Origin of the sequence: Caballeronia pedi, from assembly GCF_001544915.2 — a bacterium.
GTDB classification, from domain to species: Bacteria; Pseudomonadota; Gammaproteobacteria; order Burkholderiales; family Burkholderiaceae; genus Caballeronia; species Caballeronia pedi.
Genome location: NZ_FCOE02000056.1, coordinates 1 through 40,589, shown reverse-complemented (window position 1 = coordinate 40,589; position 40,589 = coordinate 1). Strand labels below are relative to the sequence as shown.

Here is a 40,589-nt window from a genome sequence, read left to right as displayed (position 1 = left end):
TGAATCCCTCGCTGTACTTCGCCATGAAAAACACCCCAAAGGTTGGATCTGTGTCCAACTTTTGGGGTGCAGTTCACATGGGCTGGCGTCTTGCTAAAGATATCGCTTCTTGTATCAGAACTGGTTCATCGTGTTGTCCTTACCCGCCGCCTTCAGCGCCGCTTCGCCGCTGAAATACTCCTTGTGGTCATCGCCGATATCCGAGCCGGACATGTTCTGATGCTTGACGCAGGCGATGCCCTGACGGATTTCCTTGCGCTGCACGCCAGCCACATAGCCCAGCATGCCCTGGTCACCGAAGTATTCCTTGGCCAGATTGTCGGTCGACAATGCGGCGGTGTGGTACGTCGGCAGCGTGATCAGGTGGTGGAAGATGCCTGCTTCGCGCGACGCGTCGGCCTGGAAGGTACGGATCTTTTCGTCGGCGAGCTGCGCCAGTTCGGTCTGATCGTATTCCACGCTCATCAACTGGGCGCGGTCGAATGCCGACACATCCTTGCCCGCGGCCTTCATCGCGTCGTACGCCTGCTGACGGAAATTCAGCGTCCAGTTGAACGACGGGCTGTTGTTGTACACCAGCTTCGCGTTCGGGATGACCTTGCGAATCTCGCTCACCATGCCGTTGATCTGCGCGATATGCGGCTTTTCGGTTTCGATCCACAGCAGGTCGGCGCCGTTTTGCAGCGCGGTGACGCAATCCAGCACGCAGCGCGCTTCGCCCGAGCCGGCGCGGAACTGGAACAGGTTGCTCGGCAGGCGCTTGGGACGCAGCAGCTTGCCGTCACGCTTGATGATGACGTCGCCATTGCCGAGTTGGTCGGCCGACAATTCCTCGCAATCGAGGAAGGCGTTGTATTGGTCGCCCAGGTCGCCCGGCGTGTGGGTCACGGCGATCTGCTTGGTCAGGCCCGCGCCCAGCGAGTCGGTGCGAGCGACGATGACGCCGTCGTCCACGCCCAGTTCCAGGAACGCGTAGCGAATGGCGCGGATCTTCGCGAGGAAGTCTTCGTGCGGCACGGTGACCTTGCCATCCTGGTGGCCGCACTGCTTCTCGTCGGACACCTGGTTTTCGATCTGGATGCAGCATGCGCCCGCTTCGATGAACTGCTTGGCCAGCAGGTACGTTGCTTCCGCGTTGCCGAAGCCCGCGTCGATGTCGGCGATGATCGGCACGACGTGCGTGACGTGGTTGTCGATCTTTTCCTGAATCGCGGCCTTGGCGGAGCCATCGGCAGCGTCGAGCTGGCGGAACAGGCCGCCCAGTTCACGGGCGTCGGCCTGACGCAGGAACGTGTACAGCTCGCGGATCAACGCGCTGACGGAGGTCTTTTCGTGCATCGACTGGTCCGGCAGCGGGCCGAACTCGGAGCGCAGTGCAGCCACCATCCAGCCGGACAGATAAAGGTAACGGCGCTCGGTGCTGTTGAAGTGCTTCTTGATGGAGATCATCTTCTGCTGGCCGATGAAGCCGTGCCAGCAACCCAGCGACTGCGTGTACTTTGACGGATCGGCATCGTACGCGGCCATGTCGGCGCGCATGATCTTCGCGGTGTACTTCGCGATGTCCAAACCCGTCTTGAACTTGTTCTGGGCACGCATGCGAGCGGCGTACTCGGGGTTGATGGCATTCCAGGCGCTGCCGTTAGTCTCTTTCAAACCAGCAACTGCCTTGATGTCGTCTTGATATTGGGCCATGTGACTCTCCTGGGAACAAAGCGGGTTTAACTGAATGGTTTGGCGTGTCGCCGCGTCTAGCGAAGCGAACTGCATGACTCAATACTACCGCCGTTTGACGCGTCTGAGTGAAGTCTTATATAAGACATAAGACATAATTTACGTATATTTTTCAATGAGATAGACGCTAATTTTTGCAATGCAAAACACGTTTTCAAGCGGCAAAAAGTTGGCGGCGCAAAAATCCACGACAAATCCCGCGATATGAAATGTCCTTTCGGTTGCTGAAGACAGGTCAGCAGGGATGGCCCGAGCGACGTACGATGTCTGTTTCGACGTGACGAGGTTGCGACGCGCGATCCGACGTCCATTCGTTCATTACCGGAGGCGAACGTGCCAGGCTTACTTCCCGATGTCGACCGCGAGGGACTCCTCGAATATTCGGTCGTCTACACCGACCGATCGATCAACCATATGTCGCGGCTCTTTCAGGGCGTCTTGCGCGATATTTCCGCCGCCCTGAAACAGGTCTACAACGCGAAGTCGGCGGTGGTCGTCCCGGGCAGCGGGACTTTCGGCATGGAAGCCGTTGCGCGGCAGTTCGCGACGAACAAGAAGTGTCTGGTCATCCGTAATGGCTGGTTCAGTTTCCGCTGGTCGCAGATTTTCGACATGGGCGGCATTCCGTCTGCATCGACGGTGTTGAAGGCGCGTCCGGTCGAATCAGGGAGGCAGGCAGCCTATGCACCGCCTCCGATCGAAGAAGTGGTGGCTGCGATCAAGGAGAACAAACCTGACCTGGTCTTCGCGCCGCATGTCGAGACCGCGTCCGGAATGATGCTGCCCGACACCTATTTGCGCGCTGTGTCCGATGCCGTTCACGAGGTCGGCGGCATGTTCGTACTGGATTGCATCGCCTCCGGTGCGATCTGGGTCGATATGCAGGCCAGCGGTATCGATGTATTGATCAGCGCGCCGCAAAAGGGATGGAGCGCGCCGCCCTGTTGCGGACTGGTCATGCTCAGCCCGCTCGCGCGCGAAAGGATCGACTCGACCACCAGCACCAGTTTCGCTTGCGATCTTCGCAAATGGCTGCAGATCATGGAGACCTACGAAGACGGCGGCGTCGCGTATCACGCCACGATGCCCACGGACAGTCTCGCGACGCTGCGTGACGTGATGAAGGAAACCGAATCGTACGGCTTCGACAAAGTGAGAGCCGAGCAGCTCGAACTCGGCAAGCGCATTCGCGCACTCCTGACTGGCGCGGGCTTCAGGAGCGTGGCGGCCGAAGGCTTTCAGGCTCCGGGCGTCGTGGTGAGCTATACGGACGACGACGGCATACGCTCCGGGAAGAAATTCGCCGACGCAGGCCTGCAGATCGCGCCCGGCGTTCCTCTTCAATGCGACGAGCCCGCGGATTTCAAGACCTTCCGCATCGGCTTATTCGGCCTGGATAAGCTGCATGACGTCGAAGGTACGGTCGCGAGGTTCGCCAGGGCGCTGGATAGTCTTCGTTAAGACGCGTCGCTATCCGGCGTCGCGACCCCATGCCCGCACGGCCTCGGCAAAGAGCCGCAGCGCCGGCGGCGGATGACGGTTGGACGGGTAATACAGGCAGAGGCCGGCAAACGACGGACTCCATTGCGGCAGCAGGTGCACAAGCCGCGCGGCCGACAAATGCCCGGCGACCAGCGACACCGGAACCCACGCAATGCCGATCCCCGCCAGCGCCGCTTCGACCATCAGGTTCATATTGCCGAGGGTCATCGGTCCCTGCACGTCGATGGTGACGCGCTTGCCTCGATGTTCCAGCTCCCATCGATAGAGCGCCCCGCTATCGAAGCGAAAGCGGATGCAACGATGCGCGAGCAGATCATCGGGCGACTTCGGCACACCGTTTTTTTGCAAATACTCGGGGGACGCGACCGCCGCGAATTGCATGTCGGGGCCGAAGCGCACGGCGATCATGTCGCGTGGCACATCGTCCAGCACGCGGATGCCTGCATCGAATCCGCCGGCGACGATATCGACGAGCCGCGTGTCGACGACGAATTCAACATGAATGTCGGGATACTGCCCAAGAAATTTCGGCAACACATGCTGCACCAGCGGCTTCGCCGCGTTCTCCGAGCAACTGATGCGAATCGAGCCCGACGGCCGATGCTGGGCCGACGTGACTTCGTTGACGGCGTCTTCCAGATCTTCGATGGCAGGCGCTGCGCGCCGCAGCAACTGCTCGCCGGCTTCGGTCAATGCGATCGAGCGCGTCGTGCGATTGAAAAGCCGCACGTTGAGCCGTGCCTCGAGCGCACGCATCGTGTGGCTGAGCGCCGACGGCGTGACGCCGATCGCCCGCGCCGCCGCGCTGAAACTGCCTTGCTGCGCAATCGCGACGAACGCCGACAGTTCAGCCAAGCCCGCTCGCGCCATATGTGAATTTTCCTCAATAGGTCGTGTAACGTCGACCTGATTGTTGAGCCAAACGATGAAGCCTATCTTATCGGTTCGCGGCGCATCGCGCTGATCTGTCCAAGTGCCAGCTTTATCACCGGGGAAAGCATGAAAAAAGTGAAACTAGGAATGTCGGGCCTCGAAGTGTCGGCGATCGGATTGGGGTGCATGGGCCTGAGCTACGCGTACGGCGCACCCGTCGAGAAGGCGCACGGCATCGGCGTGATCCGCGCGGCCTTCGAACATGGCGTTACCTTTTTCGACACCGCCGAAGCGTATGGTCGTGCGACCAACGAGGAACTGCTCGGCGAAGCGCTCGCGCCGATCCGCGACCAGGTCATCATCGCGACGAAATTCGGCTTCAGGGACGGCGTGCCTGCGCATGGCGTGGACAGCCGGCCCGAGAACATTCGCGCAGTGGCGGAGACCTCGCTCAAGCGGCTGAAGACCGAGCGCATCGATCTCTTCTACCAGCATCGCGTCGATCCCGACGTGCCTATCGAAGAAGTCGCCGGCACCGTGCGCGATCTGATCGCCGAAGGCAAGGTGGCTCACTTCGGCCTGTCCGAAGCGGGCGCTGCGACCATTCGACGTGCACATGCCGTGCAACCGGTGGCCGCATTGCAGAGCGAGTATTCGTTGTGGTGGCGCGAACCGGAGCAAAAGGTCATGCCGGTGCTCGAGGAACTCGGCATCGGCTTCGTGCCGTTCAGTCCGCTCGGAAAGGGCTTTCTGACCGGCGCGATCGACGAGAAAACCTCGTTTGCGAAGGGTGACTTCCGGAACGTCGTGCCGCGCTTCTCCGAACAGAACCGCAAAGCGAATGCCGCGCTCGTGGCGATGCTCGGTGGCATCGCGCAAGACAAGGGCGCGACGCGCGCGCACATTGCATTGGCATGGCTGCTGGCACAGAAGCCCTGGATCGCGCCTATTCCCGGCACGACGCGTCTGGACCGGCTGCGGGAGAACATCGGCGCGGCATCGATCGAACTCACGGCCGATGAACTGTCGTCGATCAACGCCGCACTCGCCGCTATCGAGGTGGTCGGCGAGCGTTATCCGGCGTCGTTGCAGGCCCGTGTGGATCGTTGAGGCATCGAGCGCCGTGAGCACAAGGAAACGCATCATGCAGAACGTCGTCGTTGTAATCGGTCCGGGATCGATCGGACAAGCCATCGCTCGCAGAGTCGGTGCTGGCAAGCATCTTCTCCTCGCCGATCTGAAGCCCGACCACGCCGAAGCAGCCGCCAGGACGCTGAGCGAAGCCGGCTTCGAAGTGACGATCGCGACGGTCGATGTCTCGTCGCGCCGTTCCGTCGAAGCGCTCGTGGAGCTGGCGACATCCATCGGCGCGGTCGACGGCTTGATCCATGCGGCCGGTGTGTCTCCGTCACAGGCGTCGCCCGAGACGATCTTGAGGGTCGATCTTTATGGCACTGCCCTCGTTCTCGAGGCGTTCGGCGAGGTCATCGAGGAAGGCGGCGCGGCGGTCGTGATTGCATCGCAATCCGGTCATCGCCTGCCGCCGCTTTCGGTCGATGAAAACAATGCGCTGGCGACCACGCCTGTCGAGAACCTGTTGAAACTGCCGCTGCTTCAGCCCGCGCAGGTGAAGGACTCAGTGCACGCCTATCAGCTTTCGAAGCGCGGAAACGCTCTGCGCGTCATGTTCGAGGCCACTCGATGGGCGAAACGCGGCGCACGCGTCAACGCGATCAGCCCCGGCATCATCATGACGCCGCTCGCGAAAGACGAGTTGTCGGGTCCGCGCGGCGAAGGGTATCGGCGCATGATCGACGGCTGTCCGGCGAAACGCGCCGGTACCCCCGATGAGCTCGCCAACGTCGCGGCATTGCTCATGGGCCGTGACGGCAGTTTCATTACCGGAAGCGATATCCTGATGGATGGCGGCGTCACGGCGTCGTACTGGTTTGGAACACTGGCGCCGCAGTGACCCGCTGACCGTTACCCGTGACCCTCTTCGTTTCAATGGTTGACATTTAACCATGATTCGAGGTATTTTAAACTCGTATTGGACTCAGTCATGCCTTGAACCTCTGACATCAGAATATGCCTCGAACCAACGCCTCCAAGGGAACCTTGCCCGCACGCGCGAGGCGCGAAGTCTCGGAAAAAGAAACGCAAGCAAAGCCCGGCAAGTCGCTCGCAACACCGGAAAAGGAAAGTGCGGCGCCCGTGCGCAAAACAAGCGCTGTGCTCGTCAATCGCATTCAGGCTCCGAAGCCCCACGACCTGCTTGCCGATCAACTGCGCGAGGCCATCTTGCGGGGAGAAATCTCCGAAGGGGAAACACTGCCTCCCGAGCGTGCGCTGGTCGAGCAGACAGGGCTGAGCCGTGGCGCGGTGCGCGAAGCACTCCGTGTACTGGCGGTTGAAGGGCTTGTACAGACGCGACCAGGACGCTTCGGCGGCAATGTGGTTACGCTGCCTGGCACCGAGTCCATGGCCAACAGTATTTCTCAGTTCGTCCGCGGACGGCAGCTTCCCCTGCGGACCCTGCACGAGACGCGCGAGACCCTCGAACCTGCGCTGGCACGGCTGGCGGCGGTTCACCGGACCGAGGAAGACGTACAGACGCTGACCGCGCTGCACGACGAACTGACCGCCTCGGTCAACAATTTCCAGCAGTTCTCGCAGGCCAATATCAAGTGGCACAATGCCGTCGCGCGTGCCAGCGGCAACGAACTGCTCGCCGGGGTCTTGTATGCCATTTCGTACGGCGTGGCCGTATCCACGACGACAGAAGAGTACGACACGATGGATACGCGCAACCAGGTCATCCGCATCCACTCACAAATCAACGCGGCCATCGAGGCGCGCAATCCTGATCTGGCGGAGAAGCGCATGCGGCAACACATTGGCGCGACGCACGTGCGAGCCACGGCATCGGATACGTCGCACGTTCCCCTCTCTGACGACTAAACCGGCTTCGCTCTCCCCTTCGCTCGACCTCTTGCGTCCGCCGAAAGGCGCTGCGGAGTGCCGGTGTCTCATTGGCTGGCACGGCATGCTGATGCCGCCTTGTTCGGTTGCGCGTGCAGCAAGCCGAGGCCCTGTTTCTCGGCGTGTTCTTTCGCGGCACGGATCGCGCGATCGAAACTAATGTCCGTCGCGACATGCCTTCTGTCGACGTTCACGCACCATTGATTGAAACAGAAGCGCCATCGGATCCGACGCTCCTCTAGGAGCGCCGAAAACCAGCGCCACACCGACGCATCCTCGATGTTCGCCGCTGCGGCGGCCTCGAACCGCATACGTTGCATCGTGTCCATTTCCACTCACCTGAGAGTTGCTGAAGTCGCCGCGCGAGCGGTGCTCCTCAAGCGTGCGCGATCGCGACAGCACGGACATTCAGGTAGCAATCGAGAGCCTCTGGCCCCCCTTCCGATCCGTAGCCCGAATCCCTGACGCCCCCGAACGGCAATTCGGCGGATGGCATGGCCGGCATGTTCATCCAGAGCATGCCTACCTCCACACGGCGACTCAGTATGTCAGCGTTGACGAGCGACCTTGTGAAGGCATATCCGGCAAGACCGTAGGGCAGGCGGTTCGCCTCGCCGATCGCCTCCTCCAGTCGTTCGAAACCGCGAATGGCCGCCATGGGACCAAACGGCTCGTCATTGAAAATCCTGGCGTCGAGCGCCACATCGTCCAGCACCGTCGGGGCCCAGAAGTTCCCGACATCACCGATGCGATGCCCCCCCGCAAGCACCTTCGCGCCCTTGTTCACGGCGTCGTGATGCAGTTCGCTCATGGCGCTCAGTCGACGCGAGTTGGCAAGCGGTCCCATCTGCGTTCCTTCCGCCAGTCCATCGCCGGTCTTGAGACCTCGTGCGAAGTCTGCAACGGCGTGAGCGAAGTCCTGTCTGATACTTTCATGAACCAGGAACCGTGTAGGCGAGATGCAGACCTGACCGGCATTTCTGAATTTGGCCGCTCCCGCGCACTTGACCGCGAGGTCGATGTCGGCGTCTTCGCACACGATGACCGGCGCATGACCACCCAGTTCCATGGACACGCGCTTCATGTGCGTGCCGGCCAGACTGGCAAGCTGCTTGCCGACCGGTGTCGAGCCGGTGAACGTCACCTTCCGGATGACCGGATGCGCAATCAGATAACCGGAGATCTCCGCAGGATCGCCGTACACGAGATTCAGCACGCCTTCGGGCAATCCAGCCTCCTGGAATGCCTTCACCAGCGCCGCCGGGCTCGCGGGAGTTTCTTCCGGCGCTTTCACGATGATCGAGCATCCCGCGGCAAGCGCGGCGGCCACCTTGCGCACGACCTGATTGATCGGGAAGTTCCATGGTGTGAAGGCGGCAACCGGGCCGACCGGGTCCTTGATCACCATCTGTCGCGTCGACAGACTGCTCCGATGCGGAACGATGCGGCCGTACACCCGGAATCCTTCCTCGGCGAACCACTCGATGATCTCGGCGGCAGCCAGGGTCTCACCCTTCGCTTCACTGAGCGGTTTGCCCTGCTCGAGCGTGAGCAGCGTAGCGATCGAATCCGCCTGTGCGCGCATGAGTTCAGCAGCCTTGCGCATGACCTTGCTGCGTTGCGCCGGCGTGAATTCGCGCCATGCGACAAAACCCCGCTGCGACGACTCGAGTGCGCGATCCAGGTCCGCGAGACCGGCATGCGCGACGCGACCAATCTCGCGACCGTCGGCCGGGTTTCGGACCGGCAGGGAACGGCCATCGGCAGCGTGCTGCCACTCGCCGTTGATGAAGAGTTGAGTATCGGGATAGCCCATTCGACGCGACTCCGTGATATTGCCTGCAATCGATATCGCAGCGCTTAGTGGATGATGTTCAGCGCCACGAGAAATCGCGACACCATGTTATAGGCGGCCACCGTGGCCACGATTTCGACGACACCGTGCGGTTCGAACCTTGCGCACACGCGCTGCATCACGGCGTCCGGCACTTCCACGTCACGCGTCATGCAGTCCGTGAGTTCGAGCACCAGCGATTCGTCGTCCGAGAAGCCATTGGCTTCGGCGGGCCAGGTCTTCACTGCGGCGATCTGGTTCGACGACAAACCCGCCTTTCTTGCATGGGGTTCATGGGCTTCGAACTCGAACGACGCGCGGTTGAGCACGGCCACGCGCAGGATGATCAGCTCACGCAGGTCTGCCGGAATCTGAGTGCGATTGCGCACCGCCGTCAGCATTCGCTCCCATCCCGAGGCGATGGGAGCGCTATTGAGCAGGGCTTGATACAGCACGGCGATCTCGCCCCCGCGCTCGGCGCGGATGGCCGCCTCGACTTCCGCGAGTTCGGGACGGGTACCCGGTTCGATCAGCGGCACGCGAATGGATCCAGTCATCACAATCTCCTTTGCGGTTTATCTTGCAAGCACGAGGCGGCCTTTGACGTGGCCGGCCCGCAAGCGCGCAAGGGCGTCGTTCACTGCGTCGAATGGCACCTCTTCGACAGGCAGGGGCTGGATGTTGCCCGACTTGACCAGCGCGATGAGTTCCTTCAGTTCGTCGAGGCTGCCGACGAATGAGCCTCGAAGCGTGATCGCACGCTGAACGAGGGGCGGCAACGAGATCGTGATATCTCCACCGAACAGACCGACGACAATGCACATGCCGCCTTTTCTCAACGACGCCACGGCGAAATCCGCCGTCGCCTTGTTACCCACGAAGTCGACCGCAGCCGCGACACCGCCAGCGGCCGCCAGCTGCGCCGAGGCATCGGCATCGCGCGGGTCGAACACCAGGGTCGCCCCGTGGCCGAGCGCCAGTTCGCGTTTTGCGGGATCGATATCGGCAACCGCGATGCGTCGGAAGCCGAGTCCCATGGCAATCTGCAGACCGCTCAGGCCGACGCCGCCAAGGCCCATCAGGAGCAGCAGATCGCGCTCCTTGTCGATATCGACCTTGCGCAGCGCGCTGTACGCCGTGAGCCCCGAGCATGCATAAGTGGCCGCGAGCGTGGGCTCGATGCCCGACACGTCGATCAGGTACTTCGGGTGCGGTACCACGCACTGCTCGGCATAACCTCCGGGACGGAACACCCCGATCGATTGCGGCTTGCCGCACAGGTTTTCGTCGCCGCGCAGACACATGTCGCAAGTACCGCAACCGAGCCACGGGTAGATCAGGAAAGCCTTGCCGATCGCGCCATCGTCCAGCGGAGCGTCGGGCCCCTTCGATACGAGCCGTCCCAGCACCTCGTGGCCGAGAATCACAGGTGGATTGATACCGCGATCGACCAGGTTCAGCCGCTTTCCGCCGCCCAGGTCGTAGTAGCCGTCCTGCAGGTGAAGATCGGTGTGGCACACGCCGCATCGCATGACCTCGACGACGACCTCCGTGCCCGCAGGCCGGTGATCGACTCGCTCGACTGGCACGACCGGTTCACAAAAACACTGGACCGCGTACGCTCGCATGTTTTCCTCCGTTTGAACTTTGTTAATCGATGTCTTGCAGCCGGTATCCATCACCCCAGCGCGTGACGCGTCCAACGGACGGCGACGGAAAATGGGCGGTGCAACACAGCGTGGGTGTATCGCAATAGCGTTCGAGGAACGCACGTCGCGTGACTGCCGCCTGAACCGGGTCCTTGTCTCTCGCAAACGAAAGCTCGGGATAGCGGGTCTGAAGCGGCACGTGGATCAGATCACCCGTCAGGACGACGTCGTCCGCCTGTCTGCCGAAGCAAAACGACAGGTGTCCTTCGGTGTGCCCGGGAGTCGGCAGGATCCGCAAATGATCGCCAATCTGATGATCGTCTTTCACGATTTCCGCACGTCCCGCCAGGATGACTGGAAGCACGCTGTCCGCGTACGCCGCGTTTTGCGCGACGTGATGCGCCGCCGCGGCCGTCGCATGCTCCGTCTCGCCAAATACGTAGCGTGCGTTGGGAAAAGTGGGGATCCATGCGCCTCCGGCGAGCCTCGTATTCCAGCCGACATGGTCGCCATGCAGATGCGTGCACATGACGAAGTCGATGTCATCGACCGAAAAACCGGCGTCCGACAACGCGCGCAGATAGCGATCATCGGATTTCATGTCCCACTCCGGCCGCGGACGGGGCTTGTCGTTACCCAGGCAACTGTCCACGAGAATCGTGTGATGGGGCGTCTGAATCACGTACGACTGGTAGCACAGAATGAACGTGTCGTTTGCATCCAGCGAATGAGGCTGAAGCCAGCTTCGGTTCTCGTCGAGTCGTTCAGGTGTCAGCCCGGGCAGCATTTCGAGTGCGGGCAGGAACGGCGCATCGAGTTCCACGATCCGGTGCACGGTCAGATCACCAACCTGAAATTTCAAGCTCATATGGAATCCGAAATACTACCTTACCGATGAGAAAACGATCTCACGCGAAAGTCACAACTGGACGAGTTGCTTGCCGAAATTCTCACCTCCCATCATCCGCATGAAGGCGCGCGGCACGTTTTCGAGTCCGTTCATGACGTCTTCACGGAACTTGAGTTCGCCCGACGCGTGCCAGGCCGCCAGCCGCTGCAATGCTTCATCCCGACGGTTCCACCAGTCGTAGACGACGAACCCCTGCACCACGGCGCGCGTCGCAATCAACCTCGAGCTCGCACGCAATCCGACGTCCTCGCCTGCTGGATTGTTCGCGACGGCAACGCGACCCACAATCGCAACCCGCGCCCCTGTGGCCAGATTCTTCATGACCGCGTCGTGAATCGGACCGCCTGTGCCATCGAAGAACACGTTCACGCCGCCCGGGCAGCACCGGCCGACTTCTGCCGCGAGATCGGGCATCGCCTTGTAGTTGATCGTCTCGTCGAAACCAATCGTCTTGCACCAGTCCAGCTTCCGGTCCGAACCGGCGATACCGACTACACGGCAGCCGGCCAGCCGTGCGAGCTGACCGGCGATCTGTCCGACCGCGCCCGCCGCGGCCGACACGACGACCGTGTCACCGGGTCTCGGACGACCGACGTCGAGCATGGCGAAGTAGGCAGTCAAGCCGGGCATTCCAAGCCATGAAAGTGCCGCCTGAGGCGGCGCAGAACGGGTGTCGACCTTGTTCACCTTCGACGCGCCGGGGAGATCGGGGGTAAGGACCGCGTAGTCCTGCCATCCGACGTCCGGACCCTCGGCAATATCGCCGATCTTCCAGCCGGGATGATTCGATTCCACGACTTCGCCGACACCGCCTCCCTGCATCAGGCTGCCGAGCTGCATGCCGGCGCCGGCATTCAACCGGCCACGCATATAGGGGTCCACCGAAAGCCACAACGTCTTCACAAGAATCTGCCCGCTGGCGGGTCGCAAGACGTCGGCTTCGGCAAGACTCCAGAGCGACTCGTTCAGCGTCCCCTGAGCATGCGAGGCCAGTACCCATTGACGATTTCTCATTCGCGCACCCTCCTTTGTTGCGACAGTTGCCGACAAGAATAGCGCAACCCGTTTAATTGTCAACCATTGAATATATATCTTCCTGTTCAGTGAAATCCCCTACAAATATCGATCAATACGCACCTTGACGCCCGATATCGTTTTGGTTAACCATTGAAACAAATGGCTGCGATGGTCTTGCTGCAGCCTTGACCTTCAACTCAGCAGAGGAACAAATGTTCAATCTCATCGGTGAGCAGTCGGCGATCGTCGACGGCGTGTCTGCCGTCTGTCGGAAGTTCGATGACGAATACTGGGCGACGTGCGAAAGGGACGAGCGGTTCCCGCGAGAATTTCATCGTGCAATGGCCGATGCCGGATGGCTGGGCGTCACGATGCCCGAGGAATACGGCGGCGCCGGACTCGGCATCAAGGAGGCTGCCCTCGTCATGCACACCGTTGCATTGCACGGCGGCGGGATGGCGGCGACTTCCTCGATCCACATGAACATGTTCGGTCCTCATCCGATGCTGGTTCACGGCACTGCGGAGCAAAAGGATCGCTGGATACCGCGCCTCGTGGCGGGGCAGGACCAGGTCTGCTTCGGCGTCACCGAACCGGATGCCGGCCTCGATACCACCAGCATCAAGACCTTCGCAAGGAAGGTCGACGGTGGCTACATCGTCTCGGGACGCAAGATGTGGATTTCCACCGCCCAGGTGGCGCACAAGATCCTCCTTCTGGCCCGCACCGCACCGAAGCACGAGAAGGGCAAAGGCAAGGCGACCGACGGCATGACGCTGTTCTACACGGATCTCGACCGCACGAAAATCGAGGTGCAGCGAATCCCGAAACACGGACGCGCCGCGGTCGATTCCAACGCCGTTTTCATCGACGACCTGTTCATTCCCGAGTCGGATCGCATTGGCGAAGAAGGGCGCGGCTTCCACTATCTGCTCGACGGACTCAATCCCGAACGCATTCTCATTGCGGTCGAGGCAATCGGGATCGGACAGGACGCGCTGCAGCGTGCCGCGCGCTACGCGAGGGAGCGGGTGGTTTTCGGCCGGCCGATCGGGCAGAACCAGGGCATCCAGCACCCCTTGGCGGAAGCGTGGCTGAACCTCGAATCCGCCCTTCTGATGGCGGAGCGAGCGGCGGATCTCTACGATGCCGGCCGCCCATGTGGCGCCGAGGCCAATGGCGCGAAGCTGCTCGGCTCGCGGGTCGGTTACCAGGCGTGTCAGACGGCGGTCCTGACTCACGGTGGCATGGGATACGCGAAGGAATACCACGTCGAACGATTATTGCGCGAGGTGCTCGTGACCAGGATCGGTCCGATCACCGACCAGATGATCCTCTGCTTCATCGGCGAGAAGGTCCTTGATCTTCCCAAATCCTATTGACCATTCGTTGCGAGAAAGAGCATGCCCGGCCTGTACTACGAAGAGTTCGCCATCGGACAAGTGTTCGACCACGCCGTCCGCCGCACTGTGACCGAGATGGACAACGTCCTCTTCTCGGCGCTCACCCATAACCCCGCAGCCCTTCATCTGGACGAGGAGTATTGCCGGGCCGAGACCGAGTTTGGTCAACGGATCGTCAACAGCGCATTCACGCTCGGTCTCATGGTCGGGCTTTCCGTGCAGGACACGACACTGGGCACCACTGTGGCGAATCTTGGCTGGAACGAAGTCCGCTTTCCGCAACCACTCTTCCATGGCGATACGGTGCACGCCCGTTCGACAGTCTTGGACATGCGCGAGAGCAAATCGCGTCCCGCAACGGGCATCGTGACCTTCGTTCATGAGGCCTTCAACCAACGCAACGAACTGGTGGCGACCTGCACGCGTGCTGCGTTGATGAAGAAAAAGGAAAAGGTCACGCGATGAAACCTCTTGACGGTATCAAGGTCCTCGATTTCTCCAAAGTCCTGGCCGGCCCTTTGTGCACGCAGGCGCTCGGCGATCTGGGCGCCGAGGTGATCAAGGTCGAGCCGTTGGGACTCGGCGACGAAACCCGGGGCTGGCCACCGTTTCGAAGCGAAGGGCTGGGCGCGGTGTTCCTCAGCGTGAACCGCAACAAGCGAAGCATTGCCCTGGACCTGAAGACGGCGGAAGGCCGCGCCGTGGCGCACCAGTTGGCCGCGCAGGCTGATGTTGCCATCGAGAGTTTCGGCACTGGCGTCGCCGAGCGGCTCGGCATCGATGCGGCCACGCTGCAACCGCTCAACAAACGGTTGATCCACTGCAGCATTTCCGGCTTCGGCCGCGAAGGTCCGCTTGCCCGCTCGCCCGGTTACGACGTGATTCTTCAGGCCTTCAGCGGCATGATGTCCCTGACCGGCGATGAAGGCAGCGGCTACGTCCGCAGCCCTATTTCTCCGATCGACCAGATGACCGGCACTCACGCGCTGACGGGCATTCTGGCCGCGCTGCTCGAACGCGACAAGACCGGAACCGGAACGACCGTGATGGTGTCGCTGTTCGAAACGGCGCTCGGGCTGCTTCGCTATAACCTGCAAAGTTACTGGGAACGCGGCACTCAGCCTCCGAAATGCGGTTCGAGTCACGAATCGCTGTGCCCTTACCAGGCATTCGAAGCCGCCGATGGACCTCTCATGCTGGGCGTCGCCAACGACAGTCAGTGGCGCAAGCTATGTGCTGTCGCCGGATTGCAATCCATCGCGGACGATCCAAGGTTTCGCACCAACAGCGACCGCGTGCTGAACCGCGGGCAAACGCTCGGTGTGGTGCAGACGGCACTCGCGAAGAATCCGGTGGCTTACTGGAACGACAAGTTGACGGAAGTCGGTGTGCCGTGCGCGCCGATCAACACGCTGTCGCAAATGCTGCAGCACCCGCACACGCAATCCAGCGACGCCATCGTCGACTACGTGCATCCTCATGGCGGTCCGATCCAGTCCGTTGGCCAGCCATTCACGCTCGGCGGCGAGCCCCGACGGGCGGGTTCGCCCCCTCCCGTCCACGGCGAACATACCGAGGCCGTCCTTCACGAGATCGGCTTCTCGCGCGCGGATATCGACAGTCTGAGAGCCAGCAAGGTCATTTCGTGAATGTCGAAACTCATCAACGCTTTCGAGGGAGTTCAACTCATGTATCTACGATCTTGGCTCTTCGTGCCAGGCGACAGTGACAGGAAACTCGCCAGAGCAGATGGCTCCGGGGCCGATGCCGTGGTGCTCGACCTAGAAGATTCCGTGGCCGCGGCCAACCGTGGCAAGGCGCGCCAGAAGATTCGCGCGTTCCTCGACGCCCGGCCACCAGCGCAGCGCACGTACCAGTTATGGGTGCGCGTCAACCCGCTCGACGACACCGCCCTCGCCGACCTTGCCGCGATCATCGGCGGCGCGCCGGACGGGATCATGCTGCCGAAGATAGACGGACCGGAAGACGTCCTGCGCCTGAGTCATTACCTCGATGCACTCGAGGCGCGCGAGAACGTTCCGCATGGTCACGTCAAGATCGCGCCCGTCGCGACGGAAACGCCTTCGGCGCCGCTTCGGCTCGGCGAGTTTTCTTCGGCACGGCTCGCGCGTCTCGTCGGACTCAACTGGGGTGCGGAAGATCTGAGCGCCGCGATTGGCGCATCCACCAACGTCGACGAACACGGCCGCTGGACCCTGACCTATCGTTGGGTTCGGTCGGCGGTACTGCTTGCCGCCAAATCGGCGGGTGTGCAGGCCATCGAAACGGTCTACGTCGACTACCGCGATCTCGATGGACTCCGGGCATCGTGTCGGACGGCTGCGCAGGAGGGGTTCACGGGTCGCGTCGCCATTCATCCCGATCAGGTTGCGACGATCAACGAAGCGTTTGCACCCTCTTCGGACGACGTTGCGCTGGCACGAAAGATCGTTGCTGCTTTTGCAGACGAACGTGGAGTCGGGACCGTAGGAATAGACGGGAAGATGTTCGATATTCCGCACCTGAAGCGTGCCCGAAATCTTCTCGATCTCCATGAGAAGTATCAGCGACAGGCATCCAGCTAACTCCGCTTGAAACGCACAGTGTACGAAGGAATCCATATGAAAGTCATGGTACCGGTCAAACGTGTGGTCGACTACAACGTGAAGGTCCGTGTTAAATCGGACGGTACGGGTGTCGATCTCTCGAACGTCAAGATGTCGATGAATCCATTCGATGAGATTGCGGTCGAAGAAGGAGTCCGTCTGAAAGAAGCGGGCGTGGCGACGGAAGTCATCGCCGTGTCGGCGGGCAGCGCGCAGTGCCATGAGACCCTGCGCACTGCGCTGGCAATCGGCGCGGACCGCGCGATCCTCATCGAATCGAACGAAGAACTTCAGCCCCTGGCCGTGGCGAAGCTGCTCAAGGCGCTGATGGACAAAGAGCAGCCTCAGTTGCTGATCCTCGGCAAACAGGCCATCGATGATGATTCGAATCAGACCGGTCAGATGGTCGCCGCGTTATCAGGTCTTCCGCAAGGCACCTTTGCATCGAAGCTCCTTATCGCCGATGGCAAAGCGATCGTGTCACGCGAGATCGATGGCGGCGCGGAAACGCTGTCGCTGAAGCTGCCCGCCGTGATCACGACCGACCTGCGCCTGAACGAGCCACGCTACGTCACGCTTCCCAACATCATGAAGGCGAAGAAAAAGCCTCTGGCGACGACCGATCCTGTCGAACTCGGCGTGGATGTGTCACCGCGTCTGAAAACGCTGAAGGTCGCCGAGCCGGCGAAACGCTCCGGCGGCGTGATCGTGCCGGACGTGAAGTCGCTGGTCGACAAACTCAAAAACGAAGCAAAGGTTCTCTGAGGAAACGCTCGAAATGACGATTCTGGTAATTGCAGAACTCTCGGGAGAGGGTGCATCGCTGAAGCAAGCGACTCTCAACACGCTGACCGCCGCAGCCCTGCTCGCCACGCTCACCGACAATCAGATTCATGTGCTGATCGCCGGATATGAGGCCGAGGCTGCCGCGGCTGCGGCAGCGAAGATCGCGGGAGTATCGAAGGTGCTTCTTGGCGACGCGCCGCATCTGGAAGCAGGTCTCGCGGAAAACATCGAAGCGACGGCCCTGACCATCGCACGGGAATACTCCCATATCCTCGTTCCCGCGACCGCCTATGGCAAAAACATCGCGCCGCGTATTGCGGCCAGGCTCGACGTTGCACAGATCAGCGACATCGTCGCAGTGGTGAGCGCCGATACGTTCGAGCGACCGATCTACGCCGGCAACGCGATCGCGACCGTCCAGTCGATCGATCCGATCAAGGTGATCACCGTACGCACCACCGCCTTCGCTGCCACTGCGGCAGAAGGCGGCTGCGCGCCGGTCGAGCATGTCGCGGTGGTGGTTGACAGCGGCCTGTCGCACTTCGACAGTCGCGAAATCACGAAGCTCGAACGTCCGGAGCTGACAGCGGCGCACATCATCGTCTCGGGCGGCCGTGGTCTGGGCAGCGGCGAGAACTACACCCGAGTTCTCGAGCCACTGGCGGATCAACTCGGCGCGGCGCTCGGTGCATCACGTGCCGCCGTGGATGCAGGCTTCGTGCCGAACGACTATCAGGTGGGCCAGACTGGCAAGATCGTCGCGCCGCACTTGTATGTGGCTGTGGGCATCTCGGGCGCCATCCAGCATTTGGCGGGCATGAAGGACTCGAAGGTCATCGTAGCCATCAACAAGGATCCGGAAGCGCCTATATTCGGTATCGCGGACTATGGCTTGATCGGCGACTTGTTCGAGGCGGTTCCTGCCTTTGTCGACGCGCTGTAAAAAGCGCTATGGCATGTGCTTGCGAAACTGGCGTCGAGTGATGCGCCTGAAGACATGAGCGCATCGACGCCAGCTTCGTCATAGCCCGCCTCGCGAAGTATTTCCCGGCTGTTCTCGCCCAGGAGAGGAGCATGACGATGCTTCCGCCGGGTGTCGTCCCGCCATTCGCTGGGGACGGCCATCTCCCGTATCCGCCCGACTGCCGGATGGTCGGTCTCGCTGAAGAACCCAAAATCCTTCAAATGCGGGTCCTCGAGCAATGACTCGAGGGTATGCATTTTGAAGAACGGGATGTCGGCTCCACTCAGCAAGACGCGCCACTCCTCGGTCGTGCGCAGCGCCATTTCGTCGCTGACCATGCCGTAGAGTTCGCTCACATGTGCAGTGCGCGTCGTGATGCTCATCAGGCGTGGATCCGACTGATAAAGACCCGGCTTGCCAATCGCCTTCAGGAAGCCGCGCCACTGATTGTCGGTGTATATCACGCAACACGCGTAGCCGTCTTTGGTCCGATAAGGACGACGTTGCGCCGAAAGAAGCCGTGGGTATCCGAAGCCTCCTTTGGCCGGAACGAAGGTCTCGCCATAGAGATGGTCTCCGAGAACATGAGACACCATCGTCTCGAACATCGGCACGTCGACGCGTTGTCCCAGTCCCGAACGTTCCCGTGCATAGAGTGCGGCGCAGATCACGCCGAAAGCGTACGTTCCGACCGAACGATCCGCGATGGTGAGAGGCACATAGCGCGGGGCGCCGTTACCTGCCATCGCGACGACCATAGGTACAGCAGTGGCAGCCTGGATCAGGTCGTCGTAAGCGCCCTGAGGCGCGTAACGTCCGCGCTGGGAAAATCCGAACATGCCGACATAGACCAGTCGCGGATTGATTCTGGCAAGCGTTTCATAGTCCAGGCCGAGTCGTCGCATGGACTGGGGACGAATATTGTAGGCAAGCACATCGGCATCCTTCACGAGCCGGAGCAACGCCTCGCGGCCGATCGAGGACTTCAGGTCCAGCACGATGCTGCGCTTGTTTCGGTTCAGCCCGAGGAACAGCGGCCCAAGCTTTTCCTCTCCGCATGGACCAATGCTGCGTGTGCAATCGCCCTCGGGCGGCTCGACCTTGATGACATCCGCCCCGAGGTCTCCGAGCATCTGTGTGGCCCATGGCCCCATGAACACCGATGTGAGGTCTACTACCCTCACCCCCGACATTGCTCCGGCAGTCGTCTCCATGCTTTTCTCGTCACGTGGAATTCGCGGACGCGCGGCGCTGAGTGCGTGCGAAGTGCGGTCCGTCCCGCCCAATATGCTACAAGAAAATCGAGCACCGTCATGTCGGCATCTCGTCCTCCGGACCTGTGCAACGATCGTCCGACCGGTCCGGCCGACCCTGCTCCCGATAGAAATCTGGAAATTCCTGTTGGACATGAGGCCGGTGATCCTGCCAGCCGACGCAAGTGTTCAGCATCGCCGGCGGCGGTCGTTCATCGAGGGGAAGGCGTTTGATCCGTTCACGCATGGCAAGGTAGTTCGCCTGAACAAGTACGGTCGCCATCTGCGGCAGCAACTGCGATGCGTGCCAGCAGTTGTCTGCCGCGCCAATGCGTTCGCGCACCGCTCTCATGAAGCCGGCGCCCAGATTGATTCCGTTCAGCTGGAATCGCCTCTCGACCTCCTTGCAGCAGTGGTAGGGGGTCGCATCCATGGCAACCTCCGTCGCGCGAATCGTTCCGCTCCCGTCCACCGTGAGTCGGACCGAGATTCTATGTATCGCCTCTCCAGGCGCGACGTGCGGACGCTCGACGCCGAGCCTGAAATCGACCGGCTTCGTATCGACCAGGGTCGCTTCGATGTCGGTCAGATTGTCTTCGCGGAGAAATGCGTCGATCGTGATTGCTCGCCTGTGCAACGGGCTTCGCGCCTTCGGTTCGCTGAGGGGCATGGCTTACTCCGGGTCTGTCGGTGCGCCCGACGCATTGTCGAATGAACCGGACGAGGCGCGCGATGCTCACTCGAACCGAGTGACGACGAAGGTGCCTGTGTTCGCCGACCTGGTCATGCTCTCGAACACTCCGCTCACATCGGACAAAGCGATCTCCTTCGTCACCATCTTGCCGGGAGTCAGGCGCCCGCTTGCGACCATGGGAATCATCGACGCAAAACGGTGCGGCGCCATGCCAAGAGAGCCGATGATCTTCAGTTCCCTGAGCACGATGGTATCGATCGGCACGCTGACGTACCCTGCTTCCTTCCTGGTCGTGAGCCCGATCTGAAGTTGTCGACCGCCTTTGCGCAGGCTCATGATCGCATCGACGCAGGTCTGAGCAATCCCGAGGGCGTCGACCGCCACATGCGCCCCGCCTTTCGTTATCTGCATGACCGCCTCGACCGCCTTCGATTCCCGACTGTTTATCGCGAAGTGCGCGCCCATCTCGTTCGCCAGATCGAGATTGGCGTCGTTGATATCGACGCCGATCACGCTTGCGCCCAGCGAGGCAGCGATGTTGATCGCCGACAGGCCCACACCTCCGCACCCATAGACCACGACCCATTCCCCGGCCCGAAGCTCGGCCCGGTCGACCAGTCCGTGGAAGGAGGTCATGAATCGACACCCGAGCGCGGCACCGTCGGTGAAGCTGATGTCATCGGGCAACGCCATGAGGTTCCGGTCCGCATGCGGGACGCTCACGAATTCAGCATAGCCACCCGAGTATGTCCGGCCCGGGATGATGCCGCCGTCGCACAGATGCGACTGTCCACTCTGGCAATACTCGCAGGTTCCTTCGCTGCCGGAGAAGGGAACGACGACCCGGTCGCCCTTTTTGAATCGCGTCACGCCCGGCATCACGTCTTCGATGATCCCGGTCATTTCATGGCCCATGATGAGCGGAAATTCCCGCTTGCTATCACCGATCCAGCCGTGCCAGTCGCTACGGCACACGCCGTTGGCCTGCACGCGAATGAACGCGCCCAGAGCAGCCGGTTGAGGGTCCGGCACGTCGCGAACCGCAAGCTGCTGAATTCCTTCCAGGACAAGCGCTTTCATAACCAATCCCTTCCTTCTTGTCGAGACCAAAATCCGCCGCGCCGTGTCGTGCGCCGAGCCGACGCATTCCTGTCGGCCGAGTGGCGGTCCTGTTTACACACCATTCAGAGCCGATAGTAACCGCAACCGTCTATATGTCAACCATTGATTAATTTATCGAGGGATGATCGCTAGCACTTTCCAATTTGATCGTATTGGCTTCAATCTCTGCTGATACGCCAACTTTGGAACACTATGAAGAACCGCGTCTCATGATCTTTAAGCTATTGGTTATCCATTGACTATTTAGATTTCGCAGTTTAACGTCCGGTCATCGATCCACTCATGGTGGCGCTCCGTGGACACGGACGCCGCACTATCACAGGGCGACAGGAATGGACAGGCAGAGCAATGAATATCCGGTGCCGATGCAGTTCATCGGTGGAGAATGGCGTCGTGGCGGCGACGGTCGTTGCGGCTTCGTGCGAAATCCCGCGACGGGAGAAGTACTGGCCGAGGTGCCACGGGCAAGCAGGCAGGATCTCGACGACGCCCTTGCTTCCAGCTCATCAGCTTTCGATATATGGAGAAAAACGCCGGCAATCGAACGCGCCGCTGTACTCAACCGCGCCGCTCATCTGGTTCGGGAACGTAGCGCTCACCTGGCTCGTCTGATGACGCTGGAACAGGGCAAGACGCTGACGGAGTCGACACTCGAGTTTTCGATCGTTGCCGAAACACTCGAATGGAATGCGGCAGAAGCATTGCGCGCCAACGGCAGGATCATCCCGGCGCGCACGCGAGGCGCGCGTCAGATGGTGGTGATGCAACCGCTCGGCCCCGTAGCCGCGTTCACACCGTGGAATTTTCCCGGTGTGCTACCCGCGCGGAAGATCGCGACGGCGCTGGCCGCCGGTTGCACGGTCGTGATCAAACCTGCGGAGGAAACCCCTGCCTCCACCATCGGGATTGCCCAGGCGCTCCAGGATGCAGGGTTGCCGGCCGGCACGTTGAATGTCGTTTTCGGCGTGCCGGGAGATGTATCAAGTCACCTGATCCGCTCCGACATCATCCGCAAGGTTCATTTCACCGGCTCCACAGAGGTCGGGCGGCGCCTCGCCACGCTGGCGGCCGAGGGGCTCAAGCCCTGCACCCTGGAGTTGGGCGGCCACGCACCTGTACTCGTGTTCGACGACGCAGATCTCGATACGACCGTCGCGACCTGCGTACAAGGCAAGATTCGAAACGCAGGTCAGGTATGCACGTGCCCGACCAGATTCATCGTGCAGGAAGGCATCTACGAGGCCTTTGTCCGGCGATACGGCGAAGCGATGGACCGCATAGTCGTCGGGCCCGGCGTGGACCCTGCCAGCCAGATGGGCGCGCTCGCCAACCGGCGCAGGCGCGACGCGGTCGAAGAGATGGTCTCGGAGGCCATCAGCCAGGGTGGCCGACTCGTCGCCGGTGGCAATCGAGGCGATCGAGGCGATCTTCAAGGCACGTTCTGGCGCCCGACTCTGATAGCGGATGTGCCCCGAAGCGCCCGGGCGATGAACGTCGAGCCCTTCGGCCCCCTCGCGCTGGCCACCCGATTCTCGACTGTCGAAGAAGCGCTCATGGAAGCGAACCGCCTGCCCTACGGTCTGGCCGGCTACGCGTTCACCCGTTCAGCGGCGACGGCGGTGACGGTTGCCGACGAATTGCAGGTCGGTGGGGTCGGCATCAATACCTTCGCGGTTTCGCAAATCGAAGCGCCGTTCGGCGGCGTGAAGGACAGCGGTTATGGCGTGGAAGGAGGACACGAAGGCATAGAAGCCTTCATGCACCCACGCTACGTGCACCACGTTACCTGACCCTGCAGGAACGAATCGGCAACGAGTAGCCGGCGTGACGCACAAACGTCACGCATGACGAATTGACTTCGTGAGACACCCGCGACGGACTCTAGCCGATGTGCCTGCGGATCGACTACGGCTCAAAACAAGCATGCCCTTGTGAGCGAAATTCAGCAATGGTGCGCGCGCGTCGATTTGCGAAGCCGCGGCACCCGTCGGCGCACCCTGCACGCGCGAAACGCCCGCAGCGAGGAGCGCCCCTCCTCCGCATCTGTTGTTTTCTCATCGCGCGTGGCTGACGCCCTTGGGACGGCGCGCCAAACTTGAATTCGAGCACTATGCGCCCCCTCGCCCCTGACCAGAATACTCGAATGGTTAACCATGAAGAATGATGTCCTCGTGACGCTGCGATCTTACTGTCCTCTCTGATTCCCCCGGAAATTCGGCTTCGTTCAACCCACGATGCGCGTTTTCCCCGATAGTCTGCCGTTCACGTACAGGCAATGATTAGTTAAAGGTTAACCTTTCATAAATCAACCTTCCGATAGTAACGCTCTCGGCAGCAACCCGCGCCCGATGTTCAACATGCTCCCCGGTAAACTGGCCGGGAGCGTAGAGGAGACGAAATGTATTCGACCAACGCCGTAATAGACACGCCCGCCGTGCGGCCAGGCACTCACCGACGCCTGATTATGTCCACGATCCTCGGTACGACCATCGAGTTCTTCGATGTCTATATCTACGGGCTTGCTGCGGGACTGTATTTCGCTCACCAGTTCTTTCCCAGCATCAGCCCTACGATTGGCGTGATCGCGTCGTTCGGCACGTTGGCGAGCGGTTTTCTCATCCGCCCGCTCGGCGGCATCATCGGCGGACACTTCGGCGATCGCTACGGTCGAAAGAAGGTGCTCGTCGCAAGCATGATCACGATGGGCGTGGCGACTTTCCTCGTTGGTGTCCTTCCGACTTACTCGGTCATCGGAATCTGGGCGCCGGTCCTGCTGATCCTTGCTCGGCTTGCCCAAGGACTTGGCGCAGGGGCCGAGTGGGGAGGCGGCGTATTGATGCTCGTCGAACACATGAGCAAGAATCGCAGAGGTTACTGGGGCAGCTTCGCCAACTTCGGGATCTGGCTTGGCATCGCGATCGGAACGTTGATCTTTGCAGCCATCACGCGCCTGCCCGAAGAAACACAGTACTGGATCTGGCGACTCCCCTTTCTCGCATCCGCAGCACTGGTTTTCGTCGGCTTGTGGGTGCGCCTGGGGGTTTCAGAGACGCCCGTCTTCCTGAAGGCCGAAGAAAAGGCGGCCGAAGCCAAGCGCGAACGGCTACCTATCGCCGAACTGTTTGGAAAGCACAAGAAAGCCACGATCATCGCGATTTTCATTGCCACTGGCGCGTGTTCGTATCAGATATACGGGACGTTCGCGACTTCTTATTCGCGAGCGCTGCATCTTCCGGTGAGCACGATCCTGCTCTTCCAGTTCGTCAACGGCTTCGTCGCGATGGGATTGACCGTCTTCTTTGGCTGGCTCTCCGACAAGACCGGACGCCGCGTGCTTGCGATCATCGGGAGCGTACTGGTTGTACCGGCCATGTACCTGCTGTTCTGGTCGCTCAACAATGCGTACCTACCGCTCGTTCTGGCGTCGCTCATTCTGCTCGAAATCGGCCACTCCATGGTCTATGGGCCAATGGGCGCTTTCCTCTCTGAATTGTTCGACACACGTACCCGATATACGGGTGTCTCGATCGCCTATCAGATCGGCGCCGGCGCCATTTCCGGACTGGGACCGCTCATCGCTTCCACCATACTCGCGAGCGCTGGCGGCGCGCCCAATGTCTACGCGGTACCGCTGATCGTCGTCGTCACAGGGTCGTTGACGATCATAGGCGCGCTACTCGCGCCCGAGCGTGCCGGCCGCGATCTGCCCTTATAACCAGTCAGGAGGCGGTGTCACGCCGCCTCCTTTCAGCACGGACAGTGGGCGTCTCAAACTCGGAGCTGTTCAATCAAGTTTCGCATCAACACTTCGCTGGGTCCACCCAATCCATCAAAAGCTCTATTTTTTAATGAAATGCTATGGACTACTACGTGCATAAAAAATTTCTGATTACTGTCGCTCTAGGCGTGCTGACGTCGTCCTCGTGGGCTCAGAGCAGCGTAACGCTATATGGAATTATCGACGCAGGCCTGACTTTCAATTCGAACGCGAACGGAGATCGCCAGTACGCGATGACCAGCGGGAATCAATCAGGCAGCCGCTTTGGTTTCAGAGGACTCGAGGACCTCGGCGGAGGCATGTCGACAGTCTTCAATATCGAAGCCGGATATAGCACGACAACTGGCGCAATGGGACAGAACGGGACACTTTTCGGCCGGCAGGCGTACGTCGGCGTGATCTCGAAATCCTACGGGCAGGTGACACTCGGCCGTCAGTATTCGACGCTGTACGATTTTTTTGCCGGGCTTACCTCGGGCAATACATGGGCTGCCGTGGGAACCGGCTATGGATCCCATCCCGCCGACCTGGACAACATGGACAGCTCGAATCGTGTCAACAATACCGTCAAGTACCAGTCTCCGCTCTATCATGGCTTCTCCATGGGAACGATGTATTCCTTCGGGAACATCGCGGGGAGCATGTCGCGAAATGCCATCTGGGGTCTGGCAGGGTCATACAGTCAGGGGCCGCTGACGATCGCAGCGGGCTATCAGGCCACACATACCCCGAACTACTCGTTCTGGGGCAACAAGGCGAACGACAGTTCGACCGCGAGCAACATGCGAAGCCCCGTATTCGTGGGTTACTCCACCGCGGGCGAGCAAGACATTTTCGGTGGTGGCCTGTCTTACGCAGTCGGCCCCGCAACCCTCGGCTTCGTTTATACGAATACGCGCTTCCGCGATCTTGGCAGCGTCGCGGTGAGCGGGCTCACAGCACAACAATCCGCCTTGCGCGGCACCGCCTCGTTCAACAGCTATGAGGCGAACGGTCGCTATATGGTTTCGCCCTCGTTGCTGCTTGGTCTCGCGTACATCTACACACGGGGTGGCGGCGCCGGCGGTATCGAAGGTGCGAACTATCATCAAGTCAATATTGGGGCCGACTACTTCGTGTCCAAGCGTACCGATCTTTACGCCGTAGTCGCATATGAGCAGGTGTCGGGATTCGATTCCACCGGCAAACCCGCCGTCGCCGCGCTGGTGGGCGCCACGCCGTCCAGCACCAACAAGCAAACCGTCGCAGTCGTGGGTATCCGGCACAAGTTCTAATCGAAAATTCAGCGGCGCGCGTGCATCGGTGCCGCGCGCCGCATGGAGCCGCGCGGTGCTCCATGACGGCAGGAAACCCGTCCGGCCGGACACTTCAAACCCGCATTTATTCCTTTCCCGCCCGCAAATAAATCGCCGCTTCCACGCGGAACAAAACCTCCTGCCCCGCTGTTTTGCTATCGACGGTCGCGACATCCCACGGCGACCATGATCGGCACGATTCGCTCAGCGAACGGCTCGACAGGAGGCATCATGCACCGCGAAATCTTCGTCCTTGAGCACAACTTCTTCAGCTTCGGCTGCATCTATCGGGTGGACGTGCGCAGTCGCAGCGGCCGCCTGATCGAGACCCGCTACGTGAAGCTGAACGATATCGCGTGGTGCTAGGCGCTCTCCCCGACACTCAACCACAAGCTCAGATTTTCGAGGAGACCTCTCCATGCCCTACGCTTATGCCCAGTTGCCCGACATCGTTCCCCACGATGAATGGCTAAGAGGAACCTCGGCGCTGCTTCAGGTACGCGGCGCGGCGCTGAAGGATCTGGATCAGCAGATCCTCATGTATCAGCGCAACCGGACGGTTCATCAGTTCCACTCGCTGGTGCAGGCGTACGAGCGCTGGCAACTTTCGGCCGGCCCCGACGATGCCTGGAAAAGCGCTTCGCGCAACGGCTCGAAATACTTCACGCTGCTCGATCAGCAACTGCGCGGCAAAGGCGACACGGACGCCGCGGCTGGCGCGCAGGACTTCATGACGCCGGCGCTGATCAACGCACGCCTCGGCGTGCTGTACCTCTTCGGCAACCTGGAACTGGAGGACGACACGTTTCAGGTGCTGCTGGAAGGCGCTTTCGATATCACCAACGTCGGCCTCGGGTTCGCGCCGGACACCAATGTCGCGGCGGCGCGCGCCTCCGCGGTGCTGGACAACAGTGTCGTGCAAAAATCGGCCTCGCTCGCGCTCGAACAGGTGCAGCAGAAGATCAGGAAGCGCAAGGAACCGACGCTCACGAAATCGAATCAGCTCACGAATTCCACGCTCACGTTGCCGGCGTTGAGCAGCGCGGCGCAGCGGCTGTACGAGGCCATTCGCGCCAAAGTCGAGGAAGGCGCAAGAAAACTGTGGGACATGATTCGCGAAAAGGTCGCGGACATCCGCAACGATCCCGGCGGTTTCGCGCTCGACACGATGCCCGCGCTGTTGCGCAAGCTCATCGATTTCCTGTGCGGCAAGCTGCTCGCCACGCTCGCGCCGTTCATCGGCGCGGGCCTCGATATCGCCAAGGGCATCGCCAATACCGTCGATAGCAGCATCACCAAGTATCGCGAGTGGGTGCAAGGCCGCGACGTGCAACTGCTGACCGGGCATCCCGGAACCATCGTGGAAGCGATCAGGCGCGCGATGAAGCTGAGCATCGGTTCCGGCGTATACGACCTCGTCAAGGGCGGCGCGAGCCTCGGCCTGCAGTTCGCGAGCCAGGGTGCGTCGACCATCATCGATGCGGTCGTGTCGATCATGGAAACGCTCGCGAAGGTGATCTGGAAGATCGTGGAAATCAAGCGCATCAAGCGGTTTTGCGAGCAGGCGAAGGGTTACTGGGAAGCACGCATGCAACGCGACGCGCTGCATACCCGGCCGCTCGCCTTCAACGGCTGGTTCAAGCGCTATGCGGTGCCGATTCCGGCGCTCTCGGTGCTCGCCCTGAACTCCGGCATCTGCGGCGACAAGATGCACTTCCTCGCGATGTTCAAGGATGACGAGAACATCGTCACGCAGGCGGAATTCACGGCCGGCTGCAAGTACGTCGACAGCCTCAAGGTCTGGGGATCTGACTATCTGGGCGATGCGGGCTTCGCATTCAGTTCCGACGACGCGATGATCAAGGGTCTGCTCACGCTCGCCACGAGTCACAAGGAAGAGCAGACCTGGGACCTGAAGGTGCGCAAGGCCGTGCTCGGCTTTTTGAACGGATAGCGCCTGCGCGCATGCAATGATCGCAACCCCTTCACGCCCCGAGGCATCGCCGCGATGAACGCTCCGACTCTGCTGCAAACCATTCGCTTCGGCGTTGCGCTCGCATGTCTGTGCGCGCTGCACGGCGCGCACGCGGGCCCGGCGATGCTGCTGCCCGAAGGAACCGTCACGCTGATCCGTGCGACGACCGTGTTCAATGTCGATGCGCCCATCGCGCTGCAGCCGGGCGATCTGCTCGCCACCGATGCACACGGCGGCGCGCAAATCGAGGACGGCGACGGCACGATTGTGGCGCTCGCCGCCAACACGCGCGTCGCCATCGATGCCGCGCCGCACGGCTATGCACTCGCGCTCCTCTCAGGCTGGATCAAGATCGCGCGTCCGCGCACGGGCACGGCCGGGCCCTTGTCGATCGATACGCCCGCGCTCGACGCGAGCCTGCTCGACGGCGCGGCGGTACTGCATGCGAGCCGCGACATGACTTCGCTCTTCATCGAAACGGGCAGCATGACGCTCGCCCTGCCCGAACATGCCGACGCGCATCAGCCGCTCGACGGCGAACACTACGCCGAACGCGAGACCGGCAAGCCGCTCGATGTGGGCAAGCGTCCCGCGACGTCGTTCGTCGCCGCGATGCCGCTGCCTTTTCGCGATCCGCTCGCTTCATCGGCGGCGCCCGCGAAGGCGAAGCTCGTCGCGCGGGCGCAGGGCCGCCCCGCGACATATGCCGATATCGCCGACTGGCTGAGCGCGCCGCTGCCGATCCGGCGTGGCTTCGTCGCACGCTTTCGGCCGCTCGCGCAGGGCGAGCCGTTCCGCGCCCAGGTGCGGCAGAACCTGCGCACGCTTCCCGAATGGCGGCGCGTGCTGTGCCCGCCTCCCGCCATGCCGCGCCGGCGCGCGCCTTCGCCCGCGCAAAACCCGTCAACCGAGGTGGAATCATGAGACTGTCGCTCGCCGTCAAGTTCAATCTGGTGTTTCTGGCGGTGTTCGTCGTCGGCTTCGTGTCGGCCGGATTCGCCGCGCGCGAGTTGCTGCGTCGCGCGGCCATCGACGAAACCGTGCAGAACGCGCGCGTCCTCATGGAAGCAGCGAGCGCGGCGCAGAACTACACCGCGACGCAAGTCACGCCGCTTCTGCAGACGCAGCTCAAGTACAGCTTCGTGCCGCAATCGGTGCCGGCCTTCTCGGCCGTCGAAACGCTGATGACGCTGGAGAAGCGCCTCGCGGGATACTCGTATCGCTCGACGATGCTGAACCCGACCAATCCGCGCGACCGTCCCTCGGACTGGGAAGCGGATGTCATCCGCCATCTGCACGACAAGCCCGAACTGAAGGAAGTCGTCGGACTGCGCGACACGCCGACCGGGCAGAATCTGTATATCGCGCGCCCGAACCGCATCAACGACGCCGCCTGCATGGAATGTCACAGCGTGCCCTCGCGCGCCCCGAAAACGCTCGTCGACAAATACGGTCCCGACAACGGCTTCAACTGGGCGATGCACGACGTCATCGGCGCGGATTTCGTCTCGGTGCCGATGGCGCTGCCCATCGCGCGCAGCAACGCGGTGCTGCGCACCTTTCTCGGCTCGCTGCTCGCCGTGTTCGTGCTGCTGCTGGTTGCGCTGAACGTGATGGTGCATCTGCTCGTCACGCGGCGCATCCGCGCCCTCTCGCGCGCCGCCGATGAAGCCAGCCTCGGACAACTCGACGGCGCGAACTTCAGCGAGCGCGGCCGCGACGAGATCGCTTCGCTCGCCGCGTCGTTCGCGCGCATGAAGACGAGTCTCGTGGAAGCGTTCAAGATGATCGAGGCATGAGGTGAAAGCCGCTGCGATGGACCCGCCGCGCACCGCCCGACTGGGCAAGTACCGCATCGACGCGGTGCTGGGCACGGGCGCGATGGGCGTGGTCTATCGCGCCTTCGATCCGCATATCGAGCGGCATGTCGCGCTGAAGACGGTCCGCCACGAGCTGCTGGAGAGCGGCGAGCGCGCGAGTCTGATGACGCGCCTGCGCAGCGAGGCGCAGGCCGCCGGACGGCTCACGCATCCGAACATCGTCGGCGTCTACGACTACGGCGAAACCGACGACACCGCCTATATCGCGATGGAGCTGGTCTGCGGACACGCCCTGAAGCCCTTGCTCGACGCGGGCCGTCCGCTCGAACTCGCGCGCGCGCTCGACTGGTTCGCGCAACTGCTCGCCGCGCTCGGCTTCGCGCACGCGCACGGTGTCGTGCATCGCGACATCAAGCCCGCGAACCTGCTCGTCAGTGAGCAAGGCCGGCTGAAGGTCGCGGACTTCGGCGTCGCACATGTCGAATCGTCGACGCTGACGCTGGCGGGCGCGATGATCGGCACGCCTTGCTACATGTCGCCGGAGCAGTTCACGGGCGAGTCCGTCGATGGGCGCTCCGACCTCTTCTCCGCCGCGATCGTGCTCTATCAGATGCTCACCGGATGCCGGCCGTTCGCGGGTGCATCTCAGGCGGAAGTGATGCGGCAGGTCATGCACGAGACGCCGCGCATGCCGTCCGTCTGCAACCCGGCGCTGCCGTCCGGAATCGATGACGTGCTGATGCGCGCGCTGTCGCGCCTTCCCGCCGCGCGCTTTCAGACGGCCGACGCGTTGCGGCAGGCGCTTCACCATGCCTCGGACGGCAGGCCCGCGACCACGGACGACTGCACGATTCTCGAAGCGCAGCCGGTGACGTCGGCCGCTGCGCTCGCTTCGGGGACAGGCTCGTGGCGCGGCGAGTCGTTGCCGTCGCTCACGATGTGGCCCGCCGCCACGCTCGCCTCGGTCGAGGCGCGGCTCGCCGCGCAGATCGGGCCGGTCGCGCGTCTGCTGGTGCGGCGCGCGGCGGCGCGCAGCGCGGATGCGCCGGATCTGCCGGCGCTCGTCGCGCTGCTCGCGCCGCATGTGCCTTCCGAGCGCGGCCGCGCGCAGTTCGTCGCTGCTTTCGCGGACGGGTCGAGCGCGGGCACGGCGCATGGTGCGGCATTGGCGCCCTCATCGCTCGATGCAGAAGAGGTGCGGGCCGCCGCGCTCAAGCTCGCCGTTTATCTCGGTCCGATCGCCACCCTCGTCGCAAAACGCGAGGCAGTCCGCGCCGCCAGCCTGCGCGCGCTGCACGAACGGCTCGCGGCGGCCATCTCCGATCAATACGACCGCGCGCGTTTCCAGCGCGATGTCGGACTGTAGCGCCCGTTCACCACGACACGCATCCGAAGGAGCACGACCGATGAATCCCGACACGCTCATCCGCCGCGCGCCGGTCCGCCTTGCCGCATGCACGGCGTTCGGCCTCACCGATGCCGGCCGCGTGCGCCGCGAGAACCAGGACCGCTTTCTGATCGATCCGGCGCTGAACCTCGTCGCGGTCGCGGACGGCATGGGCGGCCATGCCTTCGGCGCGCGCGCCAGCGCGACCGCGCTCGACTGCATCGCCACGCGCCTCGCCGCCGATACGACGTCGCGCGCTCACGCCGACGCCGCCCACGTCTACGATCCCGACGCCACCGTGCACGATGCATCGGCATGCGCGATGCGCGCCGCCGCCGACGCGCTCGACCACGCCAACGCGACGCTTCACGCGATGAACCTGCGCGAGCGTCTCGCGCACCGCTCGATGGGCACCACGTTGACGGGCATCTGGCAGCCGTCCGGCTCGGCGAGTCTGATCTCGCTTCACATCGGCGACAGCCGCCTCTACCGCTATCGCGACGGTGCGCTCACGCAGCTTTCGCGCGACCAGACGCTCTATCAGCAGGCGCTGGAGCGCGGTGTCATCGAACATTTGCCGCCGCGCAATGTGCTGCTGCAGGCGCTCGGGCCGCTGCCGTCGATCGCGCCCATCATCGAAACGCATGCGTGGCTGCCCGGCGACCGCTATCTGCTGTGCAGCGACGGGCTGCACGGCGAGGTGCCGCACGGCGAGATCGAAACGGTTCTCGGAGCGATGACGCCGCAAGGCATCGACGACGCCTGCGAGCGACTGGTGGCGCTCGCGCTCGATGCCGGCGGCAAGGACAACATCACGGCGGTCATCGCCTGCTTCGACGGCGGCTAACCGACACGGTCATCGAAGAGCGCCGCGACGAACGCGGCATCGGGCAGACCTGCGCACATGCGCGCCGTTTGCGCATGCCACCAGACGCTCGTTCCCCAGGCTCCTGCATGCGACGGCGTCGAAACTTCGTTCGCGTCATGTCCAGGCCCTAGCGCCAGCAATCCGGCATCGAAATCCACGAGACGCGCGCCCTTGCCGAGCGTCGCGAGCGCGAGCGCGCCGCAATGCGCGAACCACGCGTGCGAATGCGGACGCCAGGCGGACCACGCGCCCGCTTCAACGGGCGCGGCGATCGTCAGGGGAAAATGCCGGCCCGCACTGTCGACGCTCGGCATCAGCACGCCCGCCCAGCCGTCCTCACCGAGCACGCCGCCGCCGAGCGCGAAGCGCCACAGCGGCGCGCCCAGATACGCATCGAGCCAGGCACGCCCGCGCGCCGCGCGGCTCGCGAGCAGGCCCGCCTGCAACATCGCATCCCAGGGAACGACAAAGCCTTGCGGCAGACGCCGCGTCACGAAGTCGCCGTTGCCGCGCAGCTTGCCGAAGCATCCGGCGACACCCGGCGACGCCATCACAGATGTTCCGGGCAGCGAAACTGTTCGAGCGGCGCGCGCCGGAAAGGATTGACGACGCTCGTCGCGTCCAGCTGCAGCACGGCCTTGCGTCCGGCGGAATCGAGCGTGAGCCGGTAGCGGTCCGGCTGCGCGGTGGCGTCGAGCCTGCCCGCGTCGATCAGATGCAGGAGCGCCCACGGACCGCTCGCGTCGAGCGGCGCGGCTTGCGTCGCCGAAGCCGGATCGAACTGAGCGCTAGCGCGGCCCGTGTTCTTGCCGCTCGGCCACTGCAGCAGCATCGACTGAAGGCCGTCCTGTCTGAGCGCAAGCTGCTGCCCGTCGATGTCGAGATTCAGTTGCGTCACCGCCGGATCGAACGAAAGCGCCTTCACGCGAAAACGGATCGACATGTCGCGGCCGCCGTCGTGGAAGAACGCATCGCGGATCTGCGCGGCGCGCTGGAATTGCGCGAGGGCGTCGCGCGGCATGCCCGCCGGCGGCGTGCCGGCGCGCCATTGCCAGACGGGCCCGCTCGTATCGACCAGCGCGGCCAGGTTCTTCTGGAAGAAATCGTCGATGAGGCCTCCCGGCGCGAACAGCTTGCCGAAGTCGTCGGCGGCGACGTCGCGCGTAGAAGCCCGCACGAAGGGATAGCGGCCATCGAGCGCGCGGCGGCACAGCGGGCCGGCGTTCGCGTTCCACTGCGCATCCAGCCGGGCGCGCTCGCCGCCTTCGAGGAGCGCCGTGCCGGCCGTGGCGATCGACGCGGCGACCGGCGTGAGCGGCGCCGGGCTCGTCTGGCTCGCGAGCCTCAGCTTGCCGAGCGCGTCGCCGGCGGGCGCGGGCTGGCCCATTCTGCGCGCGGCGTCGGCGGCATCGAGATAGACGGCGGCGTCCTTGAGCGGCGCGAGCGCGCGATCCAGCGCCGTGGCGTCGCCCGGCTTGCCTGCGAGCTGATGCAGTGGCTGGAAGTGGTCGTCGACGCGCGTCGTCGGGTTCGCGCCGAGCGTCGTCTCGCGCGCCGCCGCGACGATGAACTTCCTGAGCGGCGAGTCGGGCGCGGACAGCTCGTTCGCGATACGCGCGCCATCGGCGAGACCGCTGACGGGCGCTGCGCTCACATCGTCGAGCAGCGCGTCCCATGCGTGGATATACGCATCGAAGTAACGCTCGTCGAGTGCGGCGCGCAATGCGGCGATGCCGTCGGGCGTGAGCGCGACGTCGTCGCGGCCGAGCACCCAGGCGTCCTTCTCGACATTGGCGAGCGCGGCGTCGCGCAGGTTCGTGTATTGCGCATAGCCGGCGCGCGTGTACGCGCCCGCGACGCCGGCCGTGAGCGGCGCGCCGCTCGTGCGCCGCAGCAGCAGCGGCGCGTTGGGTCCGGCCGAGGCGCTCACGCTGAACGCACCGATGTTGCCCTGCGCGAGCTCGCCGTCCACCCGGTTGCCGATGCGCTGCGACAGCGGCAACTCCGCCAGCCCCGCGCGCGCCGTCCTGATGAGCGCGTCGTCGAGCGGGAGCGACGGATCGAAGTGCGTTTTGTCGAACAGCGCGGCGAGATGCGCGTCGAGCGCGCTGCGCTGCGCGGGACTCGCGTCAGCCGCGAGCGCCGGCACCAGATGCGCGCGCAGCGCGGCGGCGTCGAAATGGCGCGCGTCGCCGAGCATCAGATAGGCGCGCAGCGCTTCATATCGATGCGCTTCGGATGCCGGACCATTGCCCGTTGCGCCATCGCGCAATTCCTGCGTCAAGGTGCCGACCGCGAGCGGCAGCAAGGTCTGATCGAGCAGACGCCGGTACGTCACGCGCGCCGCCTGACCGAGCTTGTCGCCCTGATAGAGCCAGAGCCGCGTGAGCCACGGCACCGGTTTGCCGGCGTCCGCATAGCCGCCGGGCAGCGCGCGCGCCGCGTCCAAGAGCGGCAGCACGGCGAGCGGACCGGCGGCCGCGTTCGCCTCGCGCGCCAGCTGCCCGACATGCCGCGTCTCGCGCTCGAACGCCGCGACATAGGCGCGATTGCGCTGATAGCTCACGGCCATGCACGCGAGCGCGAGTGCGAGCGTCACACCGACCAGCGCGAGCGCGCCGCGCCGCAGCCACGCGCTGCAGCGCTCGAAGCGGGCGTTCGCGCCCACCAGCCCGGCTTCCGCGATCACCACGTCCTTGAGCATCCGGTTGATGAAATACGCACGCCCCGACGCATCGCGGTTATACGCCGCATCGCGACGCAAGCCGAGCGATTGCGCGATGCTGCTGATCGCGCGGTCGATCGGCCGCCCGTGCTGCGTGCCGCTCGTGAAATAGACCCCGCGCAGGAGCGGCGACGCGTCGAAGCGCGTGCCGCGAAACGCGCCATCGAGAAAGCGACCGAGCGCCGGCTGCAGCCCCGCGAACTGCTGCGCGAAGCCGTAGATGCGCGCGCGCCGCGCGACGTCCGTCTCACGCTGCATGCGATGCAGCACGCGCGCCTGCAGCCGCGTGCCGAGCGCATCGAATTCGGCGGGGAATGCGGCGAGCGCCGCGCTCGCCCCCGGCGACTCGTCGAGCGCGAAGGTGATGCCCCAGACCTGGTTGCGCTCCGCTTCGCCGAGATCGTCGAAGAATTCGGTGAAGCCCGCAAGCAGGTCGCACTTCGTCACGACGACATACACCGGAAAGCGCACGCCGAGCCGCTCGCTCAGCTCCGTGAGGCGGCTGCGGATCGTGCGGATGTGCGCATCGCGCGCGGCGTCGTCCTCGCGCACGAGATCCGCCGCCGAGAGCGTGACGATGACGCCGTTCAGCGGCCGCCGCGGCCGGTACTTGCGCAGCAGTTGCAGGAAGCCGGTCCACGCGGATTCGTCGGCGTGTGCGTCGCTGTCCTGCGTCGTGAAGCGACCTGCCGTGTCGACGAGCACGGCGTCGTCGGTGAACCACCAGTCGCAGTGACGCGTGCCGCCGACGCCGCCGATCGCGTCCTCGCCGAGCTTCTCGCGCAGCGGAAAGCGCAGGCCGGAATGCGCGAGCGCGGTGCTCTTGCCAGTGCCCGGCGCGCCGATGAACATGTACCACGGCAACTGATACACCCATTGGCGGCCGTTGACACCTTTCATGCGCGCCTGCCGCAGAATCGCGAGCGCCTGCTCGAAGCGCTCGCGCAGCACCGCGAGCTCCGCGCTGCCGGCCGCGGCTGCCGGTCCCTGCCCCGCCACGCCGCTCATGAAGCGCAGATTGACGAGCCGCGCGGCGACGAGGCGCGCGCCCCAGACGATTCCCCACACGGCGACGAGCGCGGCCATCGCGATCCAGCGGCGGTGCGCCGTCTCGAGCGGCGCGTGGCCATCGAACGCGAACAGCGGCCCTTCGAACCACACGACGACGAGCAACGCGAGCACGCCCGCAAGCGTGAGCCATTGCGGCGTCCTGAGCGCTCCTGCGATCTTTTTCATCGATATCTCCATGCTGATCTGCTTGACGAATGCCTCACGACGATGCGCCCGGCGCGAGCAGCGTGATCTCCACGCGGCGGTTTTTTGCGCGGCCTGCGGGCGTGTCGTTCGACGCGAGCGGCTCGGCGTCGCCGCGCCCTTCCGCCGAAAAGCGCGCGGGCGTGCCGGTGAGCGACGCGAGCATCGCGCGCACGCTGTCGGCGCGGGCCTGCGACAGATGCCAGTTCGACGGGAAGCGCGCGGACACGAGCCGCTGATCGTCGGTATGCCCCGTCACGACGACCTTGCCGGGCACGCCCGCAAGCGCCTGCGCGATGCGCCCGATCAGCGCGCCGTAGGCGGGATCGAGCGACGCGCTGCCGGAGGCGAACAGGTTGTCGCCGTTGATCGTGACGATCGAGCGGTCCGCCGCTTCGCGCACCGAGACCAGGCCTTCGCGAATCTCGGGCGCGAGGAAGCTCGCGAGGCTCGCAGCGGCGGCGGGCATCGCGGCGGGCGCGATCACGCGCGCCGGCGCGGCGGGCCGCTCGCTCACGCGAACGCGGTCGAGCGCTTCGAACGCGGGGTCGGACGTGCGATTCAGGCTCATCGCGAGCGCGATGTGCGTCGCCACGACCACCACGCCCGCGAGTGCGGCGCAGACCCACGGCGGCAGGCGCTGCACGAGCGGCCGGCGCGCGCGCTCGGCGGGCCGCCAGTGCACCGACAGTTCGGTTTCGAACGCGCCGCGCTGGTCGCGGATGATGCGTTCGAGCCGCTCGCGCACGGATTCGAGCTGACTGCGTCCGCCGTCGATCAGTCGATAGCGTCCTTCGAAACCGAGCGACAGGATCACGTACAGAAGCTCCAGCACGTCGACGTTGCGCGCCGGATCCTGCGCGAGCCGTTGCAGGATCAGAAAGAAACGCTCGCCGCCCGACGCCTCGTTGTGAAAGGTCACGAGCAGGCTGCGGCTCGCCCAGACGCCACTGCCCCACGGCGTGCCCGCGATCGCCTCGTCGATGCAGGTGCACAGGCAATAGCGCGCCGCCGCGAGCTTCTCGGTGTCGGCGCCGCCCGCGCGGGCATCCTGCTCGAAGGCGCGCACCATGCGTACGAGCTCGCCTCGCAGCCCTTCGATGTCCGCCATCGCGGCCCGCTGACGCAGCGGCAGCGCCAGCTCGATGAGCGGATTCGCCGCGCGCACCAGCGGGTTCAGGCCGCTCGCGGCTGGCAGCACCGGCGCGCGCGGCGCTTCGTCCATGCGCGCGCGCTCCGCCAGGCGTGCGCCCGGCTGCGGAATCAGAATGGTGTCGTCGAGGTCGAAGCCGGCTTGCGGCAAGGCGGGTGCATTCACAATGCGTTCCTTCGTCGAATGGAGCGGGGATTCAAGGGCGGATCGCCCAGAACTCGAACTGGATGCCGGGAAAATCCCCCGCTACATGCAGCGCCACGCCCGCCGAGGTCGCGAACTGCCGCCACAGATCGCCGCCGCGCTCCAGCTCGAAATAGGTGAAGCCGGCATGGAACGGCAACTGGCGCGGCGCGACCGGCAGCGCACGCAGCGCGACGCCCGGCAATTGCAGATTGACGAGATCGCGGATGCGCTCGACCGGCCCGAGCTTGGCCTGCTGCGGAAAGCCGTTGAGCAGCGCGGCGGGCGCGAGATCGGCCTTCACCGCGAGCACGAAGCTCGCCGAGCGGAACAGCTCGCGGTCCGGCACGATCGCCACGCGCAGGCCGTACTTGCGCTCCTCCAGCGCGATCGGCACGGCATGCGGGTCCATCACGGCGGCGAGCGCGGCGCGCAGCGCATCGACGATCGGCGTGAAGGTCGCATCGAGCCGCTCGTGGCGATACGCCGGGAACGCGCCCGGACGCTTGCCGGACAGGCTGAACGTGGCGAGCTCGCCCGCCAGTTGCAATGCGTGCTGATGCAGGTCGTGCGGATGCAGACCGGTCGTCGACGCAATTCCCGCGAACAACGGCTCCGCCCGGTTGAGCACCTGCAGCAGCAGAAAATCGGCGATCTCCGCCGCGCCGGTCGCGGCGGGCTGGGCGAGGCGCGCGGCGAGCGCATCGGCGCGCTGATGCATGAGGCCCGTGAGTTCGTCGACGAATCCGCACAGCCGCCGCGACACGCGATAGTCGAGGCAGGGCGGCGCGTAGCCGGCATCGAGCACGATGCTGTTGTCCGCGCGGCGCTCGACGATGCGCGCGATCCCGAGCGACGTATGCGCGTGCGCCACGTCCTCCTCGAACGCGAGGCGCAGTTGCAGCTTGCCGACCTGCACGAGCGCGGCGCCGGTCGCGCCTTCGTTGCTGTCGAGCACTTCCGTTTCCGCGATGCGGTGGCGTGCGAAGCCATCGTGACCGGCCTGCGCCGCATACGCGGCCTCGGGCGCGCCATGACGCGCGACGGGCAACGCGAGCACGACCGTCAGATCGCGCGCGTCCTCGGGCACGGCGAGGGGAAGCGGGAGTTCATCGTCGGCGGGCAGCCGGAACGGACTGCCATCGGGCAGCACGCCCGCGCACGCGGTCAGCGCGATACGGCCGAGCTTCAGTTGCGCGACGTCGATCTCCAGTTCCGAAAAACCGAACGCATAGGGCCGCAAGGCGGCGCAGCGCGCGTCGATCTGCGCGCGCACGTAGCGGTCATGCTGCTGCAGATGCTGCGGCTGAAGCAGCATGCCTTCGGACCAGATCACCTTGTTGTTCCTGGACATCGTCGCCTCGCGCTTGGATTCAATGAAGGATTGAAGGAGCCAGCGGCTTCGCATCGGCGAAACCGTTCGCCTGCCGCTCATATGCGTCGTTGAAAGCGCTGCCGGTGAGCGCCTGGAGGTCGTCGGCGCTCGCGCGCGTCAGTTCGGCATGCAGCGCCACCAGACGCTCCCACTGACGCGCCTTGCGCCACGCCGGCAGCCAGTCGAGCCAGCCGCGCCGTGTGTCAGCCGCCGCGATCGCCTCAGGATCGAAGCGCCCGAGCAGGTGCTGCATGGCCGCGCGCGTGCCCGCGAGGACCGCGAGTTCGTGACGCCGGATATCGTCGAAGGCGCCTTGAAGCGCGCTCTGCGCGGGCAGATAGCCGGCGCTCGCGCCGCGCAGCATTTGCGCGAGCGCGCCATCGCCGTCGGGGAAGAACTTGAGCGGGTTGTTGTCGCGCTGGACCAGCATGGTCGTGTCGAGACTGATTTCGCGCTTCATCACCGAGCGCGACAGCAGCACGTCCACGACGCCTCGCACCGCCGTGCGCAGCATCGCGCCCGCGAGCCGCGCGACCTCGGCGGCATCGCGTGTGTTGAGCGCGGCGGCGTCGACGCCCATGCCGTCGAGCAGCGCCGCGTAGGCCGATTCGGCTACCGCGTCATTCGCGGCGGCCGTCGTGGGGATCGGCAACTCCGGCGCGCTCGTGCAGGGCGCCAGCGCCATGTCGCCGAGCGGATCGTAGTCGTGCGGAATGCCGCCCGCCGGCGCATGCGTGATCGCGCGCACGGGCGGCACGTAGGCGACCTGCTCGGGCGGCACGTGATCGCTCTGCGATCCGGCGAACGCCGCATGGCCGTCGAGCCGATGAGGCGCTTCATGTTCACCGCTGAGCGGATCGAAGCGCGGGCCCGGCAGCGGCGAATCCGCCAGCACCGCCGCGCAGGCGAGCGGATCGTGCGCGAAGGTCTGCGCCGCGCCCTCTTGCTGCGCGCTCGCCGCGTCCAGAGGATCGAAGCCGCGACGGTCGTGCACGCCGAGCGGCGCGTCGAAGGCTGCAACGGGCGCGCGCGCCATCGATCGCACGCCGAGCCGGTAGCCGCCGATCTCCAGCACGTCGCCGTCGGCGAGCGGCGCGGGCTGGCCGCCCGCGAGCGGCCGGCCGTTGACCCGGCTCGGATTGCCGCCGAGATCGGCGAGCCGCCAGCCGTCCTCGGTCCAGTCGATCCGCGCATGCACGCGCGACACGGTCTTCGCCGCATCCGGCAGCACCAGCTCGTTGCCGGGGCCGCGTCCGATGGTGCCGCCCGCCGCGCCGAAGCGGCACGCGAGCGGCGCATCGGGCGCGCTGCCCTGATAGCTCTCCGCCGTGAGCGTGAGATACATGGAGTCTCCTTCGTGTCCGTTCATCTGGAGCCGTCATCGGCCTGGCGGGGCGCGGCGGGGGCATCGGGCGACGCGCTCGCCGCGCCTGCGCCGGCGCCTGC

General features: G+C 63.8%; 35 protein-coding genes. 19 read left to right on the top strand and 16 right to left on the bottom strand.

Features of this window, described 5'->3' with window-relative positions; genetic code table 11:
* Positions 1-114 precede the first annotated feature (114 nt).
* Positions 115-1,695, bottom strand: coding sequence for an isocitrate lyase (locus tag AWB80_RS39165; protein ID WP_061179984.1), 1,581 nt, complete (start codon positions 1,693-1,695; stop codon positions 115-117).
* A 372-nt stretch (positions 1,696-2,067) separates the two neighbouring features.
* Here AWB80_RS39165 and AWB80_RS39160 point away from each other — a divergent pair, with 372 nt between their 5' ends.
* The gene (locus AWB80_RS39160) at positions 2,068-3,195 is read left to right on the top strand and encodes an aminotransferase class V-fold PLP-dependent enzyme (RefSeq protein WP_061179983.1); all 1,128 of its coding nucleotides are present in this window, start codon (positions 2,068-2,070) and stop codon (positions 3,193-3,195) included.
* 9 nt (positions 3,196-3,204) lie between these two features.
* On the opposite strand, the gene AWB80_RS39155 is transcribed toward AWB80_RS39160, so the two are convergent.
* Complete coding sequence (locus AWB80_RS39155; RefSeq protein ID WP_061179982.1) at positions 3,205-4,107, bottom strand: LysR family transcriptional regulator; 903 nt, start codon at positions 4,105-4,107, stop codon at positions 3,205-3,207.
* A 129-nt stretch (positions 4,108-4,236) separates the two neighbouring features.
* Between AWB80_RS39155 and AWB80_RS39150 the strand changes: the two genes are divergently transcribed.
* From AWB80_RS39150 to AWB80_RS39140, 3 genes are all read left to right on the top strand, one after another.
* Entirely contained in the window at positions 4,237-5,220 is a 984-nt protein-coding gene (locus AWB80_RS39150) for an aldo/keto reductase (RefSeq protein ID WP_061179981.1), read from the top strand.
* 34 nt (positions 5,221-5,254) lie between these two features.
* Positions 5,255-6,082, top strand: coding sequence for an SDR family oxidoreductase (locus AWB80_RS39145; protein WP_061179980.1), 828 nt, complete (start codon positions 5,255-5,257; stop codon positions 6,080-6,082).
* Between the two features lie 116 nt (positions 6,083-6,198).
* Complete coding sequence (locus AWB80_RS39140; protein WP_087131962.1) at positions 6,199-7,071, top strand: FadR/GntR family transcriptional regulator; 873 nt, start codon at positions 6,199-6,201, stop codon at positions 7,069-7,071.
* Between the two features lie 68 nt (positions 7,072-7,139).
* On the opposite strand, the gene AWB80_RS39135 is transcribed toward AWB80_RS39140, so the two are convergent.
* The 6 genes from AWB80_RS39135 to AWB80_RS39110 are packed head-to-tail and all read right to left on the bottom strand — an operon-like array spanning position 7,140 to position 12,499.
* Positions 7,140-7,421 carry a hypothetical protein gene (locus AWB80_RS39135; protein ID WP_244206994.1) on the bottom strand — a complete coding sequence of 94 codons (282 nt, stop codon included), beginning with the start codon at positions 7,419-7,421 and terminating at the stop codon, positions 7,140-7,142.
* A gap of 47 nt (positions 7,422-7,468) precedes the next feature.
* The gene (locus tag AWB80_RS39130) at positions 7,469-8,908 is read right to left on the bottom strand and encodes an NAD-dependent succinate-semialdehyde dehydrogenase (protein ID WP_061179978.1); all 1,440 of its coding nucleotides are present in this window, start codon (positions 8,906-8,908) and stop codon (positions 7,469-7,471) included.
* A gap of 44 nt (positions 8,909-8,952) precedes the next feature.
* Positions 8,953-9,483, bottom strand: a complete 531-nt coding sequence (locus AWB80_RS39125; protein ID WP_208635755.1) for a carboxymuconolactone decarboxylase family protein — start codon at positions 9,481-9,483, stop codon at positions 8,953-8,955.
* Positions 9,484-9,501: 18 nt separating this feature from the next.
* A complete protein-coding gene (locus AWB80_RS39120) occupies positions 9,502-10,629 on the bottom strand; it encodes an alcohol dehydrogenase (protein WP_208635754.1) in 1,128 nt (375 codons plus the stop codon).
* Complete coding sequence (locus AWB80_RS39115) at positions 10,577-11,443, bottom strand: MBL fold metallo-hydrolase (RefSeq protein ID WP_061179976.1); 867 nt, start codon at positions 11,441-11,443, stop codon at positions 10,577-10,579. The genes AWB80_RS39120 and AWB80_RS39115 overlap by 53 nt, the downstream gene beginning before the upstream one ends.
* Positions 11,444-11,494: 51 nt before the next feature.
* Positions 11,495-12,499 (bottom strand): NADP-dependent oxidoreductase, encoded by a 1,005-nt coding sequence (locus AWB80_RS39110; RefSeq protein WP_061179975.1) that lies wholly within the window; start codon positions 12,497-12,499, stop codon positions 11,495-11,497.
* A gap of 215 nt (positions 12,500-12,714) precedes the next feature.
* Here AWB80_RS39110 and AWB80_RS39105 point away from each other — a divergent pair, with 215 nt between their 5' ends.
* The 6 genes from AWB80_RS39105 to AWB80_RS39080 are packed head-to-tail and all read left to right on the top strand — an operon-like array spanning position 12,715 to position 18,240.
* Positions 12,715-13,884 carry an acyl-CoA dehydrogenase family protein gene (locus AWB80_RS39105; protein WP_061179974.1) on the top strand — a complete coding sequence of 390 codons (1,170 nt, stop codon included), beginning with the start codon at positions 12,715-12,717 and terminating at the stop codon, positions 13,882-13,884.
* 21 nt (positions 13,885-13,905) lie between these two features.
* Positions 13,906-14,370: a MaoC family dehydratase gene (locus AWB80_RS39100; RefSeq protein ID WP_061179973.1), complete on the top strand. Its 465-nt coding sequence runs from the start codon at positions 13,906-13,908 to the stop codon at positions 14,368-14,370.
* Positions 14,367-15,554, top strand: coding sequence for a CaiB/BaiF CoA transferase family protein (locus AWB80_RS39095; protein WP_061179972.1), 1,188 nt, complete (start codon positions 14,367-14,369; stop codon positions 15,552-15,554). The genes AWB80_RS39100 and AWB80_RS39095 overlap by 4 nt, the downstream gene beginning before the upstream one ends.
* Positions 15,555-16,490 carry an HpcH/HpaI aldolase/citrate lyase family protein gene (locus tag AWB80_RS39090; protein WP_167390503.1) on the top strand — a complete coding sequence of 312 codons (936 nt, stop codon included), beginning with the start codon at positions 15,555-15,557 and terminating at the stop codon, positions 16,488-16,490.
* Between the two features lie 36 nt (positions 16,491-16,526).
* A complete protein-coding gene (locus AWB80_RS39085; protein WP_061179971.1) occupies positions 16,527-17,276 on the top strand; it encodes an electron transfer flavoprotein subunit beta/FixA family protein in 750 nt (249 codons plus the stop codon).
* 13 nt (positions 17,277-17,289) lie between these two features.
* Positions 17,290-18,240 (top strand): electron transfer flavoprotein subunit alpha/FixB family protein, encoded by a 951-nt coding sequence (locus tag AWB80_RS39080; protein ID WP_061179970.1) that lies wholly within the window; start codon positions 17,290-17,292, stop codon positions 18,238-18,240.
* On the opposite strand, the gene AWB80_RS39075 is transcribed toward AWB80_RS39080, so the two are convergent.
* From AWB80_RS39075 to AWB80_RS39065, 3 genes are all read right to left on the bottom strand, one after another.
* Positions 18,183-19,475: a CaiB/BaiF CoA transferase family protein gene (locus tag AWB80_RS39075; protein WP_061179969.1), complete on the bottom strand. Its 1,293-nt coding sequence runs from the start codon at positions 19,473-19,475 to the stop codon at positions 18,183-18,185. The genes AWB80_RS39080 and AWB80_RS39075 overlap by 58 nt on opposite strands.
* Before the next feature lie 97 nt (positions 19,476-19,572).
* Positions 19,573-20,184: a DUF2889 domain-containing protein gene (locus AWB80_RS39070; RefSeq protein ID WP_061179968.1), complete on the bottom strand. Its 612-nt coding sequence runs from the start codon at positions 20,182-20,184 to the stop codon at positions 19,573-19,575.
* A 66-nt stretch (positions 20,185-20,250) separates the two neighbouring features.
* Positions 20,251-21,288, bottom strand: a complete 1,038-nt coding sequence (locus AWB80_RS39065; RefSeq protein ID WP_061179967.1) for a zinc-binding dehydrogenase — start codon at positions 21,286-21,288, stop codon at positions 20,251-20,253.
* A 374-nt stretch (positions 21,289-21,662) separates the two neighbouring features.
* Here AWB80_RS39065 and AWB80_RS39060 point away from each other — a divergent pair, with 374 nt between their 5' ends.
* The 9 genes from AWB80_RS39060 to AWB80_RS39020 all read left to right on the top strand — a co-directional run bounded on the left by AWB80_RS39060 (position 21,663) and on the right by AWB80_RS39020 (position 32,432).
* Positions 21,663-23,120, top strand: coding sequence for an NAD-dependent succinate-semialdehyde dehydrogenase (locus tag AWB80_RS39060; protein ID WP_061179966.1), 1,458 nt, complete (start codon positions 21,663-21,665; stop codon positions 23,118-23,120).
* A 608-nt stretch (positions 23,121-23,728) separates the two neighbouring features.
* Complete coding sequence (locus AWB80_RS39055) at positions 23,729-25,045, top strand: MFS transporter (protein WP_087131959.1); 1,317 nt, start codon at positions 23,729-23,731, stop codon at positions 25,043-25,045.
* A 155-nt stretch (positions 25,046-25,200) separates the two neighbouring features.
* Positions 25,201-26,382 carry a porin gene (locus tag AWB80_RS39050; RefSeq protein ID WP_482764101.1) on the top strand — a complete coding sequence of 394 codons (1,182 nt, stop codon included), beginning with the start codon at positions 25,201-25,203 and terminating at the stop codon, positions 26,380-26,382.
* Between the two features lie 252 nt (positions 26,383-26,634).
* The gene (locus AWB80_RS45370) at positions 26,635-26,769 is read left to right on the top strand and encodes a hypothetical protein (protein ID WP_279628691.1); all 135 of its coding nucleotides are present in this window, start codon (positions 26,635-26,637) and stop codon (positions 26,767-26,769) included.
* A 52-nt stretch (positions 26,770-26,821) separates the two neighbouring features.
* A complete protein-coding gene (locus AWB80_RS39040; protein ID WP_061179962.1) occupies positions 26,822-28,357 on the top strand; it encodes a hypothetical protein in 1,536 nt (511 codons plus the stop codon).
* 54 nt (positions 28,358-28,411) lie between these two features.
* Positions 28,412-29,302 carry a FecR domain-containing protein gene (locus AWB80_RS39035; protein ID WP_061179961.1) on the top strand — a complete coding sequence of 297 codons (891 nt, stop codon included), beginning with the start codon at positions 28,412-28,414 and terminating at the stop codon, positions 29,300-29,302.
* The gene (locus AWB80_RS39030; RefSeq protein WP_061179960.1) at positions 29,299-30,177 is read left to right on the top strand and encodes a c-type heme family protein; all 879 of its coding nucleotides are present in this window, start codon (positions 29,299-29,301) and stop codon (positions 30,175-30,177) included. The genes AWB80_RS39035 and AWB80_RS39030 overlap by 4 nt, the downstream gene beginning before the upstream one ends.
* A gap of 1 nt (position 30,178) precedes the next feature.
* A complete protein-coding gene (locus AWB80_RS39025) occupies positions 30,179-31,564 on the top strand; it encodes a serine/threonine-protein kinase (RefSeq protein WP_061179959.1) in 1,386 nt (461 codons plus the stop codon).
* Positions 31,565-31,604: 40 nt separating this feature from the next.
* A complete protein-coding gene (locus AWB80_RS39020) occupies positions 31,605-32,432 on the top strand; it encodes a PP2C family protein-serine/threonine phosphatase (protein WP_061179958.1) in 828 nt (275 codons plus the stop codon).
* On the opposite strand, the gene tagF is transcribed toward AWB80_RS39020, so the two are convergent.
* Genes tagF through tagH form a run of 5 tightly spaced genes read right to left on the bottom strand, consistent with a single transcriptional unit; the run spans position 32,429 to position 40,488 of the window.
* Complete coding sequence (tagF, locus tag AWB80_RS39015) at positions 32,429-33,004, bottom strand: type VI secretion system-associated protein TagF (protein ID WP_061179957.1); 576 nt, start codon at positions 33,002-33,004, stop codon at positions 32,429-32,431. The two genes, AWB80_RS39020 and tagF, sit on opposite strands and share 4 nt — an antisense overlap.
* Positions 33,004-36,414, bottom strand: a complete 3,411-nt coding sequence (gene tssM, locus AWB80_RS39010) for a type VI secretion system membrane subunit TssM (protein WP_061179986.1) — start codon at positions 36,412-36,414, stop codon at positions 33,004-33,006. The genes tagF and tssM overlap by 1 nt, the downstream gene beginning before the upstream one ends.
* Before the next feature lie 34 nt (positions 36,415-36,448).
* Positions 36,449-37,750 (bottom strand): type VI secretion system protein TssL, long form, encoded by a 1,302-nt coding sequence (gene tssL / locus AWB80_RS39005; RefSeq protein WP_061179956.1) that lies wholly within the window; start codon positions 37,748-37,750, stop codon positions 36,449-36,451.
* Positions 37,751-37,781: 31 nt separating this feature from the next.
* Positions 37,782-39,122, bottom strand: coding sequence for a type VI secretion system baseplate subunit TssK (gene tssK / locus AWB80_RS39000; RefSeq protein WP_061179985.1), 1,341 nt, complete (start codon positions 39,120-39,122; stop codon positions 37,782-37,784).
* Between the two features lie 19 nt (positions 39,123-39,141).
* On the bottom strand, positions 39,142-40,488 hold the full coding sequence (gene tagH, locus AWB80_RS38995) for a type VI secretion system-associated FHA domain protein TagH (RefSeq protein WP_061179955.1): 1,347 nt from the start codon (positions 40,486-40,488) through the stop codon (positions 39,142-39,144).
* Between the last annotated feature and the right edge of the window lie 101 nt (positions 40,489-40,589).

Excerpts from the sequence above, each read along its gene's own strand:
- AWB80_RS39165 (WP_061179984.1), bottom strand. The coding sequence starts at position 1,695 with ATGGCCCAATATCAAGACGACATCAAGGCAGTTGCTGGTTTGAAAGAG.
- AWB80_RS39155 (WP_061179982.1), bottom strand. The coding sequence starts at position 4,107 with ATGGCGCGAGCGGGCTTGGCTGAACTGTCGGCGTTCGTCGCGATTGCG.
- AWB80_RS39150 (WP_061179981.1), top strand. The coding sequence starts at position 4,237 with ATGAAAAAAGTGAAACTAGGAATGTCGGGCCTCGAAGTGTCGGCGATC.
- AWB80_RS39145 (WP_061179980.1), top strand. The coding sequence starts at position 5,255 with ATGCAGAACGTCGTCGTTGTAATCGGTCCGGGATCGATCGGACAAGCC.
- AWB80_RS39140 (WP_087131962.1), top strand. The coding sequence starts at position 6,199 with ATGCCTCGAACCAACGCCTCCAAGGGAACCTTGCCCGCACGCGCGAGG.
- AWB80_RS39135 (WP_244206994.1), bottom strand. The coding sequence starts at position 7,421 with ATGGACACGATGCAACGTATGCGGTTCGAGGCCGCCGCAGCGGCGAAC.
- AWB80_RS39130 (WP_061179978.1), bottom strand. The coding sequence starts at position 8,908 with ATGGGCTATCCCGATACTCAACTCTTCATCAACGGCGAGTGGCAGCAC.
- AWB80_RS39125 (WP_208635755.1), bottom strand. The coding sequence starts at position 9,483 with ATGACTGGATCCATTCGCGTGCCGCTGATCGAACCGGGTACCCGTCCC.
- AWB80_RS39115 (WP_061179976.1), bottom strand. The coding sequence starts at position 11,443 with ATGAGCTTGAAATTTCAGGTTGGTGATCTGACCGTGCACCGGATCGTG.
- AWB80_RS39110 (WP_061179975.1), bottom strand. The coding sequence starts at position 12,499 with ATGAGAAATCGTCAATGGGTACTGGCCTCGCATGCTCAGGGGACGCTG.
- AWB80_RS39105 (WP_061179974.1), top strand. The coding sequence starts at position 12,715 with ATGTTCAATCTCATCGGTGAGCAGTCGGCGATCGTCGACGGCGTGTCT.
- AWB80_RS39100 (WP_061179973.1), top strand. The coding sequence starts at position 13,906 with ATGCCCGGCCTGTACTACGAAGAGTTCGCCATCGGACAAGTGTTCGAC.
- AWB80_RS39095 (WP_061179972.1), top strand. The coding sequence starts at position 14,367 with ATGAAACCTCTTGACGGTATCAAGGTCCTCGATTTCTCCAAAGTCCTG.
- AWB80_RS39090 (WP_167390503.1), top strand. The coding sequence starts at position 15,555 with ATGTCGAAACTCATCAACGCTTTCGAGGGAGTTCAACTCATGTATCTA.
- AWB80_RS39085 (WP_061179971.1), top strand. The coding sequence starts at position 16,527 with ATGAAAGTCATGGTACCGGTCAAACGTGTGGTCGACTACAACGTGAAG.
- AWB80_RS39080 (WP_061179970.1), top strand. The coding sequence starts at position 17,290 with ATGACGATTCTGGTAATTGCAGAACTCTCGGGAGAGGGTGCATCGCTG.
- AWB80_RS39075 (WP_061179969.1), bottom strand. The coding sequence starts at position 19,475 with ATGGAGACGACTGCCGGAGCAATGTCGGGGGTGAGGGTAGTAGACCTC.
- AWB80_RS39070 (WP_061179968.1), bottom strand. The coding sequence starts at position 20,184 with ATGCCCCTCAGCGAACCGAAGGCGCGAAGCCCGTTGCACAGGCGAGCA.
- AWB80_RS39065 (WP_061179967.1), bottom strand. The coding sequence starts at position 21,288 with ATGAAAGCGCTTGTCCTGGAAGGAATTCAGCAGCTTGCGGTTCGCGAC.
- AWB80_RS39060 (WP_061179966.1), top strand. The coding sequence starts at position 21,663 with ATGGACAGGCAGAGCAATGAATATCCGGTGCCGATGCAGTTCATCGGT.
- AWB80_RS39055 (WP_087131959.1), top strand. The coding sequence starts at position 23,729 with ATGTATTCGACCAACGCCGTAATAGACACGCCCGCCGTGCGGCCAGGC.
- AWB80_RS45370 (WP_279628691.1), top strand. The coding sequence starts at position 26,635 with ATGCACCGCGAAATCTTCGTCCTTGAGCACAACTTCTTCAGCTTCGGC.
- AWB80_RS39040 (WP_061179962.1), top strand. The coding sequence starts at position 26,822 with ATGCCCTACGCTTATGCCCAGTTGCCCGACATCGTTCCCCACGATGAA.
- AWB80_RS39035 (WP_061179961.1), top strand. The coding sequence starts at position 28,412 with ATGAACGCTCCGACTCTGCTGCAAACCATTCGCTTCGGCGTTGCGCTC.
- AWB80_RS39030 (WP_061179960.1), top strand. The coding sequence starts at position 29,299 with ATGAGACTGTCGCTCGCCGTCAAGTTCAATCTGGTGTTTCTGGCGGTG.
- AWB80_RS39020 (WP_061179958.1), top strand. The coding sequence starts at position 31,605 with ATGAATCCCGACACGCTCATCCGCCGCGCGCCGGTCCGCCTTGCCGCA.
- tagF (WP_061179957.1), bottom strand. The coding sequence starts at position 33,004 with ATGGCGTCGCCGGGTGTCGCCGGATGCTTCGGCAAGCTGCGCGGCAAC.
- tssM (WP_061179986.1), bottom strand. The coding sequence starts at position 36,414 with ATGAAAAAGATCGCAGGAGCGCTCAGGACGCCGCAATGGCTCACGCTT.
- tssK (WP_061179985.1), bottom strand. The coding sequence starts at position 39,122 with ATGTCCAGGAACAACAAGGTGATCTGGTCCGAAGGCATGCTGCTTCAG.
- tagH (WP_061179955.1), bottom strand. The coding sequence starts at position 40,488 with ATGTATCTCACGCTCACGGCGGAGAGCTATCAGGGCAGCGCGCCCGAT.